The following is a 57671-nucleotide window of genomic DNA, read 5'->3' on the forward strand; positions in this document are numbered from 1 at the left end:
TGGAGGAAATTCTCAGTGGCAGGTCAGATTGATTACGGCCGCACGCAACATGGCGGGGCCGCTTACATAATATTCATCCCTAAACTTTACTTATTCGATGCGTTTGATTTGCGGTTCCCCGGAGCGTCTCTTTTTCGAATTTTCAATTATCTCGAACCCAGAATCATTTCGAGCGCTGAATCTTGCGGCATGCCCGCAACGGTTCCGAAGGTGCCATCGGCTTTTTTGAAGATGATTGCGGGCGTGCCTCCGAAACCAAGTTCGGTCATGAGATTGGCGTTGCGGTCGAGGCTGGCCGTGGTCTTTTCCTTCACGGACTGCAAAGGGGTGATGCCGCCATCCTTGTGCTTCAGTTCGTTTTCCTTCAATGCCTCTGAAGGAGACTTCGCTTCGAGTATGGCCGCCGCCTTTGCAGGTGAATCCTGTCTGATGACGCCGACCATGATGTGTCGCAATTGAACCTTGCCGCTGTTGATCCATGGACGCGCCGCCTGCCAGAATTTGTTGCAATAGGGGCAATTGGGATCGGTGAAAGTGTAGACGATCCGGGGTGCATCTGCCTTTCCATCCTGAACCCAGGTTGACTGGGAAAGCCGGTTCCAGCGATCTTCCGGGATCGGCTTCTCGACCATTTTCTTCATTTGCGCCGCAGCCATGTCCTGTCCCGTGGCGTCGACCAGGGTGCCGACGACAACGTGTTTATTGTCGGGTGTCAAATAGATCGCGATCGGTTGTGCTCCGGCTTTTGCGGCAAATCCTCTCAACCCTCCCGGAACATCCATTTCTCCGAGGATCTTAATGCCCTGAAGCTCGATAGAACGAAGAATTTCCGGAAGTCCGTCGTTCGATCCATTCTTCGGCGCATCCTGCGCCGAGGAAGGGGAGGCAAGCAGCAGGCTCGACAGAAGGGCAGCGATCGGAAAATTTCGTGTAAGATAATTATAGGGCATCGATGGATTCCTTATGACGATTTCGACTGGCAACTCCTCTGACAATCGAGATGAAAGGGAGAGGCGTTGTTCCGGGGAGATTTGCGAATTATGACCGGGCCTGTTTAATGGCGGCCTTGAGGCCTTTCTCATCCAGAACACCGGGATAGATCGTCTTGCCGATGACGAAGGACGGCGTGCCGACAAAGTTGAAGGCGAGCGCTTGGCGGTAGTTTCGATCGAGCAGCGCGGAGATTTTCCTGTTGTTGGTGTTCACCGCTGCGGCGATGTCTTTCATCGCCAATCCGGCGCCGGTCAGGGCCTTTTCGACATCGTTTTCGGAAATGCGCGCTTTTGTTTTCATCAGCGCTTCCATGGCGACTTCATATTGACCGATCTGGGCGGCACCCAGCACCGCCTGTGCCGCGAAGACAGATGCGCCGCCGAAGATCGGCCAGTCCTTCAAAACAAGCCTGATGTCGCCGTCATTTGCGACAACCTTTTTCACCATGGCATGTGAGGTCTTGCAGTAGGGGCATTGATAATCGAAATATTCGACAATCGTGACCTTGCCTTTGGGATTTCCAAGCACGGGTGCGTCCCTGTCGAAGAACACCTCGTCCGTGCTGACCTGCTGTGCGAAGCCGTCTCCTGCAGACACCAGCGCTCCGCTAAAAGCCGCCAGTCCGCCGGCCATGAAATCGCGTCGTGAAAACACCAGAATTCTCCTTGTTGGATTATTGGATGCCGGCAATGCGGCAGGATTGATCGCGACGTCGCTCACGGAGGCGATCCCTGCGCCCTGCGAGCCGATGCTGCCAGATCTGCGGCCGAGAATTCGCCGATCAGCCGTGTTGCTTCCGGCTCCTTTCGGTTGCTGTCGAGAAAAACCATCGTGGGCGGACCGACCACCTTCAATGTCGAAAGCAACGCCTGTTTATTCGCGTCCAGTTTTGTCAGGTCTAGGCTGACGAGGTTCACTCCCTTCAACGCTTCAACCACATCGGGTGCGGTTAAAAGTGAGCGTTCGATCGTGCGGCAGGTCACGCACCAGTCTGCTGTCACATAGAGGAGTGTCGGTTCCTGTGGCGGCGAGCTGTCGAGCCGGGCTCCCAGGCCTGCGATGGAGGAAATCTTCTGGAAGTCGCTTTTCTTTATCGATGCGAGCGATTCGGAGCCGCTGGCGGAACTCAGCGGCTTCAGGGGAGAGAGCGGATCCGTTGCACCGATGCCGAGACCGACGAAGATCAAGATTGCCCAGATAATGGATGCGAGACCCGTCGTGCGGGAAAGCACGCTCACACCGGACTTCGGGTCGCCGGCCCCTGCACCGAAAGCAAAAACGCCGAAGGAAAGGGCAAGTATTGCCCATCCGAGCAATGTCAGCCGTTCCGGCATGAGCGGTGTTGCCAGCCAAAGCGCGGTGGCCAGAAACATGAAGCCGAAAATCTGGCGCACTTTTTCCATCCACAGCCCTGCTTTCGGCAGCGCCTTGCCGCTTGCGGTCGCCATGATGACGAGGGGAATTCCCTTGCCCAGTCCAAGGGCAAATAGTGCGGCGGCACCGATGACGACATCGCCGGTGCGGGCAATATAGAGAAGCGCACCTGCCAGGGGAGCCGTGACGCAAGGTCCGATGAGCAATGCCGAGGAGAAGCCGAGCAGCATCGCGCCGGGAATCGTGCTCGCGCCCTGCGGTGATTTCGCAAACCGGGCAGAGATCACGGCGGGAAGCTGAATGTGGAAAAGGCCGAAATTTGCGAGCGCGAGGACGGCGAACAGGATGGATATAGCAGCTACTGCATAGGTCGATTGCAGTGCGACCTGAAGGTTTTGCCCTGACCATGCGGCGGCCATTCCCATCAGCCCGAAGGCGGATGCAAGCGCAAACGCATAAGACACGGACAACAGGAAGCCGCGCCGCGCGGTCAGTTTTTCACCTTCCCGGGCGAGCATGGCCGCAACGATCGGATACACCGGGAAAACGCATGGCGTGAAGGCGAGCAGTAATCCGAAACCGAGAAATCCGGCAAGAAGCAGGATCAATCCGCCATCCGCCAGCAGCAGATCGACCGCCGTCTGCGCGCTATCCTCCGCCAGCGAAAATCCTTCCTGTGTGGCGTCCATGGAGACGCCGGCCGAAGCCTGTGCGGCTTTAGCGAAGCTGTTTTGGGAAAACACACCTTCAGCGCTCACGGTCAGGCTTGCCATGTCGACCGTTTTGGTGGTCGGCGGATAGCAGAGCCCCTTGTCCTGGCAACCCTGATAGGTAAGGCGGAATTTTGCCGGCGCTTCGGCAATCGATGCCGTTGCGGTCTTGTAGTAAATCTCGGTAAAGCCGAAACTGGGGTCCTCTTTCATCTCGCCGGGGAGGGACCGGATTTCCAGTTTGCGGCCGTCCTCGCCTTCTGCGCTCAGATAGTCACGGTAGAGATAATAGCCGTCATTGATCGCCCAGCGAATGATGGCGCGGCCGTCGTTTCCTCGCTCGACCGTTGCCTTGAACGCCTGGTCCATGGCAAGTGGTGTTTCCAGCGCGGCCGCCGGGGAGACGACCCTGAAAAGCGCCAGAATCACAAATGTGAACGCCAATATGCGCATCCGGCATATCCTTTCATGTATTCTTCCATGCCGGGACTGATCTCGCCGGGAGCTTAAGGCAGGCTTAAGCTGGGGCGTGCATGGCAAAATTGGATGGACCGCTTGCGGAGGCATGATTGCGAATTCTCATTGTCGAAGATGATCCGATCCTGCTCGACGGGTTACGGGAAGGTTTGAAGCTGAGCGGCTTTGTCGCGGACGGCGTGACAACGGCCGCCGATGCGTCGGAGGCGCTGGCGACGGATAATTTCGATGCGGTCGTGCTTGATCGAATGCTGCCGGACGGTTCCGGACTGGATGTCCTGAACGGCTTGCGTCGCAGTGGAAACCGGATTCCCGTCCTGCTCCTGACGGCCAAGGATGAGGTTGGAGACCGCATCGACGGTTTGGATGCGGGTGCCGACGATTATCTTGGCAAACCTTTCGATCTGGATGAGGTTGCCGCCCGTCTGCGGGCGATCATGCGCCGCGCCGTTGGGCGGGCGAGTGCGCAGATCAGTCTGCGAGGGCTGACGCTGGATCCCGCTTCGATGCAGGTTCTTCGGGATGGGTCGACCGTAATCCTGTCGCGCCGCGAGTTCTCGATCCTTCATGCGCTCATGGAAAGTCCCCAGGCAATTCACTCCAAACAGGCACTGGAAGAGCGTCTCTACGGCTGGCAGGAGGATGTGGAGAGCAATACGATCGAGGTGCATGTGCATAAGCTGCGCGCCAAACTTGGAAGTGCCGCCATCGAAACGGTGCGCGGGGTTGGCTACAGATTGGGGATGCCCTGATGCGTTCGATCCGGTTGCGGCTTTTTGCGATCCTGCTGGCGACGACGGGAGCCCTCTGGCTGCTTGCCGTCATGTGGACCTATTTCAGCGTGCAGCATCAGGTCGAGCGGGTGCTGGACGCGCGACTGATGGAAGCCGCCCGCATGGTCAGCTCGCTCCTCACCGATCACCATATCAATGTGGCTGCCGCCGTGGATGACACGAAAGCCACCGACACCGCTTCGCCGTTCGATCTTCAGGGGGACTACCGACGGCAGCTCTCCTGCCAGATATGGTCGCTTCAGGGGCAACTTGTCAGCCGGTCGGAAAGTGCGCCGCGTGAATCGCTCACAGACAATCGCGATGGGTTTAGCGAAACCATCGTCGATGGTGTCCGTTGGCGTGTCTTTGCGGTTGTGAATCCGAACCTCAATGCCCGTGTTCTTGTGGGCGACAGTCTGGAGATACGCGACAGGCTGGTTGCCGATGTGGTCAAGGGGCAACTCGTTCCGGCCGTTGCCATTTTGCCGATCCTTGCGGTGCTGATCTGGCTGAGTGTTGGACAGGGGCTGGGACCGCTCAACAGGATCGCCATGTCACTGGGGTTGAGGTCTGCGGATGAACTGCACGCCATCGAAAACAGGGACACGCCCAGCGAAATCAAGCCCTTGCTCAGATCGCTGAACTCCCTCTTCCTGCGGGTGGAGGCAGCCCGCGAGCGTGAGAAGACGTTTATCGCCTATGCCGCCCACGAGTTGAAGACCCCGCTTGCCGGATTGAAGACACAGGCTCAGGTGGCGCTGCGGAGTAAAGAGGATGATGTTCGAGACAAGGCGCTGGCGCATATTTCGACGAGCGTTGACCGGACCGGGCGTCTTGTCCGCCAGCTTATCGACCTGGCGCTCGTCGATTCGGCGGATCGCGGCGACGGGATCGAGACGGTGCGGCTCGCAGGGATAATGGAGGACATTCGTTCCGATCTTGAAGCCCAGAGCAGCAGGCGTGGCATCTCCGTGAAACTTCGCATGCAACCGGATGAAATGGTGACCTTGAGAAACGTGAATCTCCTGCGTCTGGCCCTGCGCAACGTGATCGAGAATGCGATTCAGTATTCGCCGGAAGGCTCATGCGTTGAGATTTGTGCACTGAAGAACGGTCCCAGGGTCGAAATCGAAGTGACGGATCAAGGGCAGGGCATAAATCCGGAAGATCAGGCGACTTTCAGGGAGCGGTTCAAGCGAGGGCATTCGGCCCATGGCGAGGGCAGCGGCCTTGGCCTGGCGATTGTCGACATGGCGATGCGAAAGCTCGGCGGGGAACTTGATTTTCGTCAGGCTGATTCCGGTTTCGTCGTGACGCTCATTCTGCCGCAGGAGTGACCGGACTACCGTTTAAGGCAGCCTTAAGGTTGGAGCTTCAGCCACGTTTTATAGGCTCCAACCAATTCCAGCAGGCTCTCATGATTCGTCTAATTGTTTCTCCTCGCAGGCCGTTGGCCGTCGCGTTGACAATCTTCCTCACCGCTTGCGCAAGCAATGCCGACCGTATTCCTGGCGCTGCGCCGCGCCCTTCCAATGAGCGCGTCGAAGATCGGGAGGCAGCCCCAATCGGAACCGACCCGATGCTTATGTATGGCGAAAAGACCGATGCCGGTTTTCATATTGCCGGCGTTAATACCGGAAAAATGAATCCCGAGTTCGTGCGGCAGGTCGTAAGCTATGCCACGGACGAAAAGCCCGGTACGATCATCGTCGATCAGCGAGCACGTTTCCTTTATCTGATTCAACCCGGCAATAAGGCGATCCGATATGCCGTTGGTGTCGGCCCTGTTGCGCGGGCCTTCGATGGTGGCGACGCGACTATTGCGCGAAAAGCAGCCTGGCCCCGGTGGATCCCAACACCTGAGATGGTCGCAAGGAACCCCGCGCATTACGGCCCGAACAAGGATGGAGTCGATGGCGGCCCGTCGAACCCGATGGGTGCCCGAGCGCTGTATATGCATAAGGATGGCAGAGACACATATTATCGCGTTCACGGCACGAATGATCCAGGCTCAATCGGCAAGGCTGTATCGGCCGGCTGCATTCGCCTTTTGAATCAGGATATCATCGACCTCTACAACCGGGTAAAGCCCGGTGCCCGGATCGTTGTACAAGGATAGCGTGGAGCCGCTTGATAGCCTGGCGAGGTTCCAGACGATTGTATCCTGCGTGATTGAAACGGAAGTCGTGAATATCTCGAGACCCGTGCCGCTGTTAGCCACGGCAGCCCGTCGCTTCGAAGCCCGGATTAACCTAACGCTAGAGGCTGAGACCGGGAAGAACGGTGCGGATGTGATTGCCCAGCGCCCTTGCTGCCGAAGATGTCTGCGTATCGGCAAACTCGATGGCAATGCCGATCGTCGGCAGGGGTGGTAGCCCGCTTTTGACGATATGAAGGTCAGCTGGCACGGCTGTCCTTGTCAGCACGCTGATGGCGTGCCCGGAGCGCGCGATTGCGATGAGGCCGGAAAGGCTGTTGCTGGCAAAGGCGACGCGGTAGCGGCGATTGGCGGCTTCCATGGCGTCGCATGCCGCGCGGTGATCCAGCGTCACGGGCGCGGAGAGTGCGAGCGGCAGCACATCCTTGGCGAGGAGATCCGGCTCCGGCCTGTCCGCCACCCAGACGAAGCTTTCCCTGCGGAGCACGTCGCGGTGATCCGGATCGGATTGCGAAACCAGCGCCATGTCGATCTGGCGGCGCTGCAGCAGCGGACGCAATTCCGTCGTGGGCGCGCAGACCATGCGCAGATCGACTTTCGGGTAGGTGCCGAAGAAGCCTCTCAGCAGTTCCGGCAGGAAGGCGATGGAATAATCTTCAGGGCAACCAAGGCTCACGGTTCCCTGCAGCGTCGCCTCGCCCATATCGGCAAGGATTTCATCATGCCGGGCAAGCAGGGCGCTGGCATGGGCAAGCAGTCTCTCGCCCGCCGCGGTTACGCGCACTCCCGAACCCGTTCGCTGCAGCAGAGTATGGCCGACCAGCTCTTCCAGCCGCTGCATCTGGGTGCTGAGCGCGGATTGGGTGCGCCCGATCTGCGCGGCGGCGACGCTGATGGAGCCAGTGCGAGCGACAATGATAAAGTTCTTCAGCAGGGTAAGGTCGAGCATGGCGATATCAAAATTATCGATATCGGAGTAAAATACTATCAATTGGACTGAAGTGGCAATGGGTTGTTATGTTTCGGCAAGATAAACTCTTGGGGAATGTGCCATGGACAAGCTTGCGAAGAACTTCGCCTCGCTCAATGACGAACCGGCTTTCTGGGAGGCCGCCAATAAACATCTGACCCGCTACGGACCGGCCTTCGAGGAGATCATCGTCGAACGTGCTGAGGGAAGTTTCGTCTATGATGCGGATGGGCGCGCCATTCTCGATTTCACCTCCGGCCAGATGAGCGCTTTGCTCGGGCATACCCATCCGGATATCGTCACCACCGTCAACCGGCAGATGGCATCGGTCGCACATCTCTTTTCCGGCATGTTGTCGCGCCCGGTCGTCGACTTGGCGGCGCGGCTGGCGGCGCTCGCGCCGGGTCTCGATCGCGTGCAACTGTTGACCACCGGGGCCGAATCCAACGAGGCGGCGATCCGCATGGCGAAGCTCGTCACCGGCGGGCATGAGATCGTCGCTTTTGCGCAGAGCTGGCACGGCATGACCGGCGCTGCGGCCTCCGCTACCTATAGCGCCGGCCGCAGGGGTTATGGCCCGGCCACGGCCGGCTCACTCGTTATTCCCGCGCCGAATGCCTATCGTCCGCGCTTCAAGAACCCCGATGGATCGAATGACTGGCAGGCGGAGCTCGACGATGCCTTCGAACTGATCGATCGCCAGTCGACCGGCAATCTTGCCGCCTTCATTGCCGAACCGATCCTGTCGAGCGGCGGTATCCTTGAACTGCCGGCCGGTTATCTCGCTGCGCTAAAGAAAAAGTGCGAGGAGCGCGGCATGCTGCTCATTCTCGATGAAGCCCAGACCGGTGTTGGCCGGACCGGGCATATGTTCGCTTTCCAGCGCGATGGTGTGACGCCCGATATCATGACGTTGTCGAAGACGCTCGGCGCCGGCCTGCCGCTTGCGGCGGTGATGACGAGCGCAGAGGTCGAACAAAAAGCCTTCGAGAGGGGTTTCCTCTTCTATACGACTCATGTTTCCGATCCGCTGCCGGCCGCTGTCGGCGTGACGGTTCTCGATGTGGTGGCGCGAGATGGTCTGGTGGAACAGGCGATTGCCCGCGGGAACCGTTTGAAGGAGGGGCTGCTCTCGCTGCAGCAGCGGTTCGAATGCGTTGGAGACGTGCGCGGGCGCGGGCTTTTGCTCGGACTTGAAGTCGTCGCCGACCGGCATACGAAAGCCCCGGGTTTCGAACTCGGTGCGCGCATCATGCAGGAGGCGATGTTGCGTGGCCTCAGCATGAATATCGTCAAGCTGCCCGGCATGGGCGGCGTCTTCCGCATTGCGCCGGCGCTGACGGTATCGGATTCGGAAATCGACCTTGGGCTGGAGATACTGGCGGATTCGATCGAATCCGCACAGCTCGCCCGCTAGGTGTGACCGGCATTTGCCGGGAATGTCAGTTCCACCCTCGCGCCTTCGCCGGGTCTGGAACTGATATGCGCTTCGCCGCCGCTCTGGCGCACGAAACCGTAGACCATGGCGAGGCCGAGACCTGCACCGCCATGGTCGCCCCGCGTGGTGAAATAGGGCTCGAAGGCCTTGTCCACGGCCTCCGGCGTCATGCCGATGCCCTCGTCGGTGACGGCGATCACCAGCGTATCTTTTCCAGAGGCGGCCTCGATCGAAATCAGGCCGCCATCGGGCATGGCGGCTGCGGCATTGAGGCATAGATTGAGAATGGATTGCTCAAAGAGGGCAGGGTCCAGCGGTATCGAGGGAAGATTGTCATCGGTATCAAGCGCGATCCGGCATTTGGGGCCGACGGCGATTTCCAGAATATCGGCCATGCCCCGCAGCAGGCTTGCGACATTGATGACGCTTGGGTGGATCGGCTGCTGGCTGCCGATGGTGAGCATGCTGGTGGCCAGAGACCGGCCGCGGTCTGCCGCCTTGCGGATACGGGCGATGTGCCGCTTCTGGCGATCGTTGAAACCGGCTTCCCGTTCCAGAAGGCCGAGGCTGCCGGTGATGATGCCGATCATGTTGCCCACTTCATGGCTGAGCTGGTGGGTCATGCGCATAATGCCATCAAGCCGTTGGGCCTTCACGGCTTCCGCTTCCTGACGGTCGAGAGCGGTCACATCGCGGGCGAGCAGCACGATGCCGCCATCCGGCTGGCGTGACATCGAGACTTCGATCACCCGCTGATCGTCAGTGCGATGGCGCACGACTGCGCGGTCGAGCAATTCCCCCGGCTCTGTATCGAAGGGCAGTAGAGCCGGGTCGATTTCCGGGATAGGTTCGACAAACCGGCGAAGCGGCAGTTTTCGCGACGAGCCGGAGCGTCCGACGAGTTCGATGATGCGGCGGTTCATGGTGATCGGCCGGCCAGCCGGATCGAACAGCGCTATTCCCTCATTCATGTTGCGGAAGGTCGAGCGGATGGTGCGGGCCGCCGCTTCCGCCGTGCGCCTGAGGCGCGAGACGCGATCGACGCTGTCGTGGAAGGCGCGGAATGCATCGAGCAGCCGGATCAACTCCGTCTCGGGACCCGTATAGGAGGGCGGCCCGACGTCCTTTTCCCCCTTGGCGAGGGCATTCATGCCGTTGGAGAGCGTCACGATCCCGCGCGAGACACGCATCACTGAGCGGATCGAGAAGATTGCCACGATGAGAACCAGAAGGGAGGCCACGGCGACAATGATCAGCAGCCGGTTGAGAGCATCGGAGGTCGAGATCAGGTCTTCGTTCAGGCTTCGCGCAACCGCGTCGCCCTGGGTTTCGGTCACATGGGAAAGATCGCGCGAGACGGTGTGAAGCCGGGAGACAGAGGCGCGGATCGCGAACATTTCCAGAAGGTAACGGCTCTGGGCCTCGAATACCCTCTCATAGGGCCGCAGTTCGGCGACAGGCAGGCGCTCGCCCGGATAACCCTGCTGGCGCGCCGTTGTTTCCGCCACGTAGCGGCGGCGCAGTTCGCCAAGCTGGAAAAGGCTGTCGGATGCGGATGCGGCCTGCACGATGCCGTTCATTCTTCGACGCAGTTCCGGATCGAGGATGCCCTGACCGGTGGCGATTTCGCCGAGCGCTGCTGCCGCTTCCGCCTTGTGCCCCTGCGCCGCGTCGGCATCCTTTGCGAGGTCCAGTGTCTGCGCCCTGATAAGCTGGAGCAGTTCAACGATACGCTCGCTCGCAAAACCGCGTGCGGCCCGTTCGCCGCTGTCTGGACCCGTCATCTGCAATAGCAGGTCGACCTGCTGGACCACGGAGCGGCTTTCGCTGGAAACGCGATAGGGCGAGGCGGCATTCATCAGAAACGGGGCGCTGGAGACGAGATCGGAGACCTGCCGCGAGACCAGTGAGGCCTTGGCGAGACTGGAAAAGGCCTGCAAGCCGTAGGCTGCCATTTCATCGCGGGCGCGCTGCAGGCCGTAAATGGCGATGGCGGAAAGGCTGAAGACGAGGATGCAGGTAAAGACGATCGCAAAGGGCAGGCGAAAGGCGATGGAGGAAAGGAAGGAGCGGCTGATCACGGGGAAAGCTCGCCCTCATCGGTATGCAGGACATAACCCTTGCCGCGTCGCGTCTTGATGTGACGTGGAAGATCCGGGTTACGCTCGATCTTGCGCCTGAGCCGCAGCACCAGCACGTCGACATTTCTGTCGATATAACGGTCGCTTTCCGAACCCAGCCTGTCGAGAATCTGGGAGCGGCTGACGGGCTGGTTGGGTGTTTCTGCGAGAATTTCCAGAAGTGCGAATTCGGCACTGGTGAGCGTGCGGCTGCGGTCGGCGAGGCAGACGGCGCGGCGCGCATCGAGATCGATCGCCCAGTCGCCGAGGCGCAGCGCTGTGCGGCCGTGGTCACGCTCGCTGTCCTTGTCCTGTTTCAGCGACGGGATTGTTCGCCGCAGGACGGCCTTGATCCGCGCCGTGAGTTCAATCGGTTCGAAGGGTTTGACCACATAATCATCGGCGGCCGTTTCCAGACCGAGTACCCGGTCGGCAGCACTGCCGGCGGCGGTGACCATGACGATACCGATGTCGATCTGGCTGCGCAGCCGCTGGGCAAAGGTGCGCCCGGATGTGCCGGGCAGATTGTGGTCGACGAGGACGAGCTCCATCCTGTCCTTTGCCAATATCTCATCCGCCTCCTCGGCGGAGCGCGCGCAGGTGGGCAGCCAGCCCTCCGCCTCGATGAGGTCCGAGATGAGCTCGGCCATATCCGGATCGTCCTCGACGATCAGAATGCGAACCTTCTGATTAAGCACTGCATATTCCTCCCGCCATCATCATAGGCATGGCGGCGGCGATCTTCAAAGGTTCGCTGGTTATCTCCCCTGTCATAATTGTAATAACTGTAATCTTGTTCGGCGGTGCGGTGAAAGATTGGTAACCATTCTTCGATTGCGGTGCGGGCTGGATGTGACATGCTGTTGGTGGAGACTGGAACGGGGAGGTTCCAGGCAGGGAGGCTTAATTGAAAGCATTGACCGCACTTGCGGCGAGCATGGTCCTATGGCTGTGCGGCGCAGGGCATGGCATGGCCGAGCCGAAGTTGAACGTCCTGTGCGGCGTCGACGAGGCCTGGTGTTTGACCATGAAGCGGGCTTTCGAAGCCAAGATCGGTCTCGAGATATCAATGGTGCGGAAGAGCACCGGCGAAATCCTCGATCAGATCCGTGCCGAACGATCCCATCCCACGGTTGATGTCTGGTGGGGTGGTACCGGCGACACCCATTTGCAGGCGGGTTCGGAAGGGTTGCTGGATGAATACCGACCCGTCCATCAGCAAGATTTGTTGCCCTGGGCGCAGAATTTCTCCGTGATGTCTGGGTCTCGGTCTGCCGGAATCTATGCCGGCGCGCTGGGTTTTGCCTATAATTCGGAACTGCTTGCGAAGAACAATCTGCCGGCGCCGACCTGCTGGAAGGACTTGGCGAAGGATGTTTATCGCGGCCATATCCTGACTGGCAATCCGAACTACTCCGGTACGGCTTTCACCATGCTGGCCACTCTCGTCCAGCTGTTTGGCGAGGAGGAGGCTTTTGGTTTCATGGCAAAGCTCAACCAGAACGTCGTGAGCTATACCAAGGTTGGTGCAGCGCCGGTCAAGGCGGCGGCGCGGGGCGAGATCTTGATCGGGATTTCCTTCATGCACGATGCCGTGACCCAGAAGATCGAAGGTTTTCCGCTGGTGATCGTCGCGCCGTGCGAGGGCACCGGTTATGAAATCGGGGCTGTCAGCATCGTCAAGGGCAATCGCAACGCGGCGCTTGCGCAGGATTTCGTGGAATTTGCGCTGAGCCCGGAAGGGCAGGCGACCGGGGCTGCTGCCGGCCAGAACCAGGTGCCTTCCAACGCCCGGGCGACATTGCCGCTGACCGCACCTGATATATCGATGATCAAGATGGTGGACTACGACTTCGCCACCTTCGGACAGCCGGAAGAGCGAAGTCGGTTATTGAGCCGCTTCGACAGCGAAATCCACCCGACCCAGACCCAGTAGGGCCAAAACCAACACCCCAAAAAGACAGCGCGCGTGCCGCAAGGCGCCGCGACCGGCAGCGCCATGTCTGCGCGCGGCCCAAGAATTCAGACGCAAGCTACAGGAGGATAACCATGCGACTGACGATGCTTTCCACCCTGCTTTTTGCCGGCACGGCACTAAGCGCCGTTTCCGCGCAGGCGGCGGGCGAACTCAACCTGATCTGCTCGGCCGATGTCGTCATCTGCGAACAGATGAAGGGCGACTTTGAAAAGTCACACGACATCAAGGTCAACATGGTGCGCCTGTCTTCGGGCGAGACCTATGCCAAGGTGCGCGCGGAAGCCCGCAACCCGAAGACCGACATCTGGTGGGCCGGCACCGGTGATCCGCACATGCAGGCGGCGTCCGAGAACCTGACGCTCGAATACAAGTCGCCGATGCTGGACCAGTTGCAGGACTGGGCCGTGAAGCAGGCGGAAAGCACCGGTTACAGGACGGTCGGCGTTTATGCCGGCGCGTTGGGCTGGGGCTACAACACCGAAATCTTCAAGTCCAAGGGTTACAAGGAGCCGAAGTGCTGGGCCGATCTGCTGGCACCGGAGCTGAAGGGTGAAATTCAGATCGCCAATCCGAATTCGTCCGGCACCGCCTATACGGCGCTCGCGTCGCTGGCGCAGATCATGGGCGAGGATCAGGCGATTGATTATCTAAAGAAGCTCAACGCCAATATTTCGCAATATACCAAGTCCGGCTCGGCACCGGTCAAGGCGGCGGCGCGCGGTGAAACCGCGCTCGGCATCGTCTTCATGCATGATGCGGTGGCGCAGACGGCGGAAGGCTTCCCGGTCAAGTCCATCGCGCCCTGCGAAGGCACGGGTTACGAGATCGGCTCCATGTCGATCATCAAGGGTGCGCGCAACCTCGACAATGCCAAGACCTGGTACGACTGGGCGCTGAAGCCGGAAGTGCAGTCGCGCATGAAGGACGCCAAGTCCTTCCAGCTGCCCTCCAACAAGACAGCGGAAGTGCCGAAGGAAGCGCCGAAGTTCGAAGACATCAAGCTCATCGACTATGACTTCAAGACCTATGGCGACCCGGCCAAGCGCAAGGCGCTGCTGGAACGCTGGGACCGCGAGGTCGGTGCGGTCGCGAACTGATCTGAACCGCTGATCTTAACTCCGGCGACAGGCATCCCGGCTTTTTAAGCCGGGGTGTCCGCCACTCTTTCATCGGCATGAAACAAGCGAGGTCGGCCATGACACGTGGCAATCGCAGGCTGGACATCGTCCTGGCGCTCGGGGCTTTTGCCCTCATTCTTCTTCCCTGGTATCGCATCGAAGGCGGCTTTTTCAGCTTCCGCTGGCTTTCCGGATTTTTCTCTTCCGCCAGCAATGCGCCCGGTGTGCTGCAAATATTGTCCTATGGAAAACCATGGCTGGTCGGCGTTGTCCTCTTCTTCCTCGCTGCATGCCTTGTCCGGTCCATCCGTGATCCGATGCGGCGCGGCGGGCTGCTTGCCGTCATCGGCGCTGCCGGTCTTGTTTTCCTCGCCTTGCAGGGGCTGGCCATCGGCTTTACCGGCTGGAGCTGGACGGTGAGCGAAAACCTCTTCGGTGTGCTTGCCGATGGCCAACCCTCCATGGGTGCCGGTGCCGTCGTCATCTCGTTCGTCTTCGTGCTGCTTTTCGCCTTCGGTCTTGCCGAACGCGGCGTGATGAAAGGCGACGCCTTCGTCGTCGGCGCCATTTCCGTTCTGGTTTTCCTCGTCACGGTGTTTGTCTTCTATCCGATTGGCAGCATGCTGGTCGCCTCCGTTCAGGATTTCGATGGCTCCTTCAATGCCGATGGCTTCATCCGCAATATTCAGGATCCCGGCATCTGGAGCCTTGGCTGCGTGATGGGCGAAGAGCGTTGCGGCGTTGCCTGGCGGACGCTATTTCTGGCGCTGATGACCGCTTTCGGTTCGACCGTGCTCGGTCTTGGCTTTGCGCTGATCGCCACCCGCACGCGCTTTCCCTTCAAGAAGGGCCTGCGGCTTCTCACCGTTCTGCCGATCATCACGCCGCCTTTCGTCATCGGCCTTGCCCTGACGCTGCTTTTCGGCCGCGCCGGTGTTGTCACCGAGTGGCTTTCCTATCTCTTCGGCATCGAGCCGGGCCGCTGGCTTTATGGCATGACCGGCATCTGGATCGCGCAGGTCCTGTCCTTCACGCCCATCTCGTTTCTGGTGCTGATCGGCGTGGTCGAAGGTGTCAGCCCGTCTATGGAAGAGGCTTCGCAGACGCTGCGCGCCGACCGCTGGCGCACCTTCTGGCGGGTGTCGCTGCCGCTGATGAAACCCGGTCTCGCCAATGCCTTCCTCATCGGCTTCATCGAGAGCATGGCGGATTTCGGCAATCCGCTGGTGCTTGGCGGCACCCATGGCGTGCTGTCGACGGAAATCTTCTTTGCCGTCGTCGGTTCGCAGAACGATCCGTCCCGCGCTGCGGTTCTGGCGATTATCCTGCTGTGCTTCACGCTTTCGGCCTTTCTTGCGCAGCGCTTCTGGCTGGCGGGCAAGAATTTTGCGACGGTGACGGGCAAGGGCGACAGCGGCGCGCATATCGCGCTGCCGCGCGGCCTGTCCATCGGCGTTCACGCCGTCGTGGTGCCGTGGATGGTCTTCACCATCGTTGTTTATGGCATGATCCTTGTGGGCGGTTTCGTAAAGACATGGGGTCTCGACAATTCCCTGACCCTAGACCACTACGTCCGCGCTTTTTCCATCAGCTTCTCCAATGGCTCGATTGCCTGGACCGGCGTGGCCTGGAACTCGTTCTGGACGACCATGAAGATCGCACTGGTTTCGGCACCGCTGACCGCCGCCGTCGGTCTTCTGACAGCCTATATCATCGTGCGGCAGAAGTTTGCCGGTCGGAACCTGTTCGAATTCGCGCTGATGATGAGCTTTGCCATTCCCGGCACGGTCATCGGCGTCAGCTATATCATGGCCTTCAACCTGCCGCCGGTGGAAATGACGGGTTCGGCGCTGATCCTCATCGCCTGCTTCGTCTTCCGCAACATGCCGGTCGGCGTGCGCGGCGGCATTGCGGCGATGAGCCAGCTCGACAAGAGCCTCGATGAGGCCTCTCTGACGCTGCGGGCCAATAGTTTCCGCACCATCCGCAAGGTCATCCTGCCGCTCTTGAGGCCCGCGATCACGGCCGCACTGGTCTATTCCTTCGTGCGCGCCATCACCTCCATCAGCGCCGTCATCTTCCTCGTCAGCGCCGAGTACAACATGGCGACCTCCTATATCGTCGGCCTTGTCGAGAACGGTGAATATGGGGTGGCGATTGCCTATTCCTCCATGCTGATCGTGGTGATGATCACCGTCATCACAGGCTTCCAGCTCATTGTCGGCGAGCGTCGCCTGCGGCGCGAAAACCGCGTCGCCGGCCTGCCCTCCGCTTCCTCCGTTCCTCTCGCTCAGGAGAAAACCGCATGATTTCCGTAAAGCCCGGCTCCGTCACCTTTCAGAATGTCCGCAAGACCTTCGGCGCCTTCACCGCCATTCCCGACCTGTCGCTCACCATCGAGCCCGGCACGCTGGTCACCCTGCTCGGTCCCTCCGGCTGCGGCAAGACGACGACGCTGCGCATGCTGGCGGGCCTCGAGCATCCGACCTCGGGCCGCATCCTCATCGGCGACAAGGATGTGACCATGCTGCCCGCCAATGAGCGCGATGTCTCGATGGTCTTCCAGTCCTATGCGCTTTTCCCGCATATGACGGCGCTCGACAATGTCGCCTATGGCCTGCAATCCTCCGGGCTGCGCAAGGCGGAAGCGCGGGAGAAAGCGGAAGAGGGGCTGAAGCTCGTCGGCCTTGCCGGCATGGGGCATCGCCTGCCTGCCGAACTTTCCGGCGGTCAGCAGCAGCGCGTCGCGGTTGCCCGCGCTCTGGTGCTCGAGCCGCAGGTGCTGCTGCTGGACGAGCCGCTTTCCAACCTCGATGCCCGCCTTCGCCGCCGGGTCCGCACCGAAATCCGCGAATTGCAGCAGCGGCTGGGTTTCACGGCGGTTTACGTGACGCATGATCAGGATGAGGCGCTGGCCGTTTCCGACCGGATCATCGTGATGAAGGACGGTGAAATTGCCCAGTCGGGTGCGCCACGCGATCTCTACGAGGCCCCGGCCTCCGCCTTTATCGCCGACTTCATGGGCGAGGCGAATGTTGTCGGTTGCGAGGTCATTGGCGTTGAGGGCACCGATGCGCTGATCCGCGTCGGGGGGATCGATCATCGGGTCGCAGCTCGTAATGTCCGGCCGGGTCCCGCAGAGCTTGCGGTTCGCCCCGGCTCGATTTCCATTGGACAGCCGGGCGGGCAGGGGCTTGCCGGCCGGGTGCTGCACAGCGCCTATCTCGGCGGTCACGTCGAATATGAGGTGGAAACCGATATCGGTACCCTTTTCATTGTCGACCATGCCGTGGAGACCAGCCTGCCGGCGGCGAGCGATGTGACGCTGGGGTTCAAGAACCGGGGCATTGCCTTGATTCAGGCTTGAAGCCGCTCCTGCACTCAGGATTACATCGAGACAGAGGCAGATTTATTCTGCCTCTGTCTGTCGGGAACGCGGGTTTCAAATATCCTTTGCCAGACGAAGCGCATCGTAGATCGCCGCATGGGTATTGCGCGCGGCGACCGCATCGCCGATCCGGAAGAGCCGGTAGGCGCCTTCCGGGTTGCGCTCGACCGCTTGGGCGGCTCCCGCAAGCAGGGCGTCGTAGGAGATTTCTCCGAGGTTTTTCGAACCGGGTTTGAGTTCGAAATAAAGGTCGTCCAGCGGGATCGTGCCGTGGTTGACGACGATCTGGTCGACGGTTCTCGATTTCGTCACGCCGCCATAATCGCTGCCGACATGGGCGACAAGCTGGTTGCCGTTTCTTTCCGCCGCTTCCAGCCGGTAGGTAACGGTGAAGGTGACATCGCGTTTTTGCAGCGAGCGCATATAGGGAACGAGGTTCATCGCCATGACTTCCGGGGCAAAAGCGCGGTCAGGCGTCATGATCTCCACTTTCGCCCCGGCTTTTGCGAGGAATTCGGCGGCCTGCAGACCGGCATGATCGCCAGCATCGTCAAAAACCAGCACATTCGTTCCCGGCTTGACGTCTCCTGAAATGATATCCCATGCCGAGACGACGAGATCGTTGCCGCTGGAAAGCACATCGGTATGCGGCAGCCCGCCGGTGGCGATGATGACGACGTCGGGATTTTCCGAAAGAACCGTGTCCGCTTCGGCCCAGTTGTTGAAATGAAAGGTGACGCCCAGCCTCTCGCACTGGCTCATGCGCCAGTCGATGATGCTGATCATCTCCCGGCGGCGTTCGCTTTGCGCGGTCAGCCGAATCTGACCGCCGGGATTGTTAGCAGCCTCGAACACGACGACCTCATGGCCGCGTTCGGCACAGACGCGCGCGGCCTCGAGCCCGGCCGGTCCGGCGCCGACGATCACCACCTTCCGGCGTTCCGCCGCTTTGGGTATCTCGTGCGGCATGGTTTCCTCACGGCCCGTTGCCGCATTGTGAATGCAGAAGGCGAGACCGCCCTGATAGATGCGGTCTAGACAATAATTGGCGCCCACGCAGGGGCGAATATCGTCCTCGCGTTTTTCCATGATCTTGCGCACGATATGCGGATCGGTCATGTGGGCGCGGGTCATGCCCACCATGTCCACCTTGCCGACGGCGATGGCGTGGCGGGCGGTGGCGACATCGGGGATTTTGGCGGCGTGGAATGTCGGGAAACTGGTCGCGGCGCGGATTTCACCGGCGAAATCGAGATGCGGCGCATTGGCCATGCCCTGAATGGGGATGACGTCGGTCAGGCCCGGGTCGGTGTCGATATGGCCCCTGATGACATTGAGATAATCGATCAGGCCGCTGTCCTTCAGGCGTCTGGCGATTTCGATGCCCTCTGCCTGTCCGGTGCCGCCCTCAAGACATTCGTCGGCGGTATAGCGGACACCGAGGATGAAATCGTCGCCCACGCGTTCGCGCATCGCCCTGAAGACGTCGAGACAGAAGCGCATGCGGTTTTCGAGCGGGCCGCCATAGGGGCCGTCCATTTCGTTGGTCAGCGGCGAGACGAACTGGTCGATCAGATGGCCATAAGCTTCCAGCTCCACCCCGTCCATTCCGCCTGCCTTCATGCGTTCGGCGGCGTCGGCGAAGTCCTTGATGATACGCTCGATATCCCAGTCCTCGATCTTCTTCGGAAAAGCCCGATGCGCCGCTTCGCGGTGATGTGACGGCGCAAGGATCGGCAGCCAGTCGCCCTTGTCCCAGCGGGTGCGGCGGCCGAGATGCGTGAGCTGGATCATAATCGCCGCTCCATGTTCATGCACGGCGTCGGTCATTTCCCGGATCCATGGGACGATCTCATCCTTGTAGGCGAGCAGGTTGTTGAAGACCGGAGGGCTGTCCCTGGAGACAGCGGCGGAGCCGGCCGTCATTGTGAGCGCAACGCCGCCCTTTGCCCGCTCCACCGTGTAGGCGCGATAACGTCCCTTCGGCATGCCATCCTCGGGATAGGCGGGTTCGTGCGAGGTGACGATGATGCGGTTGCGCAGGGTGAGGTGTTTTAGCTGGTAGGGCTGAAGAAGGGGATCGCTCGACATAGCCTGCTCCAAAAGGGTTTCTGTCTCAAGGCTAAGCGGGAATGTACACTTGTGTCAATTTACAAAACACAATTGTCTTTCCTTTTGACATGGGTGTACACCCCGCTTGTCGCGAAGAGACCGATTTGCTACGAACGCGTCATGGAAGCGACATTGAACGACACCGGCTGGCGTGGATCGCAGGAAGGGTGGCTTGAGGCCGCCTATGAGGCTTTGCTGGAAGCGGGCGTGGATTCCGTCAAAATCCTGCCTCTGGCGAAAAAGCTAAATCTGTCGCGCACGAGCTTTTACTGGTTCTTCAAGGACCGGGAAGAATTGCTGGCCGCGCTTGTCGCCCGCTGGCGGGAAAAAAATACCGGAAGCATCGTCCGGCAGTCGGAGGCCTATGCCGAGACGCTTGCCGAAGCCATGCTGAATGTTTTCGACTGCTGGCTGGATTCCTCCCTTTTCGACAACAGATTTGAATTCGCCGTTCGAAGCTGGGCCCTTCAGTCTGGCGAGATTCTCGCGGAGGTTCGCAAGGCCGACGAGATGAGAATGTCAGCGCTTGCACGCATGTTCGTGCGGTTCGGCCACAATGAAAACACGGCGGATGTACGTGCCCGGACCACCTATCTCGTGCAGATCGGCTACATTTCCATGCAGTCCGAGGAAGATGTGACGGTGCGGATGCAGAGGATTCCGGACTATATCGCCATCTATACTGGTGAGATGCCGCAGCGGCGTGAGCTTGACCGGTTTTATGCGAGGCACGGGTACAGGCCTGGAACGGCGCAACCGTGACATTTCCGGAGTGACGTCAGCGCGAAAACATACGCAATGCCGTCGGATTATGTGCTGTAAGGTGGTAGAAGACGAATTGTCTGCCCGCTCTTCTGCAATGTAGCTGCAACATTTTTCGACCAGTGGTGGGGATGGCAAGAATCCATCTCTGGGGGAAGTCATTGCGAATCTTGCTTCTTGAGGATGAACCCGAAATGGCGCGCGCTCTTCTTGAAGCCCTGCGCCGGCGCGATGTGCTTGCCGATCATGTCAGCACCATCAGCGATGTTGACGCCCTTGCGCGGGACGGGTCTTACGATGTTCTGGTTCTGGATCGCCGTCTTCCCGATGGCGAGGGGCTGAACCTGGTGGCTTCGCTTCGCCGGAGCAGGCATTCCGTGCCGATCCTTGTTCTGACAGCGCTTGGAAGTGTCGATCATCGTGTCGACGGGCTGGATGCGGGAGCGGATGATTATCTTGCCAAGCCCTTTGCAATCGAGGAGCTGCTCGCCCGCCTCAGGGCTCTCCACAGACGCGGCCCTTCTCTTTCCGACAAATATGCGCATTTCGGAAATCTGAGCATCGATCCGCGCAGCAATGAAGTCAGCATTGCCGGCTCCATCATCGAGTTGCGGCGTCGGGAATATCTGGTGCTGGAGGCGCTGATGCGGCGTCCGAACCGAATCGTCACGCGGTCGAACCTGATCGAGGCGGTCTATACGCTCGATGACGAGATCGAGTCCAACGCTCTCGATGCGCACATTTCCCGGATCAGGAAGAAGCTGGCGCAGGCTGACGCCACCGTGGAGATAAGGGCCGTGCGGAATATCGGTTATCTCATCCGGTTGAAGACATGAGACAGGAGCGCAATCGATCCCTGCGATGGGGCCTGATGAAGCGCCTTTTCGCGTTGCAGGCATTCCTGCTCGTCCTTTTTGTCATCCTTCTCATCGGCTGGATATGGATCATCGATCCACGGCTCGAAGGTGCGAATGAAGAGGCTGCCCGTATCGTTGCGGAGAGCGTGACGAAGGACGGACAGGGCAGGCCGCAACTTTCGGCGACGCCGGAGCTGGCGGAGCTGAAACGGCGCTATCCGAATCTCTGGTTTGTGGTGCGCGACGCCAATGACATCGTATTGCAATATGGCGCGGTCCCGGAGCCTGCCCTGTCGGCCGTATTTCCCCGGAGTTTTGACCGTGCGCGTCTGGAGGCGGCCGGAACGCTCCGCGCCACCGTTGAAAACCGCGATACAGCCGCCGGGCGGCTTCAGTTCACTGCCGGGACGGAGGAAGGAATTCCCAATGACGGTCTGAGTATCTGGATCAATGTTCAGCTGGATCTGGAAAAGGATGCCGAGGGCGCCATTCGCTGGCTGACCGTGCTGCCGGCGCTGGGCTTCATCATCCTCATCGCCGTCGTGCCCATGCTGATCCTGACGGGCATCGCGACATTGCTCGTGACCCCGCGGGCGGTGGGCCGTTCCCTGAGCGGGCTGATGGAAACCGTCAAACAGGCGCAGTCCATCGATTTCGAGAACCGTTCCGAGCGTATCGACCGTTCGAAAGTTCCCCTTGAAATCATCCCGCTGGTGGATGCCTTCAACGTCGCGCTGTCGAGGCTCGATGACGGGTATAATCGCCGCAACCGCTTTCTCGCCGATGCGGCGCATGAGCTGAGGACGCCGATCGCAATCGTACGTACCAGAGCCGACCTCTTGCCCGATGACGCGCTGAGCCGTCAGATCAGGGCCGATATCGACCGCTTGACCCGCGTTGCGCATCAACTACTGGAGATGCAGGCGGTGGGTGCGGTCAAACTGCCGGCGGAGCCGCGCGATCTCAACAAACTCGTCGAGCGCATCGCGACCGATCTCGCCCCGATTGCGATGGATGCCGGTTACGAGTTCGATTTCGAGCCCGGCGAGGGCGAAGTCGTCTTCACGGTGCAGACGTCGATTATCGAGATGGCGGTCGTCAATCTCGTGCGCAACGCGATAGACCATGCCGGCGGCAAGGGCGCAATTTCGATCCGGGTCGATCCGGCGGGGGCCATCGAGGTCTGCGATGAAGGGCCGGGCATACCTGTCCCGGAGCGCGCGCAGGTATTCGAGCCGTTTCACCGCATCAACACGAACTCGCCCGGAGCCGGCCTTGGGTTAAATCTCGTCCAGAAGGCGGCGGAGCTACATTGCGGCTGTGTTCTATTTCTCGATCTCAATCCCGGCTTTTGTGTCCGGCTCGAAATTCGATCGATAGTTTCGAAAGGCGCTGCGACCGCGCTTTGATAATGAAATTTCTTACGATTCGGTTAAGGAAATAGATCTAACTTATTTAAATAAATAAATAATTTCTAATAAAATTCGTTCCATGCAATGCAGGCACAATTCTCGCGGGGAAAATCCCCTTATCTGCTGAACGCATCCGCGCGTCATGTCGGCCGGCGCAGCAGACTAACGGGAGCCGGTTTCCGGTTCTTCAACGCGAACTGAAACTTGGCTGCGCCAGAAGATGGCGCATCGGTTTCGTCTGGAGTCATTCATGTCGATCGTCAAGAAATCGCTTGTCGCCGTGGCCATCGCCGTCGCGGTTGCGGGCAACGCCTATTCCGCTGATCTCACCAATTACAATACGCAGCAATCCTTCGATTACGGCAGTCCGCCGGCCTTCTCCTGGGGTGGGGCCTATGTGGGTGTGCATGGTGGCGTCGCTTCCCCGAAATTCAACCCATTGGCCAGCGGCCGCGGCCTGACGGGGGGTGTGCAGGCTGGGTATAACTTCCAGTTCGGTTCCGGCGTGGTCGGTGCGGAACTCGAAGGGTCCTATCTCGGGAACGAGGCGCGTGTGCCGAACGGTCGTTTGCGGGAGCGTTTCCGGGGCGCGGCCAAGATGAGGGCCGGCGTGGCGCTCGACCAGACGCTGGTTTACGGCACCGCCGGCCTGACCACGACAAAGTTCAGGGACGGAAACGGCGTGACAGGTCCCGATGGCTGGAAACAGGGCTATCTGGTCGGGGCAGGCGTCGAACAGAGCTTCGGCGGCGGCCTGTCGGCGAAGTTCGAATATAATTACGTGAGCACCGGAAATGTGGCCACGACGACCGCCAGCGGCAAATCGAAAACCGATATCAGCGATCATGTCATCAAGGCCGGCCTGAATTATCGCTTCTGATCGGCCCTTCCCATGACAGATTCCAGGGAGAATTCTCAAAAGAACGCCGCCGCTTTCGGTCTGGAAGCGGCGGTGAAAAAGGGCGGGGCGCGGAATATGCGTAACCGGGCTGAAATTTGAAACCCGGAACGGTCATTCGCATTCGAGCGAAGGTTGCCGGAAGCTCGTAACATACCATTCGGCCCCGGAATTGCGGGTGTAGAAGGTATAGAAGCAGTCGATGCGCTCGATATAGGCCGGCGTTTCGGACACTTCGTAACGTTCGCCACGCCGTGTTGTCCGCACTTCGCCACTCGACGATCCGGCGACAGCCTGCGTCTTGTTTTTCCGCCATTGATAGGCCTGCTGGCCGGGACCCAGACTGTAGATATTGTCCGGCGGCCCATAGTCCAGCATCACGCTGGTGATGGGCGCGCCGATATAGCTTTTCATGACAGTCGAGGCGCAGGCCGTGAGCAGTATCGATGCGCCGGCGATAAGGAAGATTGCTGCCGGGACTGCAAGGGACGATCTGTTGGACATGGAAGTTCCTTTCTGCGGTGACCTTCGCAGGGATAGGAACCGGTTATTGCAAGTACATTGCACGGGAAAAGCGGGGCGAAGCGGGTGGCATCCGCTGAAAGCGGCGATGCCCGAATTGCCGGTATCTGAGGCCGGCGATGTTGCGGCCGATATGTGCCGACAGGCCATTCCGCTATCCTGGGACAGCGCAGGTTTCGTCGTCCAGGAAGCCATCTTTCATCTTTTGCAGTTAAGAATCATTTGCAATAATGATTGACGCTGGGTTTATTTCCCATATTCTGCTGTTGCGAATGAGTTGCAATTTCGGTTTCCGGGCGAGTTCAGATGATCGATGTCGAATGGGTCGCTGCGAATGGGTTTATCTGCACGGCGGAGGCGGATGATCCGGCCGGGATCGCAGTTTCTTCCCGCAATTTATCCCTTTCGATCGGATGTCCAGATGCTCTTTGTTCCTGATGAAACCCGCAAACGCTTCCGCACCGAGGAGGCGATGCTGCAAACACGGGCGGCGCTGAAACGGGTCGGCCTGCGTCCAACCCGTCAGCGAATCGTGCTTGGCGGGCTTATTTTCCGGGAAGAGCACAGACATTTCACGGCCGACGATCTGCATCGTGAGACCATTGCGACAGGAACGCGGCTGTCTCTGGCGACGGTCTATAATACGCTCAACCAGTTTGCCGAGGCGGGTTTCGTCCGCAGGGTCTGCATCGAGGGCGGGCGGACCTATTTCGACACCGATACCGCCAATCACCAGCATTTCTATGTCGAGGCGGAGGATCGGATCATCGATATTCCCGCCGGCCGGATCAGTCTGGGAATGCTGCCCGAACCGCCGGAAGGATATGCCATCGACAAGGTGGATATTCTGCTTCGTCTTGTGCGTCTGAGGCCGGAGAAACAGGCTACTCGAGGGTGCGGTTCCGCATGTCGCGATGAGCCTGAACGCCGGGGATTGAGGGATGGAAACCTGAAATGACGACCTTCTGGAGAGCCGCCCGCGCCTGTGCGCCGGGCGCGCATTCAAACCCGTTCATCGTCTCATAGCCCCGGCGCAGTCGGCGTCCGCTTTGTGAAAGCCGTCACAGATTTTGGAAATTGCGGCCCGCCTTTCCGGATGGAGGCGGAATGAGCTGCCTTGTCTCGTCCGGCAAACGGCAATGAAAGGAAATCCAAATGCTTACCATTGGTGCAAGACTGCCCGCATTCGACCTCCAGGCGGTTGTCTCCACTGATCCGGCCAATGCTTTTACACGCATCAGCGACACGAGCAGCGCCGGCAAGTGGAAGGTCATCTTCTTCTGGCCAAAGGACTTCACATTCGTCTGCCCTACCGAAATCGCGGCTTTCGGCAAGCTCAGCCCGGAATTCGCAGATCGCGACGCGGTCGTCTACGGTGTCTCGACCGACAGTGAATTCGTCCACCTCGCCTGGCGGCAGAACCACGCGGATCTCAAAGAATTGCCGATCCCCATGCTATCGGACATCAAGCGCGAGTTGAGTGCGGCTTTCGGCGTTCTGCATCCCGTGGAAGGCGTTGCGCTGCGCGCCACCTTCATCGTCGATCCTGAAGGCATCATTCGCTTCGTCACGGTCAACGATCTCGGCGTTGGGCGCAATCCGCAGGAAGTGCTCAGGGTGCTCGATGCGCTTCAAACCGACCAATTGTGCCCATGCAACTGGCAGAAGGGCGACGACGTCCTGAAGGCCGCATAAGTGAGGGTCGAGCATGAAACAGGTTTCAATCCCAGGCGGAACGCAGGCCTTTGCCGCATCGCGTTCGCGAGACTTCGTCGTCATCGATGGCGGCGACCGATATTGGAAGAGGCTGACCGAACGGGCCAATATGGCCTATTCGCAAGGGGAAATTTCGCTTGCGCGCGGCATTTACGGCGATGCGCTGGCGGAAGGGGAGCGGTTGTTTGCCGCCGCCCTCGAAAAGCCCTGCCACTATCCAGCGCCGGTCATCTACAACGTCTCGTGCCATAATCTTGCGGAACTGGAGAATGGTGAGGGCAATTACCTGGAGGCGGAGGGGCTTTACCGGAGAGCTTACGAGCGGCTTCTTGAGGCCGCCCGGTCGTCCTCCTCGCCGATGGCGATGCGGGTCGCCTGCGTGCAGCATCTCAAACAGGCTCTCGCAGCCTTTGCACATCATCTCCGGTCGGGGGGGCGTGACGACGGGGTGATCGACCGTGCGGTTCAGGAGGCATATGGCACGGCCTTTGCCGTCTTCCGTGCGGCCCGCCATGCGGAGCAGGCGGGCGACGATTGCCCGCATTGCCCGATCATTCCGTCATGACGATGAAAGCCCACTCTCAAACACATCAGGATAATGCAACGTGAATACGCTAGACGATACGATGAAATCCTTTCTCGCCAAACAGCTGCCGATCCAGTCGACGGTCAGCAAGGACGGCTTGCCGGATATCGGGCCGAAGCGCTCGCTCAGGGTCTATGACGACAGGACGCTGATCTACAATGAGAATACCGGCGGTCAAACGCTGCAGAACATCCGTGACGGCTCGAAGATCGCCGTCGCGGTCATAGACCGGGAAGCGCTCGACGGCTATCGCTTCGTCGGTCGGCCGGAGATTTTCACCGAAGGGGCTCCGTTTCAGAATGCCCTGGGTTTCGCCGGCAAGGCGGGAATGAAAGAGCCGAAATGCGCCGTGCTTATCCACCTGGAGGCGATTTATACGCTGCGGTCCGGCCCTGATGCGGGCAAGAAACTCTCAAATCCCGAATAGGCGGAAACCTCTGCCGATCATAACGGCCCGCATTTTTCGAATGTGGGCCGTTTAGAGGCCGGCAATGTTGCGGCCGATATGGCGCAGGATGCTTTTGAAGAGTTTTACTTCGGCCGGGTCGAGGCCTTCGATCGCGGTTTTTTCGAACATGGCGGCGATGGGCATGAGTTCATCGGCCAGTTCCTCGCCCTTCGGGGTGAGGGTGATGCGCACGATGCGCGCATTGTCGAGCGGCCGTTCGCGGCTGACGAGGTTACGCCGGACCATCAGCCCCACAAGCCGGGACAGCGTGGAAATCTCCACCGATACCATGTCCGAAAGCTCGGTCAGCGTCTTGCTCTCCTGCTGCCGCAGCGTCGCCAGCACGCGATACATCGGCAGGGTGATGTCATAGGAGGCCAGTCTTACGGAAAAGCGCTCGCCAAGCCGAACGCCCACCCAGTTGAGTAGGTAGGGTACCGAATCGGTGAATTGATAGGACACGAGCAAATCCCCGTTTGAGAACCATCTGCGCAGATGCTGATGTGCGCCTATCGGCTGTACCGGCACAATCCATCCGTTTCAATAGCTTCGCCCCATAAGACACGGGAATGCGGCGTTCTGCCTTTCACAAAAAATGACGAAAAACATTTGCGTTGACAAATATTGCAAATACAAATAAATAAAAATGCAGGATTTGGGAGGATCTCATGACATCAGCATTGTTTGGCCTGAGCAGCCTTGCGCCTGAAGGCGTCGGTCAGAATTTCCGTTCAACGATGCGTCGTTTCCCGGCGACTGTGACGGTTATCACGGCCTGTGCTTCCGGTGATCAGCGCGATCACGGCATGACGGTCACGGCCGTCACTTCAGTCTCGATGGAGCCGCCGTCCCTGCTGGTTTGCCTGAACAATCGCACCCTGCTGCATGAACTGCTGCTGTGCCGGCCCGATTTCATCGTCAATGTGCTGACGCAGGATCAGATTGCCCTGTCGGACGCCTTTAGCGGCAAGGTGTCGCCGGAAGAGCGTTTCCGCGACGGTCAATGGCAGCGCCACGACAATGGCGTTCTCTATCTGCCCACGGCCCATGCCGCCATCGCCTGCCGTCGGGTTGCGGCGATGCCTTACGGGACCCATACCGTCTTCATCGGGCAGGTTGTTTCGGCCGATGTCAGCGAGACGACACGGCCGCTGCTCTACGAAAACGCCCAATATTGCGCCGCAAGCCCCGCGAGCCTGCCCGCCTGATCATTGCCGCCCAGATAATCCCGGCGGGATAACCTCCGGCCAGCAACATCCGGCCAGTAACGTCCGGAAGGAGACAATCATGAACGATATGAGCCATGCGCCGCTGCCGGCGCAAACGAACCCGCGTGCCCGCCTCGCAAGCCGCGTTACCGGCATAGCCGATCTTTTCCGGGCGAGCGCCAGACAGACGGAGGAGGCCCGGCGCGTTCCGGCCAGCCACATCGAGGCGCTGCGCGGCATCGGTTATTTCGATATCGTCAAACCCCGCGCCTTCGGCGGCAAGGGCGGAGATTTCGCCGAGCTGGTCGAGGCCAATATCGAGCTTTCAGCCGCCTGTGCGTCGACCGGCTGGGTCGCCGGCCTGCTGTCGGCCCATCAATGGCTGCTGGCGATGTTTCCGGAAGAGGCGCAGGCCGATGTCTGGGGCGAAAACCCCGATGCACTGCTGTGCGGTTCCTATGCGCCGGTGAATATGGCGGAAACAGCCGATGGCGGTTATCGCCTGAGCGGCAAATGGGCTTTCGCCTCGGGCTGCGAAAACGCGCAATGGTCCCTCTGCGCCGCCATTCTGCCGCCGCAGGGAGAGGGAAAGCCGGTTCCGGCCTTCCTGCTCGTTCCCGCCGGGCAATATGCGATTGAAGACACCTGGCACGTGGTGGGCCTGGCCGGCACGGGGTCCAAGACGCTCGTTCTCGATGATGTCGTCGTTCCCAAACACCGGGTTCTGACCTTTCCGGACGCGACCAGCGGAAAGACGCCCGGCGGGCATTATTATGCGGAGGAAGGCCTGTTCAACATGCCGCTTCTGACCGGCATTCCCTCCTGTCTCGCGGCGGCAGGCGTCGGTGCGGCCAGGGGCGCGCTTGCCGCTTATGTCGATCACGTCGGCGGCCGGGTGACGCGCGGTGCCGTGGCGGGCGGCAATAATCGCATGGCCGAATTTCCGACTATCCAGTTGCGCGTCGCGGAAGCTGCCGCAAGCGTCGATGCGGCTTGCGAAATATTGCTGCGCGATGTTGCCCGCGCACAGGCGCTCTCGCAGGCAAGGATCGAAGGCCGGGCGGAATTTACGGTGGATGACCGTCTTCTCAGCCGTCGCGGCCAGTCCTTTGCGGTGTCTCTCGCCCTGCGCGCCGTGCAGGCGCTCAACGACTCCACCGGCGGCGTCGGGCTCGATCTTTCCAACCCGGTGCAACGGGCGTGGCGCGATGCGAATGCGGTCGGCCGCCATATCAGCATGAATTGGGACGCCGTGGGCACCATGATCGGCCAGAGCATGCTCGGGCTGGAACCCAAGGGTCAATATTGATCGCCTCTCAGGCGGCAAATCAAAGAGTGAATTCGGAGGAAACCACATGCAAGGCAAGGTCGCTCTCGAGGAGCATTTCGCAATCCCGGAAACGCTTCAGGATTCGGCCGGGTTCGTACCTGGCGATTACTGGAAGGAATTACAGCACCGCCTGCTCGACATTCAGGATACGCGCCTGAAGCTGATGGATGCGCATGGCATCGAAACCATGATCCTGTCGCTGAACGCGCCGGCGGTGCAGGCCATTCCCGACAGGAAGAAGGCGATCGAGATCGCGCGGCGGGCAAACGACGTCCTCGCCGAAGAATGCGCCAGGCGGCCGGATCGTTTCCTTGCCTTCGCAGCCCTGCCATTGCAGGACCCTGATGCGGCGACGCAGGAGCTTCAGCGCTGCGTCAACGATCTCGGTTTCGTCGGCGCGCTCGTCAATGGTTTCAGCCAGGAGGGCGATGGCCAGACGCCGCTTTATTACGACCTGCCGCAATATCGCCCATTCTGGGGCGAGATGGAAAAGCTCGACGTGCCCTTCTACCTGCATCCGCGCAACCCGCTGCCGCAGGATTCGCGCATCTATGACGGCCATCCCTGGCTGCTCGGCCCCACATGGGCTTTTGCGCAGGAAACGGCGGTGCACGCATTGCGTCTGATGGCGTCCGGCCTGTTCGACGAGCATCCGCGTCTCAACATCATCCTCGGCCATATGGGCGAGGGCCTGCCTTACATGATGTGGCGCATCGACCACCGCAATGCCTGGGTGAAGCTGCCGCCGCGTTATCCCGCCAAGCGCCGTTTCGTGGATTATTTCAATGAGAATTTCCACATCACCACCTCGGGCAATTTCCGCACCCAGACGCTGATCGACGCCATTCTGGAAATCGGCGCGGATCGCATCCTGTTTTCCACGGACTGGCCCTTTGAGAATATCGACCACGCCTCCGACTGGTTCAACGCGACGACCATCGCAGAGGCCGACCGGGTAAAGATCGGCCGCACCAATGCGCGCCGCCTGTTCAAGCTCGATGGGCGCTGAACCATGCGGCCTTTCGTCTATATGGCCGCTCCCGCCCGCATCGTCTTCGGCGCAGGCAGTTCGGCGGGCGTGGCGGAGGAAATCCGCCGCCTCGGCCTGTCGCGGGTGCTGGTGCTTTCCACGCCGCAGCAGAAGGGTGACGCGGAGGCGCTTGCGGCCCGGCTCGGCCGGCTTGCCGTGGGCGTATTCTGCGATGCGGCCATGCATACGCCGGTCGAGGTGACGAAAAACGCGGTCGAAGCCTATCGCACCGCCGGTGCGGATTGCGTTGTGGCGCTCGGCGGCGGCTCCACCACCGGTCTCGGCAAGGCCATTGCGCTGCGCACCGGTGCGGCGCAGATCGTCATCCCGACCACCTATGCCGGCTCCGAGGTGACGCCCATTCTCGGCCAGACGGAAAACGGGGTGAAGACCACCATGCGCGGGCCGGAAATCCTGCCGGAAGTGGTGATTTACGATGCGGAACTGACGCTTGGATTGCCGGTCGCGATCAGCATGACGAGCGGGCTGAACGCCATGGCGCATGCGGCGGAGGCGCTTTATGCACAGGACCGCAATCCCATCGCGAGCCTGATAGCGGTTGAGGGATTGCGGGCGATGATCGAGGCGCTTCCCGGCGTGAAAGCTGCGCCGCAGGATGTCAAAGCACGCGAGACCGCGCTTTATGGTGCGTGGCTGTGCGGCACGGTGCTTGGCGCCGTCGGCATGTCGCTGCATCACAAGCTTTGCCATACGTTGGGCGGCAGTCTCGATCTGCCGCACGCGGAAACCCATGCGGTGCTTCTGCCGCATACCATCGCCTATGTGGAACAGGCGGTGCCGGATCTGCTCGCGCCGCTCGCCGCTCTTGTCGGCGGCAGGGCAGGGGCGGGGCTCTACGATTTTGCCGCCCGGCTTGGCGCGCCATCGAGCCTTGTCGCTCTCGGGGTCCGGGCGGACGATCTCGACCGCATGGCGGAGCTTGCAACGGCCAATCCTTACTGGTGCCCGCGGCCAATCGAAAAAACTGCGATCCGCGACCTTTTGCAACGCGCCTTCGAAGGCGCGCGGCCGGAGTGATGGGAGGAGGAGACGATGGATATGAAGATGAGCAATGATGACGGCTATTTCGTCGAGGAACGCTCGGCTGAAACCGTGATCGCGCGGATGCGCGACTGTGACGATCCGCGTCTGAAGGAAATCATGGCGGTGGTGACGCGCAAGCTGCATGAGGCGGTGAAGGAAATCGAACCGACCGAGGAGGAGTGGATGAAGGCCATTCATTTTCTCACCGAGGTGGGCCAGATCTGCAATGAATGGCGGCAGGAATGGATCCTGTTTTCCGATATTCTCGGCGTCTCCATGCTGGTCGACGCCATCAACCATCGCAAGCCAAGCGGCGCGTCGGAATCGACCGTTCTCGGCCCCTTCCATGTCGCGGATGCGCCGGAAATGCCGATGGGTGCGAATATCTGCCTCGATGGCAAGGGTGAGGATATGGTGGTCACCGGCCGCATCCTCGACACCGAGGGAGCGCCGGTCGCCGGCGCGCGTATCGATGTCTGGCAGGCCAATGACGAAGGTTTTTATGACGTGCAGCAGAAGGGCATCCAGCCCGATTTCAACCTGCGTGGCGTCTTCATCACTGGCGAGGACGGGCGCTACTGGTTCCGGGCCGCCAAGCCGAAATATTATCCGATCCCGGATGACGGTCCGGTCGGGCAGTTGCTGCGCGCCATGGGGCGGCATCCTTACCGGCCGGCGCATTTGCACTATATCGTTTCGGCCGAAGGCTTCACCACGCTCGTCACCCATATCTTCGATCCCGACGATCCCTATATCCGTTCGGATGCGGTCTTCGGGGTGAAGGAAAGTCTGCTCGCCGATTTCCAGCGGGTGGAAGATGCGCAGAAGGCGCGGGACCTGGGTTTCATCGGCGACTGGTTCTGGTCGGTGAACCACGATTTCGTGCTCGCCCGATGAGAGGCGGGAGCGACCGAACCCGGCTTTACGTGCGTTTCGCCGAAAGCGATCCCGCTGCGGCCGTGCAACGGGCGGCGCAGATAGAGGCTCACAAGGCCCATCTGCGCAATGGCGAGGCGATGGCGGAAGGGTTCAAGATTCTTGTCTCCGGTCCGATGAGTGCGGTTGCCGACGGCCCATCCGCCGCTCTCATTATCGCGCAGGCGCGCTCGATCGAAGACGTCATCGCCTTCAGCGATGCCGATCCATTCGTCATTCACGGTGTTTATAACCGCATTCATATTTTGAGCTGGACGCCGACGCTGTCGACGATTTCCGGGCTGGGGCCCGGCTGAATTTCGTCGGCGCGATGCGCCTGGCATTTGTTAATATTTCATTTGCAATTTTTGCAAATGCAACATTTAATCGAAGGCGGGTGATGCTGGCGATATGTGCTTGACGGAGCAGGGCACATATCAGTGTGGAGCGCGCCGGGCACTCACGGAGGATATCGCAGGAACGGGAGACGCTTATCCATACCGGATGGCGCGTTCATGCGTGAAAGGGAGGAACATGTCCACGAATTATCTGAGCGCCGCGTCAGCGCGGACGAAGAACCCGGCCGGCGTTATTGCGACATGCGGCCTGATGATCATGTTTGACGGATACGATCTGGTCGTTTACGGCGCCGTCGCACCGGCACTTTTGAAAGAAAGCGCATGGGCGCTCAACCCGGCCATGGTCGGGCGCGCCGCCGCGCTGACGCTGGTGGGCATGCTGCTCGGCGCGCTATTTGCCGGCACCATGGCCGACCGCATCGGCCGCCGCAAGGTGGTTCTTCTCAGCCTCGCCGGCTTTTCGGCGATGATGATCGCATCGGCCATGACGCCGAATTTTCTCGCCTTCGAAATCACGCGCTTCTTCGCCGGTCTCGGGCTTGGCGCGCTGTTGCCGACGGTCACCGCGCTGGTGCTGGAATTTTCGCCGCCGCATCGCAGGGCGCAGGCCAATTCCCTGTCTTTCCTCGGTTATCTTATCGGCGGCATCATTTCCGGCATCATGGGCATCCTTCTTCTGGAGACCTATGGCTGGCGGCCCTTGATGCTGATCGGCGGCCTGCCGCTTATTCTTCTGCCGATCTTCATGCGGTTCCTGCCGGAATCGCCCGAATGGCTGGCAAGCAAGGGGCGGCAGGCGGAGGCTGACGGCATTTGCGACAGCTACGGTCTGCAACGCATCGTGCCGCATGCGAAAATTCAAAAGGGCGGCGTCGGCGCGCTGTTCTCGGAAGGCCGGCTGCTCTCGACGCTGAATGCCTGGGGTATCCACTTCTGCTCGCTGCTTCTCACCTTCGGCATGGTCAACTGGCTGCCCACCATCATGAACAAGATGGGTTATGACATCAGTTCGGCGCTCAGCTTTTCCGTCATGCTCAATGTCGGGGCTGCGATCGGCATCCTCATCGGCGGGCGGTTTGCGGATAAGGGCAACGTCAAGGTGGTCGTGGCGATCCTGTTTGCCATCGGCGCCGCCTCGATCTTCGCCCTGACGGTGAATAAGGGTCCGCTTCTTTATGCCTTCGTCGCCCTTGCGGGTGCGGGCACCATCGGCACCCAGATTCTCGCCAATGTTCTGGTGGGACGGCTCTACCCCGTTCATATTCGCGGCACGGGTCTCGGCTTCTCGCTGGCGGTCGGGCGGCTCGGCGGCATTGCCGGCCCGATGATCGGCGGCCTCGTGCTGCAGCGGGGTCTGGCGCCCGAGTGGAATTTCTACATTTTCGGTTCGGTCGCACTTGTGGGGCTGATGCTGACGGTATTGACCCTGCTTTACCGCACCTCCGGTGACGCGCGGGTTTGATGAATGAAATGGCCGGCCGCGGAGAACTGAAATCCGCGGCCAAAGCATTTCCGGCAAAACTGCCGAGCGGTTTTACGCCCGGAAAATGACTTTAACGCATCACGCCTTGCGGGATACCGGCGCGATTGTCGCCATCTGCTGCAACGTCCGTTCGTTGATGCGTTTGGCCCGCGCCAGCGCATCGTCGCGATCTTCCGGCAGTGTATAGGTCATATAGGACAGCGAGGTTTCGAGGTCGTTGTTGTTATGTCCGAGAATGGCGGCGAAGTAGCTGTTCTTGGTCACATGCGGCGGCGCGAAATTGTGAAAGGCCACCTCGGCATAGAGGTGCCGGAGGCCATAGGGCTTGGGAAGCTCTTCCTTCGGCCAGAGATCCTCGAACAGGTTAAAAACCGTGTCCCGGAGCAGCAGGCGGGTTTCCGACGAAAAATCGTCGATCGACATGCCATGCCACAATTTTCCCTGTCCGCTTTCGCGCAGGCGCCTATAGGCGGCCAGAATGGTTTCCGAGCGGGCAAGCACCGGGATTTCATATGTAATCCCGAATTTCGTTCCTTCGCCCTGTTTCGTCTTGGCCTGGCCGTTGAACAGGAGGCTCCATTTGGAGACGCCCTTGCCATAGGGGGCAGGTGAAAATTCCGCCTGGGTGAAGACCTCGTAGGGGCGGCGTCCCGTCATGCCGATCAGGCCGATGCCGATCATCAGGGGATCGGCGGACAGGAGCTTATCGGCGCAAATCTTGAGGACCTGCCGGTAATTCTCGAAGGTGATCAGCGCGCCGTGCTTTCTGGCGATCTTCTCCATCTTCACCCGGCGTGCATCGTCATACATCGCGGCATCGCCGGTGGCGATCTTCAGCATCGGGTGGTCGTCGCCGAAGGCCTCGCGGATGGCGTTTCGATATTTGGTGATGTAGGAGATGATCGTTGTCTGGGCTCTGCCCTTCATGGTGCTGATTTCAGCATTCCACAGGGTCTGCATCTCTTCTTTCGTTCCCATGCCGTTCATCGCCGAAATGAAATCCGCGATACGCAGCAGAACGGTCGGCTTGCGGCCGGCGGTATTGAACTCCGCCCGCTCGATTTTTTCGACGATGGAGGTCGCCACGCCGGTTTTCGTATAGTCGGCGCGCGCAATATAGGTGTTCAGCCGCTCGCGCAGCTTCTTCATGTTGCAGATGGCAAGCGGTGTGCTCTTGACGCCGAACTCGGCCTTCAGCGCATTGCGATATTTCATGATGTAGAGTTCGAGCGTCTTTTCGGTGCGGCCATTGTCGAAATGGTAGCGGACCTCGGCATCCCACAGATCGCGGATTTTTCTGTTGCGCAGCGTGTCATCGCTCTTCATCGCCTCTTTGACCTGGCCGACGAAATGATCGATGCGTTCCACGAGGACTGGTGTTTTCGTCTTTCGCTTTGAAGCGGGCATGCGGCGGCTCCCTGAACCCGTCCGGAAATATAAAATCCATGGTTGGCGATCAACAGCAGCACGGTTGCGGAAATGTGATGAACATCCACTGCAGGCCGGTTTCTTTTGAATAATAGTTTAAGCGATTCCGCAAGCACGGCCGCGACGCGAAGAAGCATCGGAGATGCATTCGCGGCTGAAGATCATCCTAGAGGCGGGATTTCGGCCGATGGGGATGCAGGCTATTTCGGCAGCCGGGTCTTCAGCGAGGTCACGATACGCTTGGCCAGTCCCTCATAGTCCTCGTCAAAATGGTGACCGCCCTCGATGCCGACCGCTTCCACGCCCTTGGCTTTCAGGCCGGGGCAGGGGTCCTCATCTTCTTCTTCCGTGCCATAGATGCATTGCACCAGCTTCGGATCGATCTTGGCGATGTCATCCACCGTCTTGCCGCCCTTGCCTTCACCGGCAACGCCAAGCCAGCCTTCGACGGAAATCTCGAAATCCACTTCGGTCGAAAGTCCCATCAGGGTCAGTTGCACGACATGCGACTTGTCGCGGTCCGGCAGCAGATTATAGGTGGCGGGAAGAATATCGGCACCGAAGGAATAGCCGATCAACACCACATTGCGGACTTTCCATTCCTTGCGATAGGTGTCGATGATGCGGCCGAGATCTGTGGCGACTTCCTGCGGTTTCTTTTCCTTCCAGAAATAGCGGAGCGAATCGACGCCGATGACGGGTATGCCTTCCTTCTGGAAGGCGCCGCCGACTTCCTCATCGAGATCGCGCCAGCCGCCGTCGCCGGAATAGATCACCGCCATGGTGTCCATCACCGGGCTGGTTTCCAGAACCTTGATCGGCAGGCCGAGCGGGCTGTCGGTGTCGCCTGCGGCGTCGATCTGGTCGGACAGGGTCTGGGTCAGAACCTCGTCCGCCTTGTCATCCACATCCGTCACGTCGATATCGGGATGCAGCTTGACGAGCGCGTTGACGTGGTCGCGGCCCTTCTGATCCGCGGCAGGCGTGAACAGCACGCTGACGGGAGCGGGCAGCGGGCCGTCGGTCAGGCCATAGACCGTTTCGCCATCCGCCTTGTCCTTGGTGGCGGGGGTGCAGAGGATTTTCTCGAGCGGCAGGCCGGCCTTGGGGTCGACGGCGATAGCTTCCCGGACGGTGGAAACGGGGCTCTGCGCAATCATCGCCAGCGCCAGCGTTCCGCCCTTGCCGATGCCGGTGAGGATGGGCTGGCGATAGCTGCTCGTGCCGGCGGTGCGCTGAATCTGCTGCGAGAGCGACTCGATATCCGAGATCATATAGATGCACTCGTCGTCATCGGCCTCGAGCGCCTTCAGATATTCCTTGAAGTCGATGCCGACCACGGCTGCGCCCTTTTCAACCAGCGCCTTGGCGCGGGTCTCATCGGCGGCCGTCCATCCGTCCGCATCGGAAATCAGGAAGACGCTGGCGAGGATATCGCCGTCCGGCACCATGATGTGCCCGGCGGGGATCATGCCGGTCTCGTAAGCGGGCTTGTCCTGCGCAAAAACGGCGCCAGAAGCAAACAAGGGGGAGACGAACAGGGCGGAGGCGGCAAGAACCGCTTTCAGCATGCTGGATTTTCTCATTTTCCGATCACTCCTCTGACGCCGCCGCTGATGAGAACCGTCGCATCCATCAGCGCCAGAGCGGCGTCTGCGCCGTTCTGCACGGCAAGGTAACGCGGTTCCCATTTCGGGTGGAACTTCGCCTTGAAGGCGCGAAGGCCCTTGAAGTTGTAGAACCGTTCGCCGTGTTCGAACAGCGTGCTGCCGATGCGGTCCCAGACGGGGGCGGCGTCGCGTTTCGACATGCCGGACATGGGGGCCATGCCGAGATTGAAGCTCTCATAACCCGCCTCGCGCAGATATTGCATGATGCTGACGAAGAGAAAATCCATCGAGCCGCGCGGCGCATCCGGCGAAAAACGCATGAGGTCGACGGTGGCTTCCTTTTTCGTGTCCGTCACCATCAGATTGGCGAAGGCGGTGATCTTTCCATCCTTGCGCAGCACGGCGACGGGTTGCGACAGAATGTAATCCGGCTCGAAAGCGCCAAGCGAGAAGCGTTTTTCCCGGGTGTTGTGGTGGGCGAGCCAGCCATCGGAGACCTGTTTCAGCTCATCCAGAATATCCGCCACCTGCGCTTGCTCTACCACCTCGAAGGTCAGTCCGTCGCGCGCGCCGCGGCTCAGCGACTGGCGAAGATTGGCGAGCTTGCCGCCCTTCAGTTCGAATGCGGTGAGATCGACCAATGCCAGTTCGCCGAGCTTGAAGGCGCGAAGGCCCGCATCGGCGCAATGGGAGAGGAGGAAAGGCGAAATCTGGTAGAAGGCGGCGCGCGCACCAGCGCCACGGGCGGCTTCCACGAATTGCCAGACCAGATCCGGAAAATCATCCTCATCGCCAACCGGATCGGCAAACGCGATCCATGAGCGGCCCTGAATCCCATACATGATGAAGGCGTTGCCGCTTTCGGAGAACATCACGTGCTTGTCGCCCATGCGCACCAGATTGGCGTCGGCCGCATCCTGTGTCATGACGATGCCGGTCGCACTCGTGACGTCGTCGGCCTTGATGGCGTCCGGCCTGAAGGCCACCGGCCGCATCAGGCTGAAGATGGCGATGGTGGAGGAGGCAAGTACGAGGCCGAGAAGGGCGCGCAATCCGCGCGGCGCTTCCTCGGAAAATTCGAACTGCCACCATAATGTCTGGCTGTAATCCGTATCGCGATAGACGAAGAGCAGGATTGTCGCCGCGCCGGCAATGATGACGGCCATGGCGGCGAGCCAGCTTGGGCCCAGCGCCTGCTTCACCAGCGAGGCATGGCGGTTGAAGCTGCGCATATTGACGGAAAGGGCCGCGATGAAGACGCCGAGAATGGCGGCTTCGAACACGGCAATGGCCTTGAGGAGCGAGAGGACCAGCGCCAGCGAGGCGGCGACCAGCGCAATCCACCAGGCGCCGTCAAGCCGCTGCCCGAGGCCGCGCGAGGCGACGACAAGCACGAGGCCGAGAATGCTTGTGAGAAAATGCGCCGCCTCGACGATGGGAAGCGGTACGAAATTGGAGAGGAAATCCAGATTGCTGTCCGGTGTCGGCGTCACACTCGAGAAGATCAGCATGGTGCCGAGGATCATCGCGAAGGTCGATAGCAGGGGCGGCGCGAGCCTGACGGCAAGCTGGCTGATATCGGAGACAACAGGCTTTGCCGCGAACTGCTTCATCTCCGAGACGAGCATGACCAGAATGGCCACCACCAGCGGCAGGACGTGATAGATCACGCGGTAGAGAACGAGGCTTCCGAGCAGCTGATCGACGCTGATGGCGTTGCCCAGCCCCGCAACCATGACGGTTTCGAAGACGCCAAGGCCGGCGGGCACATGGCTGAGGACGCCGAGGCCGACGGCGGTGGCGTAGATGGCGAAAAATGTCGGCCAGCCGAGATGTGTGTCGGGCAGCAGGACATAAAGCACCGAAGCGGAAGCGGCGATATCGAAGGCGGAGACGAGGAACTGGCGTGACGATGTCCGGCTGTCCGGGAGACGAAGCCGCCATGCGCCGAGCCGGATGGCGCGCCCGTTGCGCCCGACATAGGCCGCCACCACGAGAACCGCGATTATGGCAAGCGCTGCACCCCTGAGAATAGCGGCATCGACGCCGATGATGGCGGCGATGCGCGGTGCGACGATGAAGGTGGAGATGGCGCTGACCGAAAGCAGCCCAAGCCCGAAGGACAGCGTGACGAAGGCGATGACGCGGGCGATTTCGCCGGGTGACAAACCCAGCCGGGAATAGGCGCGAAAGCGGATGGCGCCGCCGCTCAAGGGGCCGAAACCGGCAGTATTACCAATGGCATAGGCCGCAAACGCAGTTGCCGCCATGGGCGGAAAGGGCAGCTTGCGGCCGATATATTCGATGGCATTGGCGTCGTAGAATATCAGCGCCAGAAAGCTGAGCGCGGTGAAGACGATGGCGAGCAGCACCGCCGAGGCCGAGGTCTGCGTCAGCGCATCGATGACGTCGTCATAACGGACTTCGGAGGTCAGGTGATAGATGGCGAAAGTCATCATCACGAAGACCAGCGTAATGGCGATCGCGGTCAGATAGGGGCGGTTTCTGGCAAAAAAGCTTTCAACCGCGGATTCCGTAACATCGGTTTGTGTAATTTCGCTCTTGTCTGCCATTTACTTTGCCCAGCGCCAGTTCCTGTTGGCGAACCACAGGATTGTGTCGCTAATTCGTTTCGGTTGAGGAAATGTGATTAGCAGAAAAGCATGAAGTGTCGATGTGAAGTTTATGTCCGATCATGCGTGAATTTCACCGGGTTTGGGGTGGAAAATGCAACTATGGAATGCATGATTGACGGGATTGTTCCGAATGACGCCAAATTGACCGTTGCAGTTGCTTGGTGGTGCCGTTTGATGCGACTACACGCTCCTTTCGATTGAAGGAGATGCCAATGAACACGCCCACAAGAATAGTCGTTTCGCTCGTCGTCGCCCTCGTGGCGGGCGGCGGATACATGGCGGTGGATAAGATGCGCGGTGCCGAATGGGTCGTTTCGCCGCAACAGATCGCGGAGGCCAAGGCAAAAGGGCAGATGGGTTATGAATCCCGTCCGGGCACCGTGACCGTATTGCCGATCCGCAGCGAGACGGCGGATGTGCTGCCGATGAAATGGGCGATGATCGGTGTCGTCGCCGGGCTTCTGGCCTTCCGGGCGACCGGCAAGAAAAAAGCGGCAAAGGCTTAAGGGCCTGCCGCTTACATCTCCGGCGCTTTGCGCCGGAGATAAATTGCAATATGCCTCACGCGCCCCAGGTTTTTTCCAGCACACGGATCCAGTTGCCGTGGCAGATTTTGGCAAGCGCCTCGTCGTCATAACCACCCTTGCGCAGGGCTTCGACCAGCAATTGCAGGTCGGCTGCGTCCTTCATGGCCGCGGGAATGGTGGTGCCGTCGAAATCCGAACCGAGCGCGACATGATCGATGCCGATGCGGTTGACGATATAGTCCACGTGGCGGACGAGTTCGTTGAGATCGGTATCCGGGTTCTTCACGCCGTCCTGACGCAGGAACAGAACGCCGAAATTGATGCCTGCAAGGCCGCCCGTGTCGCGGATGGCGTCCAGCTGGCGGTCAGTCAGGTTGCGGCTGTGGTTGCAGATCGCATGGGCGTTGGAATGCGAAGCCACCAGCGGCGCGTCGGAAATCCCGGCAATATCCCAGAAACCCTGCTCGTTCATGTGCGACAGGTCGACCATGATCTTCAGCTCGTTGCAGGTCTTTATCAGCCGCTTGCCGGCATTCGTGAGGCCGGGGCCGATATCCGGCGTCGAGGGGAAACGGAAGGGAACGCCGTAAGCGAAGATGTTCGGGCGGCTCCAGACCGGCCCGAGCGTGCGCAGACCCGCTTCGTAGAGAACGTGGAGAGCATCCAGATCGGCGCCGATCGCCTCCGCACCTTCGATATGGAAGACGGAAGCGAAAGCCCCTTTCGCCATGGCGTCGCGGATATCGGCGGCCGTGCGGCAGACCTTGAGCGCGCCTGCGGATTGTTTCTCTGCCCGGAACAAAAGGCCGGCCATGGCAAGCGTTGCCTTCAGCGCATCCGCCTCGGTCGGTGTCGGGTAGTCGCCGTTGGCGTCCTTGTCCATGCTGGGCGAAGGCACATAAGCGGCGCAGAGGCCACCGGCCAGCCCGCCTTTCTTGGCGCGCGGCAGGTCGATGTGGCCGACGGTATCCCCTTCGATGAGAAGCGTTTCGGGGGAAGCATTGCCCGATCGCCATAACCGCAGAAGCACGTCGTTGTGGCCGTCGAAGACGGATACGGTTTTTTGATCGGTCATGGTCATTCACCTTCGGAAATGGGATTGCGCGGACGCGCGTGCGGACGAGTTTTCAGAATTGGTAGAGGAAAGGTCAAGGCGGGAGCAAATGCAATCCGTGCATAGGCTCTGCCAAATTTGGAATTGGTCGGGCCTCGTTTGCTCGTGGTAATCGCGGGAAAACATAAAAAAAATGACTGGATTGGGGCAAACCCATACCGTTTTCCGAAAAATAAGGTCCGAAAGGGGATTTTCGATGATTTCAAGACGCAACCTTCTGATTGCCGGCGCTGCCGTTCCGTTCCTGTCCTATGCGCGCATTCCGGCCTTTGCCGCGACGCCGAAGGATATTCTGGTTGTCGCCCAGCAACTGGACAATATGACGAGCCTTGACCCGCATGAAGGTTTCGAAGCCGTCGGCGGTGAAATCATCTCCAACATGTATCAGAAGCTGGTGCGCGCCAACCGTGAGGATTCCACCAAGGTCGATCCCGTCATCGCCAAGTCCTGGGAAGCCGATGCGGACAGCAAGGTCTTCACCTTCACGATCGGTGACGAAGCGACCTTCTCCAGCGGTGCGAAAGTGACTGCGGAAGACGTTGCCTTCTCGCTGCAGCGCGCCATCAAGATGAACAAGAGCCCGGCCTTCATCATCAGCCAGTTCGGCTTCACGCCTGACAATGCCGAGACGACCATCGTTGCCACTGATGACAAGACGGTGAAGCTGACGACGGCAAAGCCGACCGCCATCTCCTTCCTGCTTTATTGCCTTTCGGCCAATATCGGCGCGATCGTCGAAAAGAAGGCGGTTCTCGCCAATGCATCGGGCGAAGACCTCGGCAATGGCTGGCTGCAGAAGAACAGCGCCGGCTCCGGCGACTTCGTGCTGCAGGCCTGGAAGCCGAGCGAAAGCGTAGCACTCACCGTCAATCCGAACGGTCCTTACAAGGGCAATATCAAGCGCATCATCCTGCGCCACGTCACCGATCCGTCTTCCCAGCTTCTGATGCTGCAGAAGGGCGATATCGACATTGCCCGCGACCTGACGTCGGAACAGCTGCGCACCGTCAAGGACGATGCGAATATCGAGCTGGAGCGCAAGTCCATTGCCTCGCTGGTGCTGATCTCGCTCAACCAGGGCAATGAGAACCTCGCCAAGCCGCAGGTCTGGCAGGCCATCAAGTGGGCGCTGGACTACAAGGGCATGCAGGAAAACATCGTGCCGCTGACGCACGAAATCCACCAGAGCTTCGAGCCGAAGGGCTTCCCCGGCGCCGTCAACGACATCCCGTACCAGCGCGACGTCGAAAAGGCGAAGGCTTTGATGGCGGAAGCCGGCCTTGCCGATGGTTTCGAGATTAGCATGGATCACTATTCCGCCCAGCCCTATCCGGATCTGGCGCAGGCCATTCAGGCAAATCTTGCCGATATCGGCATCAAGGTGCGTCTGCAGTCGGCGGAAAACCGTCAGGTTCTGACCAAGATGCGCGCCCGCGAACATCAGATGGCGCTTTCCGCATGGGGCACGGATTATTTCGATCCGCATTCCAACGCCGATGTCTTCAACATCAACAAGGACAATGGCGACGACGCCAAGTCGAAGCCCTTCCTGTGGCGTTCGCGCTTCAAGAACGACGACTTCGCCGCCAAGGCGGAAGCTGCCCGTGACGAGAAGGACCCGGCAAAGCGCGTGGAGCTTTATGAAGCTCTGCAGCGCGAGCACATGGAAAACAGCCCCTTCGTGTTCATGTTCCAGACCACGAAGACGGCCGCCTTCCGCAAGGGCGTTTCCGGCTTCGAGCTCGGCGTTCTCTCCGAGGGCAATTCCTACCACGATGCGAAGAAAGCGTGACATTGAACAAGCGCGTTAAAAGCATATCGTCGATACTGGGCAGCGTCATCCTGACGCTGTTCGGTTTGATGGTCATCACCTTCATGATCGGGCGCGTCATGCCCGTCGATCCCGTCATCGCGGCGGTCGGCGACAATGCGCCCGAAGACGTCATCGTGCGCGTGCGGGCCGAAATGGGTCTCGACCAGCCGCTGGTCGTGCAGTTCTTCCATTATGTCTCGCAGGTCCTGCATGGCGATTTCGGCAATTCGATCCTGACCCGCAATCCGGTCTGGATCGATATCAAGCGCGTTTTCCCCGCCACTTTTGAACTTGCCACGGCAGCACTTATCCTCGCAGCGCTTATCGGCATTCCGCTCGGTGTCTGGGCCGCCGTGAAGCAGGGCAAGCTGACCGATCAGGTCATCCGCGTCGTCTGCCTTGCCGGTCACTCCGTGCCGGTCTTCATGCTGGCGCTGATTTCGCTGCTCGTCTTTTACGCCACGCTTGGCGTCGCACCGGGGCCGGGCCGGCAGGACATCATCTATGACGGCATGATCACGCAGGTCACTGGCCTGATGACGGTCGACACGCTGCTTGCCGGCGACTGGGACGCCTTTTACGACGCCATCGCCCATATGGTGCAGCCGGTCTGCATTCTTGCCTATTTCAGCATGGCCTATATCACCCGCATGACGCGCGCCTTCATGATCGACGCGTTGAAGGGCGAATATGTCATCACCGCCCGTGCCAAGGGGCTTTCGGCAATGACCGTGATCTGGGGCCATGCCTTCCCGACGGTCGCCGTGCAGCTCATCACGGTTCTCGCGCTCACCTATGCCGGCCTTCTCGAAGGTGCGGTGGTGACGGAAACCGTGTTCAGCTGGCCGGGCCTTGGCCAATATCTCACCGTCTCGCTCATGAACGCGGACATGAACCCCGTCGTCGGAGCAACCCTGTTGATCGGCTTCATCTATGTCGCCCTCAACCTGCTCGCAGACGTGCTTTACAGAGTTATGGATCCTCGCGTTCGATGATGTTAGCTAATTTCAGAAACTGGGCGCTGGACGAGACGCCGCATTCGCGAACACAGGCTGCCTGGGGCAACCGGTATCGCATCTGGCTCAATCTCAAGTCCAATCCGCTGGCGGTGATCGGGCTTACGATCATCGTTCTCTTCATTACGCTGTCGCTGCTGGCGCCGCTGCTCGCCCCTTACGATCCGGCGATGCAGAACCTCGGCAACCGTCTGGCGTTTCCGAGCGCCGAACACTGGTTCGGCACGGATGAGCTCGGTCGCGATATTCTCTCGCGCATTCTCTATGGCGGCCGCGTTACGCTCGGCATGGTCATTGCCGTTGTCGTTCTCGTCGCACCCATCGGGCTCGCCATCGGCTGCATCGCCGGTTATTTCGGCGGTATCGTCGATACGGTGCTGATGCGGGTGACGGATGTGTTTCTGGCTTTCCCCCGCCTCATCCTCGCGCTGGCCTTTGTTGCGGCACTGAAGCCCGGCGTTGAAAGCGCCATTCTCGCCATCGCGCTCACCGCATGGCCGCCCTATGCGCGTCTGGCCCGCGCCGAAACCATGACGGTGCGCGGCAGTGATTTCGTTGCGGCCTACCGGCTGACCGGCGCTTCCGCCTGGCGCATCATCGCCCGGCATATCGCACCGCTCTGCGTGCCGAGCCTTATCGTGCGCATCACGCTCGACATGAGCTCGATCATCATCACCGCCGCAAGCCTTGGCTTCCTCGGCATGGGTGCGCAGCCGCCTTCGCCGGAATGGGGTGCGATGATCGCCACCGCCAAGCGCTTCATCTTCGAACAATGGTGGGTCGCCACCATTCCCGGCATTGCCATCTTCCTCGTTTCGCTCGCCTTTAACTTCCTTGGCGATGGCCTGCGCGACGTTCTCGACCCGAAGGGACATTGAGCCATGCTGGTCGAAATCGAAAATCTGAAGATCGCATTCCAGACCCGCACCAGCCGTTTCGAGGCGGTGCGTGGTGTTTCCATGAAGCTTGGAACCGAAAAGCTCGGCATCGTCGGTGAATCCGGTTCGGGCAAGAGCCTCACGGCGCGCGCGCTGATGAAGCTTCTGCCTTCCAATGCGGATATCCGCGCCGACAAGCTCTCCTTCGACGGTATCGATGTGCTGTCCGCCAGCGAAAGGCAGATGCGCCAGATCCGTGGCAAGCGGGCGGGTTTCATCCTGCAGGACCCGAAGTATTCGCTGAACCCGGTCAAGACCATGGGTGCGCAGATCGCGGAAGCCTGGCGCGCCCACAAGGGTGGCAGCAAGCGTGCGGCCATGGAAGCGGCAATCGCCCTGCTCGATCAGGTGAAGATCCGCAATCCGCGCCAGGTTGCCTCATCCTATGCGCATGAGGTTTCCGGCGGCATGGGCCAGCGCGTCATGATCGCCATGATGCTCGCGCCCGATCCTGAACTGCTGATTGCCGACGAACCGACCAGCGCGCTCGACGCCACGGTGCAGGCGGAAATCCTGCGGCTGATCGAGGAGCTGGTATCGGAACGCGGCATGGGCCTCATCCTCATCAGCCATGATCTGCCGCTCGTCTCGCATTTCTGTGACCGCGTCGCCGTGATGTATTCGGGCCGGGTGATGGAGGAACTGAAGGCTTCCGAGCTTTTGAAGGCCCAGCATCCTTACACGCAGGGACTTTTAAACTGCATTCCCTCGCTGACGCATCCGCGCGAGCGTCTTCCCGTTCTCAACCGTGATGCAGCGTGGTCCAGCCAATGATCGACGTCGATAATCTCCGTATCAAGTTCGGCGACCGCGAAGTCGTGAAAGGCGTGTCCTTTTCGGTTGAGAAGGGCGGCAGCTTCGGCATCGTCGGCGAAAGCGGTTCGGGCAAGTCCACCATCCTGCGCGCCATGGCCGGCCTCAACGAAAGCTGGGAAGGCCGCATTGCCTTTGCCGGCAAGGATGCACCGCTGCGTCGCACGCCGGAATTCTTCCGGCAGGTGCAGATGGTGTTTCAGGATCCCTATGGCTCGCTGCATCCGCGCCAGACCATCGACCGCATTCTCAGCGAATTGCCGCTGGTGCACGGCATGGACAATATCGAAAAGCGCATCCAACAGGCTTTGTCCGACGTGGCGCTGCCGCAGGCCGTGCGCTTCCGTTTTCCGCACCAGCTTTCTGGCGGCCAGCGCCAGCGCGTGGCGATTGCCCGCGCGCTGATCGCGGACCCGCAGGTGCTGCTGCTGGATGAGCCGACTTCGGCGCTCGACGTGTCGGTGCAGGCGGAAATCCTGAACCTGTTGCAGGACCTGCGTGCGGCACGCAACCTCACCTATATTCTCGTCAGCCACAATCTGGCTGTTATCGCGCATCTGTGCCCGCAGGTTGGCGTGATGCTGAACGGGGAAATGGTGGAGCAGCTGAGTGCGGGTGATCTGCGTGAGGGACGGACCAAACACCCGCATACGGAAGAGCTGCGTAGCCTGAGTATCCGGCTGGAAGAGCCGGCCTGACGGCCGGTTACCTAGCCTACGTTACACATGGATCGAGCGGGTGCCGCCCGCTTCTTCTCCCCGAGGGGGAGAAGTCCGCGGCAGCGGGATGAGGGGGCCAGCTCTCCGTAAATTTCTACCGTCGCCCCCTCATCCGACCCTTCGGGCCACCTTCTCCCCCTCGGGGAGAAGAAACAAGCGGCGATGCCGGTGACAAAACCGTTGTCTTCGCGCGTTGCAATAGAGACACGAGACCGAACCATGCCACAGCAATTCGACTGGAACGCCGCTTCAACCCTTTCAGAGAGCTTCGTCTCGCAATGGGGGGGCAATGAGCCGGGTGGAGCGGCAATCGGTTTCGATCTCAACGGTATCCGTTTCGCCCATGCGGGCGGTGTCGAGAGCCTTTCGACATTCGCACCTTTCACGCCGCAGAGCGTGGTGCGTTATGCCTCCGTCACCAAACATGCCTTCTGCACCATGGTACTTGCCCATTCCGATCTGATCGGGTTGGACGACCCGCTCGGCAAGCATCTGCCGGAGCTGCAATCACCGCTGCGCGAGGTGACGGTGGGGCAGGCGCTGGATATGAGCGGCGGCCTGCCGGATACACGGGAATGCCTCTCGCTGCTTGGCCTTTCCGTTTACACCGAGACGAAGGCCGGCCCGCTTCTCGATTATCTGTCGCAGCTCACCCGGCTGAATTTCCCTGCCGGCAGCGAGGTGTCCTATTCCAATACCGGTTATCGTCTGGTGGAAGCGGCACTCGAGCGCCGGGGTTTCCGTTTCGATGATTTCGTGCAGCAGCAGATTGCCGGGCCGTTCGGCGTGTTCCTCAAGGCGCCGGATGTCTGGAACGATCCTGTCGACGGGCTGGTGCCGGGTTACTGGAAGGCTGAAGACAACTGGCAGCTTTCGGCGGCCGGCCTGCATATTTCCGCTTCCGGCAGCCTTGCGGGGAGTGCCGAAGCACTTACCCGTTGGTTGCAGGGTCTGATGCGCGGCGAGGGCAGCTTCGCGGTTGTTCTTGACGCGCTTTCGGCCGAGCGGCCGCTCGCGGATGGGCGGATGAGCGAATATGGCCTCGGCCTGCGCTGGTCGCATCTCGGTGACAGGCACTTCGTCGGCCATGGCGGTTCGCATCCGGGCTACAAGACCTATTTCCTGCTCGATCCGGAAAGCGGCACGGGTTTTGTCGTGGTGTCGAACCGTGAGGATACCAATGGCTTCAAGATCGCGCTTGAAAGCATGGCGGCCCTCACCGGCCTGCCTTTGCCCAAGCCGGCCGCCAGCCTGCCGGAAGGCCTTTACGTGACCGAAAGCGGGCCGTGGTGGCTGGAAATCAAGGGCAGCACATCCACCTTTATCGATGGTGACGACACGCTTTATGAAGATGTCGATGGCTGGGTCTCTTCCCGCTCCGCATCTTCTCCGATGCGTCTCAGGTTAGACGGTGATGCCATTGTCGGTGAGGCCGGTCACGCCGCCCGCCGTTTCCTGCCGGTCGGCCAGCATGCCGTGCCGGATGATCTTTCGGGCTCGTGGCGCTCCGATGAGGGAGCGGAATTTTCGATCAGCGGTTCGTCATTGACGATGGGCATCGGCCCGACGCGTCGCAGCATGCCTCTGAAGGCGCTCGGCAATGGTCGTTTCCTCTTCACGCTGATTGACGGGCCATGGACGAAGCGCGTCTGCCTCAATCGTCTGGGCGATGACCGGATCGAGTTGGTTTCCAGCCGGGCGCGGATGATCGAATATTCCAGAAGCCGCTAACGGTCTGAAACCGATTCCGTTGCGCCCGACAAATTCGACGTCATCCTCGGGCCTGTCCCGAGGATCTGCAAACGTTTGATTTTGTTGACGTGCTTAGATCCTTGGGACAAGCCCAAGGATGACGAGAGCGAGGCTCGGGCTATTTCCTCAACAGTCCGAAGTTTCTAGTGGGTTTCAATCAGGTTCCATTGCTCCTAATAAATATCCATGTTCCCGGCAGGCCGGGACAACATCTTTGTGGGAGAACAGGCCCTTGGAAGTCAAATGGCTCGAGGATTTCCTGGCGCTGGCCGGAACGCTCAATTTCTCGAAGGCGGCGGATGAGCGGCATGTGACGCAATCCGCCTTCAGCCGGCGTATCAAGCAGCTGGAAGCCTGGGTGGGTGCGACGCTGGTTGACCGCGCCTCCTATCCTTCCCGGCTGACCGAAGCGGGTGTGAAATTCGTGCCGGTGGCGCAGGAGACCCTGAAACAGCTTTACCATGCCCGGCGCACACTTCTTCAGGAAGAGGGGGCCGATGCCAGAACGGTGCGGCTGACGGCTCTGCACACCCTGTCCTTCACCTTCTTTCCCGACTGGCTGAAACGGGTGAACGAGACGGCCGGACCGCTGTTTTCTGTGCTGAGGCCCGATTCCGGCAGCATGGAGGAAAACCTCAATTCGCTGGTGGACGGGCAGAGCGATTTTCTGCTGACCTATGCCCATCCCGAAGTGCCGATGCTGCTCGATGCGCAGACCTTCGAGTTTCGGGTGCTTGGTGCGGAAAATATCATTCCCGTTTCCGCGCCGGCAAAAGATGGTTCACCGCTGCATGAACTCGTGGAAAATGCACGGAAACCATTCGCCTATCTCGATTATGAAAAGGCTTCTTTCTTCGGGCCGTTGCTGCGCGATCTCCTGAGCGCGCGCCTGCCGCAATTCGAGCGGGTGCATGAGGGCAGCATGTCGGTGGGGCTGAAAGCCATGGCGATGGCCGGCTGGGGTGTCGCCTGGGTGCCGGAAAGCCTGATGCGGCAGGAGCTGGACAGCGGCGCGCTGGTGCGTGCCGCCGATGACAGTTTCGATATTGCCGTCGATATCCGGCTTTATCGTTCCAAGGAAAACCGCCGGCCCGTTGTCGAGCGTATATGGGCGGTTCTCGAAGGCTGATGCTTGCTTAAATCGCGGTGCGGCGGGCGTTTTCGAGGTAGAGCGCGCGCAAGCGGCTCACCATCGGGCCGGGCTTGCCATTGCCAACCGGCTTGCCGTCGATCTTCGTCACCGAGACAACGAAGTTGGAGGCGCTCGTCAGGCAGGCTTCATCGGCATTCAGCGCCTCTTCCAGCGTGAAGGGCCGCTCTTCCAGCGTGAAACCGGCTTCCCTGGCCAGTTGCAGGGCGGCGAGGCGGGTGCAGCCGGGCAGGGTCTTGTTGCTGTTGCCGCGGGTGATGATCTTCTTGTCGCCGGTAATGATATAGGCGGTGGAGGAGGCGCCTTCGGTCACGAAACCATCCTCGATCATCCAGGCTTCGTCACAGCCCTCGGCCTTGGCGATGCGCTTTGCCATGACCTGCGGCAGCAGGCAGACGGTCTTGATGTCGCGGCGTTCCCAGCGCTGGTCGGGAACCGATTTGACGGCGATGCCGGCTTCCTCGACGGGGGTGCCGATCAGCTTCTTGGCCTGGGTGAACATGACCAGCGTTGGCTTCAGATCGGCGGAGAACAGGAAGTTGCGGTCTTCGGCGCCACGCGTCAGCTGCAGGTAGATCATGCCTTCGACGAGGTTGTTGTCGGCGATCAGGCGGCGCTCGGCCTCGACGATCTCTTTCGTGGTGACCGGCAGCGGCACGTCGATTTCGCGGGCGCTGCGCTTCAGCCGGGCCATATGCAGGTCGCTGTCGATCAGCTTGCCTTCCAGAACGGAGGTGACTTCATAAATGCCGTCGCCGAACAGGAAACCGCGGTCGAAGATGGAAAGGCGGGCGTCCGCTTCGGGCAGGAATTCGCCGTTGACGTAAACGATGCGACCGGATGGGCTAGTCATGAAAACTCCGTCTGGAAAAGTCAGGCTGAAAGAAGGGTTTTAAGGGCGTCGATGGAAATGGCCTCGACCGTGGACACCTTGCCGGTGCCGGCATTAAAGCCCGTGGTCGTGGTTGCTGCGCAGAGCGAATTGAGGATCGCTTCCTCCGTCGCCTCTATCGCTGCTTCGAAGAGCGGCGAAATCGCATCGTTGGAAAGTTCTGGATAGTCTGCGACGGCCTTACGGCGCGCAGGCGTGCGGCGAAGGCGCTCATCGGTGGAAAATGCCAGCGCGTAATCGCCGGAGCCATTGCTGAGTGCTGCGCCCGTGCGCGCCAGCCCGCCGAAGCTTCTGGCCGCCAGACGCTTCAGGTTGCGGGAGGAGAGTGGCGCGTCGGTTGCGACAATGATGACGATGGAGCCGTCCTTGTCCTTATGCTCCGGGCTGACATAGGGCTTGCCGCAGACCAGCAGATGGCCGCCATAATTGGATTGCACCAGCACGCCGAGCGTATAGGTCTCCCCGGCGATGGTGACGATGCGGGATGCGGTGCCGATGCCGCCCTTCATGCCGAAGGCCACCGTGCCGGTTCCGGCTCCAATGCCGCCTTCGGCCACCGGGCCTGTGGCAGCGTTTTGCAGCGCGGTTGAGATTTCCTCGACGGTCGGGCGCCCAGCGCGGATGTCGTTCAGGCGGGAATCATTGGTCTCTCCGACGACAGCATTGATCGAGACGACTTTCTCATTGCCCGGCTGCGCCAGCGTATGGCGGTTGAGCGCCTCGATGGCCCGGCCTGTCGCCAGCGTGTTGGTGAGGATGATGGGTGTTTCGAGTTCGCCGAGTTCCTCGATCTGGGTCGAGCCGGCAAATTTGCCGAAGCCGTTATAGACGGCGAAGGCGGCGGGCACCTTGTCCTGAAACAGATTGCCGCCATGCGGCAGGATCGCGGTTGCGCCGGTGCGGATCGTGTCGCCTTCGATGACGGTCGAATGGCCGATGGTCACGCCTTCGACATCGGTGATGGCGTTGAGCGGGCCGGTCTCGAAATGGCCGGGCCGGAAACCGATATCGCGCAGTCTCGGGCGGGTCGTCTGATGCATCGGGCGATCACTTTTGCGGAATGCAGGCTGAAATTGGAGCGGGCGCGGCTTGCGAAAAGCTTTGCCTGTCCGAACGTTAGCCTAGTTCTCCGCGAAACGGCATCGCAAAAATGGAATAGTTTTATGCGGGCAATGGATGCGCTCAGGAGGCGCGCAGCGTGGGTTCGCCTTCACGCTCCAGCCATTGCCGCATGGCTTCCTCGGTCTCATCGCGCGTGGGTGCGCCGATGCGGCCGCCAAAGATCGTGCATTTCAGCGCGGCGGCAACGGAGGAGAGCCGGATGGCCGCACGGCTTTCCATACCCTCAGCCATCACAAGCGCAAAGGTGCCGTGGAAGATGTCGCCCGCCGCCAGCGTATCCACTGCCTTAACCTGCATCGTCGTCTGGAAATGCACGGTCGGATCGCCGGCCTCCGTCCACCAGCAGCCTTGCGGACCGGCGGTGACGGCGATGAAGATCTGCGGATAGCGCGAATGCAGAACCGGCAGCATTTCCTTCACCGTTTCAAGTCCGGTGAGCCGGGCGGCGGCGGGTTCGGAAAAGACGATATGGGTTGCGGCGGGAGCAAGCTTCTCCAGCGTTTCCACCGGCGCCACATCGCCATCCAGAATGGCCGGTTTGCCAAGCGCGCGCGCCACGGTGAGCACATCAAGCGCCAGTTCCGGCCAGCGCACATCCACCAGAACGGCATCGAACGGGGCAATATCTTCCGGTGTGCAGGAGCGTTTTTTCTCATGCAGGCGATGATCGTAAAAAGGCACGATCAGCCGCTCGCCGCGGTCATCGATGATGATCGTCGAGAGTGCCGAGCGCGCACTGGGAGCGATGGTCATGCCGGCAACATCGATGCCGCTTTCGGCGAGATCGCGCAGGATGCGGGTACCGGTTTCGTCATCGCCCACCGCACCCCACAGGCTGGCGCGGCCGCCCATGCGATGCACGGCATAGGCGGCGCTCGACGCCATGCCTTCGGCGATCTGCAACATTTCGTAGGGCAGAACCTTGCCTTCGCCCTTCGGCATCTCATGCACGCGAAAAAGGGTGTCAAGCACGGCGGCTCCGACGCACAGCACATGTTTGCCGCCCTGTTCCTTCGTCATTCTCTTCGCTCCCGCTGCGCCTCAGATACGCTTGCCGCTGTCCTTGTCGAACAGATGCACGGTTGCAGGATCGATGGCAATGTGGATCGTATCGCCGAATCGGACATTGAGGCGCTCGCGGAACAGGCAGGCGATCTCGTCGCCCTTGCAGTTCAGCTTGGCGTAGATTTCCGAGCCGGTGCCTTCGACCAGTTCGACCCGGCCTTCGATGCCGGTCTCAGCGGCGCGGATATGTTCCGGCCGTACGCCGTAGACGAGATCGCGGCCGCCGAGTGTGCCGATATCGGCATTGGCAGGTAGCGGCAGGCTGAGGCCCTTGGCGGTGCGGAACACACCTTCCTCCACCCGGCCGCGAATGAAATTCATGGCGGGCGAACCGATGAAACCGGCGACGAAGAGATTGGCGGGATTGTCGTAAAGCTCCAGCGGCGCGCCGATCTGCTCGATGACGCCATCATGCAGCACCACGATCTTGTCGGCCATGGTCATGGCTTCCACCTGATCGTGGGTAACATAAATGGTGGTGGTGCCGATGCGCTGGTGCATGGCCTTGATCTCGCCGCGCATCTGCACGCGCAGCTTGGCATCGAGGTTGGAGAGCGGCTCATCGAACAGGAAGACCTGCGGATCGCGCACCAACGCGCGGCCCATGGCGACACGCTGGCGCTGGCCGCCGGAAAGCTGGCGCGGATAACGGTCCAGCAGCTTTTCCAGCCCCAGAATGGCGGCGGCCCTGTCGACCTTGGCCCTGGTTTCCTCGGCGCTCACCTTCTTCAGCTTCAGCGCGAAGCCCATATTATCCTTCACCGTCATGTGCGGATAAAGCGCGTAGTTCTGGAAGACCATGGCGATATCGCGGTCACGGGCGGGCAGGTGGCTCACCTCGCGCGCGCCGATGTGGATTTCGCCGTCGCTCAGCTCTTCCAACCCGGCGATCATGCGCAGCAGGGTGGATTTGCCGCAGCCAGAAGGGCCGACGAGCACGACGAATTCGCCATCCTTGATATCGATATCGATGCCGTGGATGATGTTGACCGCGCCGAAGCGCTTCTGGACGTTCAGGATATTGACCGGTGCCATGTTTTTGGTTCCCGTTACGAGCAATTCCAGTAAAAGTGCGTCGCGGTTTTGCGTCCGGAATTGCGTTAAAAGAGTAAGGGCATGGAATGCCCTTCGTTAGGTTCAGCCGCCCTTGACGGCGCCGGCGGTGAGACCCGCCACGATCTGTTTCTGTGCGAACATGGTCAGCAGCAGCACCGGCAGCGTCACGATCAGCGCTGCGGCGGCAAGCGGACCCCAGCTCACCTGTTCGAAGGACAGCATGTTGTAGACCGCGACCGGCAGGGTGCGTGTTTCACGGCTGGCCAGCACGATGCCGAAGACGAAGTTGTTCCACGAGAAGATGACCGCGAGGATGAAGGAGACGACGATGCCGGGCTTGGCAATCGGCAGCGCCACCAGCCGGAACACCTGCCAGGAGGACGCGCCGTCGATGCTTGCCGCTTCTTCCAGCTCCTTCGGTGTGGTCTCGAAATAACCGATCATGATCCAGACGACGATAGGTACCGTCACCACAAGATGGATGATGATCTGTGGCCAGAGCGTGCCCAAGAGGTTCAGCCATTGGAACAGCAGGAACAGCGGAATGAGGAAGGAGAGGCCGGGCGTCATGCGGGCGATCATGATGACGACGGCGGATTTTTCCGCCTTCAGCCGGGCGATGCCGTAACCGGCGGGTACGCCGATCACCAGTGCCAGAATGGTGGCGGCACCGGTGACGAGGACCGAATTCCAGAAATAGAGGAAGAAATTATTCTCCTCGAACACCTTTACGTAGTTCGACCAGGCGAAACGTTCGGGAATGAGGATCGGCGGATAGGCGCCGTTGTCGATTTCATATTTCAGCGATAGCGAGATCATCCAGATGAAGAACAGGATGACCGGCGAGATCATCACCAGCGCCACGAAGAACAGGCCGATGCGATCGAGCGTCTTGCGTTTCAGAATCTGGCGGCTCATCAGCGATCCTCCATCTCGTTCCATTGCGAGCGCTGGCGCACCATCAAAAGCACGAAGGAGAGCGCCACGATGATGATGAAGAAGACGACGGCCATGGCCGAGCCGTAACCGATGTCGTAATAGGCGAATGCCGTGTTGTAGAGATAGATGTTGATGGTTTCCGAGGCCGTGCCGGGTCCGCCTTGCGTCATCGCATAGATGATGTCGAAGCTTTTGACGGCATCGATGGAGCGGATGATGACGGCGATCATCAGGAACGGGGCGATCATCGGCATGGTGAGATAACGAAATTTCTGCCAGGCATTGGCGCCGTCGATTTCGGCGCTCTCATAGGGCTCGCGCGGCACGGCAGCGAGACCACCAAGCACGATCAGCATGACAAGCGGCGTCCATTGCCAGGTCTCCACCAGCACCAGCGAGGGGATGACGGTGGACTGGTTGTAAATCCATTCCAGCGGCCCGATGCCAATGAAGGAGAGCAGATAGTTCAGGACGCCGAGCTGTGGGTGGAACATCATGGTCCAGACGAGCGCGATGGCGACCGGGGTCGCCATCATCGGCATCACGAAGACGCCGCGCAGAAAACCGCGCAGCGGAAATTGCGCATCGAAAACCAGCGCCGCCAATGTTCCGAGGAATAGTGGGGCGACGACCGACAGCACGGTATAGATGAGCGTGTGCCAGAGCGATTCCCAGAACCGGGCGTCGCTGGCGAGCCTTATATAGTTCTCGAAACCGATAAAGCTCTGCTCCTGTCCGAGCGTCCAGCGATGTGCGCTCATCCAGAGGGTAAAGACCCATGGAAAAACGATCACGGCTGATATGACGACAAGTGCCGGTATAACGAAGGGCCAGTAGTTGGGAGCAAGCCTTGCCGGCCTGCTCCCTTCTCTCCGGCTCGCGCCTGTTTTGGTGTTTTCGATGCTCACGGAGGCCATTATCCCTCGCTACGCGCCAGAACGGGTGCGAACTGTTCCGTCGCCTTCTTGAGTTCGGCTGCCGGGTCTGCGCCGCCGATCATATTGGTGAGGCCGACGCCGTAGATGTCGCGGAATTCCGTCACCGGAATGATGACGGGCAGCGCAAGCTGCGAGACCTTGCCGGAACCGACGACCGCATCCAGCCAGGCAGCCGGCATCTTCACGCCTTCGCGCACCTTCTGGTCTTCGAGGATGGACTGGCGGAAGGGAACGCCGGCGCCGGCCTGCAGGAGACGCGCACCCATTTCATGCGAAATCGCCCATTGGCAGAAGAGGTAAGCGGCTTCCTTCTTGCTGCTGGCCTCGACGACACCGAGGCCATCTCCGAAGGTGCCGGCTGCCTGCGCTGCCGGGCCCTTCGGCATGACGCCGTAACCGACCTTGCCGACCACGCGGGATTTTTCCGGGTTCTCGATCGGCGGAGCAAAACCGACGCCATCGAACCACATGCCGATCTTGCCCTGCAGGAAGGCAGACTGCGCTTCGGCCCAGTTGAAGCCGGAGACGCCGGGAGGGGCGGCTTTGGTCATCAGGCGCTGATAAAGCTTGGCGGCTTCCACCGCTTCCTTGGATTCGGTAACGAGTTTGCCGTCCGCGCCGATGGGCTTTGCGCCGTAACCCAGCATCAGCGAGGTCCAGACCGGGGTATTGGCGTTCTTCAGCCCACGCGCCACGAAACCATAGGTGTTGGTTGCGGGATCGGTGATCTTTTCTGCTGCCGTCACCAGTTCCTCGAAGGTCTCGGGGTATTTCAGGCCCTTGGCCTCGAAGAGTTCCTTGTTCCAGTAGACGATCCAGTAATCCACGGAGAAGGGCAGCGAGCGCAGCACGCCGTCGCTATCCTTGGCGAACAGCATGCCGGCTTCGGCGAAATCCTTTTCGACGAGCGACGGATCGGTCAGCGACGGGTCCTTCAGGAAGCCGCTGATATCGGCCAGCCATTTGCCCTTTTCGAACTGACGCTTCTGGACGTGATAGCTCAGATGCACGACGTCGAAGCTCGGCTTGCCGGAGGAAAGCTCGATGACGACTTTCTGGCGCTGCTGCTGTTCCGGGGTTGCCTCGGCATTGACCTTGATGCCGGTCAGTTCTTCGAATTCGCCGAGATATTTGATCAGCGTTTCGCTGCGCGGGCTTTTGACGAGGTTGACTTCAAGCGTGGTGCCGGCGTGTTTTTTCCAGTTCACCGCTGCCGATGCCGGGCGAATGCCGAGCATCGCGCCGCCACCAAGCGCCGCCGTGCCTGCCAGAAAGGCGCGACGCGTGGGGTTGAGCAATGAATGCGTCATGTCAGTTCTCCTCCAGATTAGCCGGAAATTCTCCTCACCCCGGCTTGTTGCTTATTTTCCTGCAATCCCGGCGCAGGACCCTCTTCAGTCCCTGCCGGAATTGCCCTAAACCGCCAGCGCCCTGTCCCTTGCGTTGCGGATATGGGCGGTCAGCCGCTCCACGGCGTCTTCGACGGATCGCCTCTCGATGGCCTCGAGAATGGCGAGATGTTCCTTCATCACCGACTTCACATGGCCGGCAATGCGGAAGCGCTCCTGATTGATGAGGCGCATCTTGATGGAATTGACCCGGTAGGCGTTCGAGATGATCGAATTGCCGAGCGCATCGATGAAGGCATCGTGCATGCCCCAGTCCACCTGCTGCGCATGCTCGTCCAGTTCCGGCGATTCCCCGCCATTTTCAGCCGCTTCGGCAATATCGCGATGCTGTTTTAAAAGCTTTGCGATGGCCTCGTCGGAGGCCGAGCGGGTAAAGAGCGCCACGGCCTCCTTTTCGAGAAAGATGCGGAACTGGAACGCCTCGCGGATGAGGTTGAGATCGATATGGGCGACCTGCAACCCCCGCTGCGGCACGGTCTTGATGAGACCTTCCGCCTCCAGCCGTGGAATAGCCTCCCGAATCGCCCCCAGCGGCAGACCCGTCAATTCCACGAG

The 57671-nt window shown here is 60.3% G+C and carries 52 protein-coding genes (1 of these 52 running past the window's edge); 31 read left to right on the plus strand and 21 right to left on the minus strand.

Annotated elements, in window-relative coordinates:
* Positions 1-146 precede the first annotated feature (146 nt).
* From dsbG to dsbD, 3 genes are all read right to left on the minus strand, one after another.
* Positions 147-1136 carry a thiol:disulfide interchange protein DsbG gene (dsbG, locus tag L904_RS15395; protein WP_197416755.1) on the minus strand — a complete coding sequence of 330 codons (990 nt, stop codon included), beginning with the start codon at positions 1134-1136 and terminating at the stop codon, positions 147-149.
* Positions 1039-1647: a DsbA family protein gene (locus tag L904_RS15400; RefSeq protein WP_035264291.1), complete on the minus strand. Its 609-nt coding sequence runs from the start codon at positions 1645-1647 to the stop codon at positions 1039-1041. The genes dsbG and L904_RS15400 overlap by 98 nt, the downstream gene beginning before the upstream one ends.
* A 62-nt stretch (positions 1648-1709) precedes the next feature.
* Positions 1710-3521, minus strand: a complete 1812-nt coding sequence (gene dsbD, locus L904_RS15405; RefSeq protein ID WP_245285055.1) for a protein-disulfide reductase DsbD — start codon at positions 3519-3521, stop codon at positions 1710-1712.
* A gap of 125 nt (positions 3522-3646) precedes the next feature.
* Between dsbD and L904_RS15410 the strand changes: the two genes are divergently transcribed.
* From L904_RS15410 to L904_RS15420, 3 genes are all read left to right on the plus strand, one after another.
* A complete protein-coding gene (locus L904_RS15410) occupies positions 3647-4306 on the plus strand; it encodes a response regulator (RefSeq protein ID WP_035264295.1) in 660 nt (219 codons plus the stop codon).
* A complete protein-coding gene (locus tag L904_RS15415; protein WP_035264298.1) occupies positions 4306-5664 on the plus strand; it encodes an ATP-binding protein in 1359 nt (452 codons plus the stop codon). Before L904_RS15410 ends, L904_RS15415 begins: the two co-directional genes overlap by 1 nt.
* 80 nt (positions 5665-5744) lie before the next feature.
* A complete protein-coding gene (locus tag L904_RS15420; RefSeq protein WP_245285056.1) occupies positions 5745-6446 on the plus strand; it encodes a L,D-transpeptidase in 702 nt (233 codons plus the stop codon).
* A 139-nt stretch (positions 6447-6585) separates the two neighbouring features.
* Here the strand turns inward: L904_RS15420 and L904_RS15425 are convergent, their stop codons facing one another.
* Positions 6586-7434 carry a LysR family transcriptional regulator gene (locus tag L904_RS15425; protein WP_035264323.1) on the minus strand — a complete coding sequence of 283 codons (849 nt, stop codon included), beginning with the start codon at positions 7432-7434 and terminating at the stop codon, positions 6586-6588.
* Positions 7435-7537: 103 nt separating this feature from the next.
* Here L904_RS15425 and L904_RS15430 point away from each other — a divergent pair, with 103 nt between their 5' ends.
* On the plus strand, positions 7538-8872 hold the full coding sequence (locus L904_RS15430) for an aspartate aminotransferase family protein (protein WP_035264300.1): 1335 nt from the start codon (positions 7538-7540) through the stop codon (positions 8870-8872).
* Here the strand turns inward: L904_RS15430 and L904_RS15435 are convergent.
* Together L904_RS15435 and L904_RS15440 are read right to left on the minus strand one after the other, a co-directional pair.
* On the minus strand, positions 8869-10974 hold the full coding sequence (locus L904_RS15435) for a PAS domain-containing sensor histidine kinase (protein WP_035264303.1): 2106 nt from the start codon (positions 10972-10974) through the stop codon (positions 8869-8871). The genes L904_RS15430 and L904_RS15435 overlap by 4 nt on opposite strands.
* The gene (locus L904_RS15440) at positions 10971-11711 is read right to left on the minus strand and encodes a response regulator transcription factor (RefSeq protein WP_003503937.1); all 741 of its coding nucleotides are present in this window, start codon (positions 11709-11711) and stop codon (positions 10971-10973) included. Before L904_RS15440 ends, L904_RS15435 begins: the two co-directional genes overlap by 4 nt.
* A gap of 239 nt (positions 11712-11950) precedes the next feature.
* On the opposite strand from L904_RS15440, the gene L904_RS15445 reads away from it, so the two are divergent.
* The 4 genes from L904_RS15445 (at position 11951) to L904_RS15460 (ending at position 17476) form a co-directional block, all read left to right on the plus strand.
* Complete coding sequence (locus tag L904_RS15445; protein WP_035264306.1) at positions 11951-12949, plus strand: ABC transporter substrate-binding protein; 999 nt, start codon at positions 11951-11953, stop codon at positions 12947-12949.
* A gap of 113 nt (positions 12950-13062) precedes the next feature.
* Positions 13063-14088: an ABC transporter substrate-binding protein gene (locus L904_RS15450; protein WP_020810126.1), complete on the plus strand. Its 1026-nt coding sequence runs from the start codon at positions 13063-13065 to the stop codon at positions 14086-14088.
* Between the two features lie 98 nt (positions 14089-14186).
* Complete coding sequence (locus tag L904_RS15455; protein ID WP_020810127.1) at positions 14187-16418, plus strand: iron ABC transporter permease; 2232 nt, start codon at positions 14187-14189, stop codon at positions 16416-16418.
* Entirely contained in the window at positions 16415-17476 is a 1062-nt protein-coding gene (locus L904_RS15460) for an ABC transporter ATP-binding protein (RefSeq protein WP_020810128.1), read from the plus strand. Before L904_RS15455 ends, L904_RS15460 begins: the two co-directional genes overlap by 4 nt.
* Before the next feature lie 75 nt (positions 17477-17551).
* On the opposite strand, the gene L904_RS15465 is transcribed toward L904_RS15460, so the two are convergent.
* Positions 17552-19588: an NADH:flavin oxidoreductase gene (locus L904_RS15465; protein ID WP_020810129.1), complete on the minus strand. Its 2037-nt coding sequence runs from the start codon at positions 19586-19588 to the stop codon at positions 17552-17554.
* A gap of 141 nt (positions 19589-19729) precedes the next feature.
* Here L904_RS15465 and L904_RS15470 point away from each other — a divergent pair, with 141 nt between their 5' ends.
* The 4 genes from L904_RS15470 (at position 19730) to L904_RS15485 (ending at position 23520) form a co-directional block, all read left to right on the plus strand.
* Positions 19730-20371 (plus strand): TetR/AcrR family transcriptional regulator, encoded by a 642-nt coding sequence (locus L904_RS15470; RefSeq protein ID WP_020810130.1) that lies wholly within the window; start codon positions 19730-19732, stop codon positions 20369-20371.
* Positions 20372-20532: 161 nt separating this feature from the next.
* Positions 20533-21207: a response regulator transcription factor gene (locus tag L904_RS15475; RefSeq protein WP_020810131.1), complete on the plus strand. Its 675-nt coding sequence runs from the start codon at positions 20533-20535 to the stop codon at positions 21205-21207.
* A gap of 35 nt (positions 21208-21242) precedes the next feature.
* Positions 21243-22637, plus strand: coding sequence for a HAMP domain-containing sensor histidine kinase (locus L904_RS15480; RefSeq protein WP_020810132.1), 1395 nt, complete (start codon positions 21243-21245; stop codon positions 22635-22637).
* A 253-nt stretch (positions 22638-22890) separates the two neighbouring features.
* Positions 22891-23520 carry an outer membrane protein gene (locus tag L904_RS15485; RefSeq protein WP_031233849.1) on the plus strand — a complete coding sequence of 210 codons (630 nt, stop codon included), beginning with the start codon at positions 22891-22893 and terminating at the stop codon, positions 23518-23520.
* Between the two features lie 132 nt (positions 23521-23652).
* Here the strand turns inward: L904_RS15485 and L904_RS15490 are convergent, their stop codons facing one another.
* Entirely contained in the window at positions 23653-24042 is a 390-nt protein-coding gene (locus L904_RS15490; RefSeq protein WP_020810134.1) for a hypothetical protein, read from the minus strand.
* 439 nt (positions 24043-24481) lie between these two features.
* Here L904_RS15490 and irrA point away from each other — a divergent pair, with 439 nt between their 5' ends.
* The 4 genes from irrA to L904_RS15510 all read left to right on the plus strand — a co-directional run bounded on the left by irrA (position 24482) and on the right by L904_RS15510 (position 26789).
* The gene (gene irrA, locus L904_RS15495) at positions 24482-25018 is read left to right on the plus strand and encodes an iron response transcriptional regulator IrrA (protein WP_080657523.1); all 537 of its coding nucleotides are present in this window, start codon (positions 24482-24484) and stop codon (positions 25016-25018) included.
* A gap of 197 nt (positions 25019-25215) precedes the next feature.
* Positions 25216-25755: a peroxiredoxin gene (locus L904_RS15500; protein WP_020810137.1), complete on the plus strand. Its 540-nt coding sequence runs from the start codon at positions 25216-25218 to the stop codon at positions 25753-25755.
* Positions 25756-25768: 13 nt separating this feature from the next.
* Positions 25769-26341 carry a hypothetical protein gene (locus L904_RS15505; protein WP_020810138.1) on the plus strand — a complete coding sequence of 191 codons (573 nt, stop codon included), beginning with the start codon at positions 25769-25771 and terminating at the stop codon, positions 26339-26341.
* Between the two features lie 40 nt (positions 26342-26381).
* Positions 26382-26789 carry a pyridoxamine 5'-phosphate oxidase family protein gene (locus L904_RS15510; RefSeq protein ID WP_031233851.1) on the plus strand — a complete coding sequence of 136 codons (408 nt, stop codon included), beginning with the start codon at positions 26382-26384 and terminating at the stop codon, positions 26787-26789.
* Positions 26790-26840: 51 nt separating this feature from the next.
* On the opposite strand, the gene L904_RS15515 is transcribed toward L904_RS15510, so the two are convergent.
* The gene (locus L904_RS15515; RefSeq protein WP_004433168.1) at positions 26841-27272 is read right to left on the minus strand and encodes a MarR family winged helix-turn-helix transcriptional regulator; all 432 of its coding nucleotides are present in this window, start codon (positions 27270-27272) and stop codon (positions 26841-26843) included.
* A gap of 206 nt (positions 27273-27478) precedes the next feature.
* Between L904_RS15515 and graD the strand changes: the two genes are divergently transcribed.
* From graD to L904_RS15550, 7 genes are all read left to right on the plus strand, one after another.
* Complete coding sequence (graD, locus tag L904_RS15520; protein ID WP_020810141.1) at positions 27479-28018, plus strand: FADH(2)-dependent resorcinol hydroxylase reductase component; 540 nt, start codon at positions 27479-27481, stop codon at positions 28016-28018.
* Positions 28019-28097: 79 nt separating this feature from the next.
* Positions 28098-29327 carry an FADH(2)-dependent resorcinol hydroxylase oxygenase component gene (gene graA / locus L904_RS15525; protein ID WP_020810142.1) on the plus strand — a complete coding sequence of 410 codons (1230 nt, stop codon included), beginning with the start codon at positions 28098-28100 and terminating at the stop codon, positions 29325-29327.
* 46 nt (positions 29328-29373) lie between these two features.
* Positions 29374-30357: a gamma-resorcylate decarboxylase gene (gene tsdA, locus L904_RS15530; protein ID WP_020810143.1), complete on the plus strand. Its 984-nt coding sequence runs from the start codon at positions 29374-29376 to the stop codon at positions 30355-30357.
* A 3-nt stretch (positions 30358-30360) separates the two neighbouring features.
* Positions 30361-31416, plus strand: coding sequence for a maleylacetate reductase (gene graC, locus L904_RS15535; RefSeq protein ID WP_020810144.1), 1056 nt, complete (start codon positions 30361-30363; stop codon positions 31414-31416).
* A 15-nt stretch (positions 31417-31431) separates the two neighbouring features.
* Positions 31432-32319 carry a hydroxyquinol 1,2-dioxygenase gene (gene graB / locus L904_RS15540; protein ID WP_020810145.1) on the plus strand — a complete coding sequence of 296 codons (888 nt, stop codon included), beginning with the start codon at positions 31432-31434 and terminating at the stop codon, positions 32317-32319.
* The gene (locus L904_RS15545) at positions 32316-32654 is read left to right on the plus strand and encodes a YciI family protein (protein WP_020011713.1); all 339 of its coding nucleotides are present in this window, start codon (positions 32316-32318) and stop codon (positions 32652-32654) included. Before graB ends, L904_RS15545 begins: the two co-directional genes overlap by 4 nt.
* Before the next feature lie 217 nt (positions 32655-32871).
* Positions 32872-34158, plus strand: a complete 1287-nt coding sequence (locus L904_RS15550; protein ID WP_020810146.1) for an aromatic acid/H+ symport family MFS transporter — start codon at positions 32872-32874, stop codon at positions 34156-34158.
* A 99-nt stretch (positions 34159-34257) separates the two neighbouring features.
* Here the strand turns inward: L904_RS15550 and L904_RS15555 are convergent, their stop codons facing one another.
* From L904_RS15555 to mprF, 3 genes are all read right to left on the minus strand, one after another.
* Positions 34258-35586 carry a telomere resolvase gene (locus L904_RS15555; RefSeq protein ID WP_020810148.1) on the minus strand — a complete coding sequence of 443 codons (1329 nt, stop codon included), beginning with the start codon at positions 35584-35586 and terminating at the stop codon, positions 34258-34260.
* Positions 35587-35807: 221 nt separating this feature from the next.
* Entirely contained in the window at positions 35808-37193 is a 1386-nt protein-coding gene (locus L904_RS15560) for a virulence factor (protein ID WP_020810149.1), read from the minus strand.
* On the minus strand, positions 37190-39790 hold the full coding sequence (gene mprF / locus L904_RS15565) for a bifunctional lysylphosphatidylglycerol flippase/synthetase MprF (protein WP_020810150.1): 2601 nt from the start codon (positions 39788-39790) through the stop codon (positions 37190-37192). The genes L904_RS15560 and mprF overlap by 4 nt, the downstream gene beginning before the upstream one ends.
* 275 nt (positions 39791-40065) lie before the next feature.
* Between mprF and L904_RS15570 the strand changes: the two genes are divergently transcribed.
* Complete coding sequence (locus tag L904_RS15570) at positions 40066-40359, plus strand: hypothetical protein (RefSeq protein ID WP_020810151.1); 294 nt, start codon at positions 40066-40068, stop codon at positions 40357-40359.
* Between the two features lie 55 nt (positions 40360-40414).
* On the opposite strand, the gene L904_RS15575 is transcribed toward L904_RS15570, so the two are convergent.
* Positions 40415-41455, minus strand: a complete 1041-nt coding sequence (locus L904_RS15575; RefSeq protein ID WP_031233852.1) for a dipeptidase — start codon at positions 41453-41455, stop codon at positions 40415-40417.
* A 235-nt stretch (positions 41456-41690) separates the two neighbouring features.
* On the opposite strand from L904_RS15575, the gene L904_RS15580 reads away from it, so the two are divergent.
* From L904_RS15580 to L904_RS15610, 7 genes are all read left to right on the plus strand, one after another.
* Positions 41691-43286, plus strand: coding sequence for an ABC transporter substrate-binding protein (locus L904_RS15580; protein WP_020810153.1), 1596 nt, complete (start codon positions 41691-41693; stop codon positions 43284-43286).
* A 2-nt stretch (positions 43287-43288) separates the two neighbouring features.
* The gene (locus L904_RS15585; RefSeq protein WP_004433194.1) at positions 43289-44302 is read left to right on the plus strand and encodes an ABC transporter permease; all 1014 of its coding nucleotides are present in this window, start codon (positions 43289-43291) and stop codon (positions 44300-44302) included.
* On the plus strand, positions 44299-45201 hold the full coding sequence (gene nikC, locus L904_RS15590) for a nickel transporter permease (RefSeq protein WP_020810155.1): 903 nt from the start codon (positions 44299-44301) through the stop codon (positions 45199-45201). Before L904_RS15585 ends, nikC begins: the two co-directional genes overlap by 4 nt.
* A gap of 3 nt (positions 45202-45204) precedes the next feature.
* The gene (locus L904_RS15595) at positions 45205-46035 is read left to right on the plus strand and encodes an ABC transporter ATP-binding protein (RefSeq protein ID WP_035264314.1); all 831 of its coding nucleotides are present in this window, start codon (positions 45205-45207) and stop codon (positions 46033-46035) included.
* A complete protein-coding gene (locus L904_RS15600) occupies positions 46032-46772 on the plus strand; it encodes an ABC transporter ATP-binding protein (protein WP_004443516.1) in 741 nt (246 codons plus the stop codon). Before L904_RS15595 ends, L904_RS15600 begins: the two co-directional genes overlap by 4 nt.
* A 240-nt stretch (positions 46773-47012) precedes the next feature.
* Complete coding sequence (locus L904_RS15605; RefSeq protein WP_031233853.1) at positions 47013-48524, plus strand: serine hydrolase; 1512 nt, start codon at positions 47013-47015, stop codon at positions 48522-48524.
* 253 nt (positions 48525-48777) lie between these two features.
* The gene (locus L904_RS15610) at positions 48778-49674 is read left to right on the plus strand and encodes a LysR substrate-binding domain-containing protein (protein WP_020810157.1); all 897 of its coding nucleotides are present in this window, start codon (positions 48778-48780) and stop codon (positions 49672-49674) included.
* A 7-nt stretch (positions 49675-49681) separates the two neighbouring features.
* Here L904_RS15610 and L904_RS15615 read toward each other — a convergent pair whose 3' ends face one another.
* From L904_RS15615 to L904_RS15650, 8 genes are all read right to left on the minus strand, one after another.
* Positions 49682-50548, minus strand: a complete 867-nt coding sequence (locus tag L904_RS15615; RefSeq protein WP_020810158.1) for a D-amino-acid transaminase — start codon at positions 50546-50548, stop codon at positions 49682-49684.
* Between the two features lie 20 nt (positions 50549-50568).
* Positions 50569-51627 carry a P1 family peptidase gene (locus L904_RS15620; protein ID WP_020810159.1) on the minus strand — a complete coding sequence of 353 codons (1059 nt, stop codon included), beginning with the start codon at positions 51625-51627 and terminating at the stop codon, positions 50569-50571.
* Between the two features lie 142 nt (positions 51628-51769).
* A complete protein-coding gene (locus L904_RS15625) occupies positions 51770-52729 on the minus strand; it encodes a sugar kinase (protein ID WP_020810160.1) in 960 nt (319 codons plus the stop codon).
* Positions 52730-52750: 21 nt separating this feature from the next.
* Positions 52751-53809 carry an ABC transporter ATP-binding protein gene (locus L904_RS15630; protein WP_020810161.1) on the minus strand — a complete coding sequence of 353 codons (1059 nt, stop codon included), beginning with the start codon at positions 53807-53809 and terminating at the stop codon, positions 52751-52753.
* Positions 53810-53911: 102 nt separating this feature from the next.
* Complete coding sequence (locus L904_RS15635) at positions 53912-54733, minus strand: carbohydrate ABC transporter permease (RefSeq protein ID WP_031233854.1); 822 nt, start codon at positions 54731-54733, stop codon at positions 53912-53914.
* Positions 54734-54747: 14 nt separating this feature from the next.
* Positions 54748-55686: a carbohydrate ABC transporter permease gene (locus tag L904_RS15640; protein WP_020810163.1), complete on the minus strand. Its 939-nt coding sequence runs from the start codon at positions 55684-55686 to the stop codon at positions 54748-54750.
* A complete protein-coding gene (locus tag L904_RS15645) occupies positions 55686-57017 on the minus strand; it encodes a sugar ABC transporter substrate-binding protein (protein ID WP_020810164.1) in 1332 nt (443 codons plus the stop codon). Before L904_RS15645 ends, L904_RS15640 begins: the two co-directional genes overlap by 1 nt.
* 105 nt (positions 57018-57122) lie before the next feature.
* Positions 57123-57671, minus strand: partial view of a GntR family transcriptional regulator gene (locus L904_RS15650; RefSeq protein WP_020810165.1) — the 3' portion only. 108 nt of this gene lie beyond the right edge of the window; only the last 549 of its 657 coding nucleotides appear in the window; its start codon lies off the right edge, out of view; its stop codon occupies positions 57123-57125.

The sequence above is a fragment of the Agrobacterium sp. LY4 genome (assembly GCF_001526585.1).
Lineage (GTDB): Bacteria > Pseudomonadota > Alphaproteobacteria > Rhizobiales > Rhizobiaceae > Agrobacterium > Agrobacterium leguminum.

Coding starts and splice junctions, on each gene's coding strand:
- L904_RS15605 (WP_031233853.1), top strand. CDS start 47,013: ATGCCACAGCAATTCGACTGGAACGCCGCTTCAACCCTTTCAGAGAGC.
- L904_RS15545 (WP_020011713.1), top strand. CDS start 32,316: ATGAGAGGCGGGAGCGACCGAACCCGGCTTTACGTGCGTTTCGCCGAA.
- L904_RS15425 (WP_035264323.1), bottom strand. CDS start 7,434: ATGCTCGACCTTACCCTGCTGAAGAACTTTATCATTGTCGCTCGCACT.
- tsdA (WP_020810143.1), top strand. CDS start 29,374: ATGCAAGGCAAGGTCGCTCTCGAGGAGCATTTCGCAATCCCGGAAACG.
- L904_RS15555 (WP_020810148.1), bottom strand. CDS start 35,586: ATGCCCGCTTCAAAGCGAAAGACGAAAACACCAGTCCTCGTGGAACGC.
- L904_RS15620 (WP_020810159.1), bottom strand. CDS start 51,627: ATGCATCAGACGACCCGCCCGAGACTGCGCGATATCGGTTTCCGGCCC.
- L904_RS15500 (WP_020810137.1), top strand. CDS start 25,216: ATGCTTACCATTGGTGCAAGACTGCCCGCATTCGACCTCCAGGCGGTT.
- mprF (WP_020810150.1), bottom strand. CDS start 39,790: ATGGCAGACAAGAGCGAAATTACACAAACCGATGTTACGGAATCCGCG.
- L904_RS15470 (WP_020810130.1), top strand. CDS start 19,730: ATGGAAGCGACATTGAACGACACCGGCTGGCGTGGATCGCAGGAAGGG.
- L904_RS15645 (WP_020810164.1), bottom strand. CDS start 57,017: ATGACGCATTCATTGCTCAACCCCACGCGTCGCGCCTTTCTGGCAGGC.
- L904_RS15595 (WP_035264314.1), top strand. CDS start 45,205: ATGCTGGTCGAAATCGAAAATCTGAAGATCGCATTCCAGACCCGCACC.
- L904_RS15570 (WP_020810151.1), top strand. CDS start 40,066: ATGAACACGCCCACAAGAATAGTCGTTTCGCTCGTCGTCGCCCTCGTG.
- nikC (WP_020810155.1), top strand. CDS start 44,299: ATGATGTTAGCTAATTTCAGAAACTGGGCGCTGGACGAGACGCCGCAT.
- L904_RS15580 (WP_020810153.1), top strand. CDS start 41,691: ATGATTTCAAGACGCAACCTTCTGATTGCCGGCGCTGCCGTTCCGTTC.
- L904_RS15625 (WP_020810160.1), bottom strand. CDS start 52,729: ATGACGAAGGAACAGGGCGGCAAACATGTGCTGTGCGTCGGAGCCGCC.
- graA (WP_020810142.1), top strand. CDS start 28,098: ATGAACGATATGAGCCATGCGCCGCTGCCGGCGCAAACGAACCCGCGT.
- L904_RS15480 (WP_020810132.1), top strand. CDS start 21,243: ATGAAGCGCCTTTTCGCGTTGCAGGCATTCCTGCTCGTCCTTTTTGTC.
- L904_RS15465 (WP_020810129.1), bottom strand. CDS start 19,588: ATGTCGAGCGATCCCCTTCTTCAGCCCTACCAGCTAAAACACCTCACC.
- graD (WP_020810141.1), top strand. CDS start 27,479: ATGACATCAGCATTGTTTGGCCTGAGCAGCCTTGCGCCTGAAGGCGTC.
- L904_RS15600 (WP_004443516.1), top strand. CDS start 46,032: ATGATCGACGTCGATAATCTCCGTATCAAGTTCGGCGACCGCGAAGTC.
- irrA (WP_080657523.1), top strand. CDS start 24,482: ATGCTCTTTGTTCCTGATGAAACCCGCAAACGCTTCCGCACCGAGGAG.
- L904_RS15430 (WP_035264300.1), top strand. CDS start 7,538: ATGGACAAGCTTGCGAAGAACTTCGCCTCGCTCAATGACGAACCGGCT.
- L904_RS15455 (WP_020810127.1), top strand. CDS start 14,187: ATGACACGTGGCAATCGCAGGCTGGACATCGTCCTGGCGCTCGGGGCT.
- graB (WP_020810145.1), top strand. CDS start 31,432: ATGGATATGAAGATGAGCAATGATGACGGCTATTTCGTCGAGGAACGC.
- L904_RS15560 (WP_020810149.1), bottom strand. CDS start 37,193: ATGAGAAAATCCAGCATGCTGAAAGCGGTTCTTGCCGCCTCCGCCCTG.
- L904_RS15490 (WP_020810134.1), bottom strand. CDS start 24,042: ATGTCCAACAGATCGTCCCTTGCAGTCCCGGCAGCAATCTTCCTTATC.
- L904_RS15615 (WP_020810158.1), bottom strand. CDS start 50,548: ATGACTAGCCCATCCGGTCGCATCGTTTACGTCAACGGCGAATTCCTG.
- L904_RS15640 (WP_020810163.1), bottom strand. CDS start 55,686: ATGGCCTCCGTGAGCATCGAAAACACCAAAACAGGCGCGAGCCGGAGA.
- L904_RS15630 (WP_020810161.1), bottom strand. CDS start 53,809: ATGGCACCGGTCAATATCCTGAACGTCCAGAAGCGCTTCGGCGCGGTC.
- L904_RS15460 (WP_020810128.1), top strand. CDS start 16,415: ATGATTTCCGTAAAGCCCGGCTCCGTCACCTTTCAGAATGTCCGCAAG.
- L904_RS15485 (WP_031233849.1), top strand. CDS start 22,891: ATGTCGATCGTCAAGAAATCGCTTGTCGCCGTGGCCATCGCCGTCGCG.
- L904_RS15420 (WP_245285056.1), top strand. CDS start 5,745: ATGATTCGTCTAATTGTTTCTCCTCGCAGGCCGTTGGCCGTCGCGTTG.
- L904_RS15445 (WP_035264306.1), top strand. CDS start 11,951: ATGGTCCTATGGCTGTGCGGCGCAGGGCATGGCATGGCCGAGCCGAAG.
- L904_RS15550 (WP_020810146.1), top strand. CDS start 32,872: ATGTCCACGAATTATCTGAGCGCCGCGTCAGCGCGGACGAAGAACCCG.
- L904_RS15505 (WP_020810138.1), top strand. CDS start 25,769: ATGAAACAGGTTTCAATCCCAGGCGGAACGCAGGCCTTTGCCGCATCG.
- L904_RS15450 (WP_020810126.1), top strand. CDS start 13,063: ATGCGACTGACGATGCTTTCCACCCTGCTTTTTGCCGGCACGGCACTA.
- L904_RS15575 (WP_031233852.1), bottom strand. CDS start 41,455: ATGACCGATCAAAAAACCGTATCCGTCTTCGACGGCCACAACGACGTG.
- graC (WP_020810144.1), top strand. CDS start 30,361: ATGCGGCCTTTCGTCTATATGGCCGCTCCCGCCCGCATCGTCTTCGGC.
- L904_RS15415 (WP_035264298.1), top strand. CDS start 4,306: ATGCGTTCGATCCGGTTGCGGCTTTTTGCGATCCTGCTGGCGACGACG.